General features: G+C 46.2%; 41 protein-coding genes, 1 tRNA gene and 1 other RNA gene. 13 read left to right on the top strand and 30 right to left on the bottom strand.

Annotation, left to right across the window (positions count from 1 at the left end):
- Positions 1-139: 139 nt before the first annotated feature.
- From kdsB to GXP65_RS21510, 5 genes are read right to left on the bottom strand one after another with little or no spacing between them, the layout of a single operon-like run.
- On the bottom strand, positions 140-898 hold the full coding sequence (gene kdsB, locus GXP65_RS21530; RefSeq protein ID WP_162093700.1) for a 3-deoxy-manno-octulosonate cytidylyltransferase: 759 nt from the start codon (positions 896-898) through the stop codon (positions 140-142).
- Complete coding sequence (locus GXP65_RS21525; protein WP_005378451.1) at positions 898-1,077, bottom strand: Trm112 family protein; 180 nt, start codon at positions 1,075-1,077, stop codon at positions 898-900. The genes kdsB and GXP65_RS21525 overlap by 1 nt, the downstream gene beginning before the upstream one ends.
- The gene (gene lpxK, locus GXP65_RS21520; protein ID WP_162093699.1) at positions 1,058-2,065 is read right to left on the bottom strand and encodes a tetraacyldisaccharide 4'-kinase; all 1,008 of its coding nucleotides are present in this window, start codon (positions 2,063-2,065) and stop codon (positions 1,058-1,060) included. The genes GXP65_RS21525 and lpxK overlap by 20 nt, the downstream gene beginning before the upstream one ends.
- Positions 2,066-2,070: 5 nt before the next feature.
- Positions 2,071-3,822, bottom strand: coding sequence for a lipid A ABC transporter ATP-binding protein/permease MsbA (gene msbA, locus GXP65_RS21515; protein WP_162093698.1), 1,752 nt, complete (start codon positions 3,820-3,822; stop codon positions 2,071-2,073).
- A gap of 31 nt (positions 3,823-3,853) precedes the next feature.
- Complete coding sequence (locus GXP65_RS21510; protein WP_162093697.1) at positions 3,854-6,112, bottom strand: DNA internalization-related competence protein ComEC/Rec2; 2,259 nt, start codon at positions 6,110-6,112, stop codon at positions 3,854-3,856.
- 8 nt (positions 6,113-6,120) lie between these two features.
- Here GXP65_RS21510 and GXP65_RS21505 point away from each other — a divergent pair, with 8 nt between their 5' ends.
- Positions 6,121-6,630: a DUF2062 domain-containing protein gene (locus GXP65_RS21505; RefSeq protein WP_005531989.1), complete on the top strand. Its 510-nt coding sequence runs from the start codon at positions 6,121-6,123 to the stop codon at positions 6,628-6,630.
- A gap of 196 nt (positions 6,631-6,826) precedes the next feature.
- Here GXP65_RS21505 and lolE read toward each other — a convergent pair whose 3' ends face one another.
- Genes lolE through lolC form a run of 3 tightly spaced genes read right to left on the bottom strand, consistent with a single transcriptional unit; the run spans position 6,827 to position 9,982 of the window.
- The gene (lolE, locus tag GXP65_RS21500) at positions 6,827-8,071 is read right to left on the bottom strand and encodes a lipoprotein-releasing ABC transporter permease subunit LolE (protein ID WP_162093696.1); all 1,245 of its coding nucleotides are present in this window, start codon (positions 8,069-8,071) and stop codon (positions 6,827-6,829) included.
- A gap of 2 nt (positions 8,072-8,073) precedes the next feature.
- Positions 8,074-8,781 carry a lipoprotein-releasing ABC transporter ATP-binding protein LolD gene (gene lolD, locus GXP65_RS21495; RefSeq protein WP_050918315.1) on the bottom strand — a complete coding sequence of 236 codons (708 nt, stop codon included), beginning with the start codon at positions 8,779-8,781 and terminating at the stop codon, positions 8,074-8,076.
- On the bottom strand, positions 8,774-9,982 hold the full coding sequence (lolC, locus tag GXP65_RS21490; RefSeq protein ID WP_162093695.1) for a lipoprotein-releasing ABC transporter permease subunit LolC: 1,209 nt from the start codon (positions 9,980-9,982) through the stop codon (positions 8,774-8,776). Before lolC ends, lolD begins: the two co-directional genes overlap by 8 nt.
- Positions 9,983-10,246: 264 nt before the next feature.
- Here lolC and GXP65_RS21485 point away from each other — a divergent pair, with 264 nt between their 5' ends.
- The 4 genes from GXP65_RS21485 (at position 10,247) to GXP65_RS21470 (ending at position 15,705) form a co-directional block, all read left to right on the top strand.
- Complete coding sequence (locus tag GXP65_RS21485; protein WP_162093694.1) at positions 10,247-10,816, top strand: PilZ domain-containing protein; 570 nt, start codon at positions 10,247-10,249, stop codon at positions 10,814-10,816.
- A gap of 25 nt (positions 10,817-10,841) precedes the next feature.
- Positions 10,842-14,303 carry a transcription-repair coupling factor gene (gene mfd, locus GXP65_RS21480; RefSeq protein ID WP_045453315.1) on the top strand — a complete coding sequence of 1,154 codons (3,462 nt, stop codon included), beginning with the start codon at positions 10,842-10,844 and terminating at the stop codon, positions 14,301-14,303.
- 7 nt (positions 14,304-14,310) lie between these two features.
- Positions 14,311-15,078, top strand: a complete 768-nt coding sequence (locus GXP65_RS21475) for a peptidoglycan binding protein CsiV (RefSeq protein WP_162093693.1) — start codon at positions 14,311-14,313, stop codon at positions 15,076-15,078.
- A 78-nt stretch (positions 15,079-15,156) separates the two neighbouring features.
- The gene (locus GXP65_RS21470) at positions 15,157-15,705 is read left to right on the top strand and encodes a GNAT family protein (protein ID WP_162093692.1); all 549 of its coding nucleotides are present in this window, start codon (positions 15,157-15,159) and stop codon (positions 15,703-15,705) included.
- An 86-nt stretch (positions 15,706-15,791) separates the two neighbouring features.
- On the opposite strand, the gene GXP65_RS21465 is transcribed toward GXP65_RS21470, so the two are convergent.
- The 7 genes from GXP65_RS21465 to hinT form a co-directional block, all read right to left on the bottom strand.
- Positions 15,792-17,081, bottom strand: coding sequence for an NAD(P)/FAD-dependent oxidoreductase (locus GXP65_RS21465; protein ID WP_005431677.1), 1,290 nt, complete (start codon positions 17,079-17,081; stop codon positions 15,792-15,794).
- Positions 17,082-17,608: 527 nt separating this feature from the next.
- A complete protein-coding gene (gene ycfP / locus GXP65_RS21460) occupies positions 17,609-18,148 on the bottom strand; it encodes an alpha/beta hydrolase YcfP (RefSeq protein WP_005431653.1) in 540 nt (179 codons plus the stop codon).
- 75 nt (positions 18,149-18,223) lie between these two features.
- Entirely contained in the window at positions 18,224-19,105 is an 882-nt protein-coding gene (gene thiK / locus GXP65_RS21455; RefSeq protein ID WP_162093691.1) for a thiamine kinase, read from the bottom strand.
- A 42-nt stretch (positions 19,106-19,147) separates the two neighbouring features.
- Positions 19,148-19,738 (bottom strand): penicillin-binding protein activator LpoB, encoded by a 591-nt coding sequence (gene lpoB / locus GXP65_RS21450; RefSeq protein ID WP_005431666.1) that lies wholly within the window; start codon positions 19,736-19,738, stop codon positions 19,148-19,150.
- Positions 19,739-19,829: 91 nt separating this feature from the next.
- Positions 19,830-20,222, bottom strand: a complete 393-nt coding sequence (locus tag GXP65_RS21445) for a YcfL family protein (protein ID WP_005431649.1) — start codon at positions 20,220-20,222, stop codon at positions 19,830-19,832.
- Entirely contained in the window at positions 20,222-21,616 is a 1,395-nt protein-coding gene (locus GXP65_RS21440) for a hypothetical protein (RefSeq protein ID WP_105065422.1), read from the bottom strand. Before GXP65_RS21440 ends, GXP65_RS21445 begins: the two co-directional genes overlap by 1 nt.
- A 70-nt stretch (positions 21,617-21,686) precedes the next feature.
- Positions 21,687-22,037: a purine nucleoside phosphoramidase gene (hinT, locus tag GXP65_RS21435; protein ID WP_005431651.1), complete on the bottom strand. Its 351-nt coding sequence runs from the start codon at positions 22,035-22,037 to the stop codon at positions 21,687-21,689.
- Between the two features lie 235 nt (positions 22,038-22,272).
- On the opposite strand from hinT, the gene GXP65_RS21430 reads away from it, so the two are divergent.
- Together GXP65_RS21430 and GXP65_RS21425 are read left to right on the top strand one after the other, a co-directional pair.
- On the top strand, positions 22,273-24,264 hold the full coding sequence (locus GXP65_RS21430) for a methyl-accepting chemotaxis protein (RefSeq protein ID WP_162093690.1): 1,992 nt from the start codon (positions 22,273-22,275) through the stop codon (positions 24,262-24,264).
- A 165-nt stretch (positions 24,265-24,429) separates the two neighbouring features.
- Positions 24,430-25,590 carry a DUF1887 family protein gene (locus GXP65_RS21425; protein WP_162093689.1) on the top strand — a complete coding sequence of 387 codons (1,161 nt, stop codon included), beginning with the start codon at positions 24,430-24,432 and terminating at the stop codon, positions 25,588-25,590.
- 154 nt (positions 25,591-25,744) lie between these two features.
- On the opposite strand, the gene udp is transcribed toward GXP65_RS21425, so the two are convergent.
- The 5 genes from udp to GXP65_RS21400 all read right to left on the bottom strand — a co-directional run bounded on the left by udp (position 25,745) and on the right by GXP65_RS21400 (position 33,129).
- Positions 25,745-26,503 (bottom strand): uridine phosphorylase, encoded by a 759-nt coding sequence (gene udp, locus GXP65_RS21420; protein ID WP_162093688.1) that lies wholly within the window; start codon positions 26,501-26,503, stop codon positions 25,745-25,747.
- Between the two features lie 321 nt (positions 26,504-26,824).
- Complete coding sequence (locus GXP65_RS21415) at positions 26,825-29,131, bottom strand: zinc/cadmium/mercury/lead-transporting ATPase (RefSeq protein WP_162093687.1); 2,307 nt, start codon at positions 29,129-29,131, stop codon at positions 26,825-26,827.
- Between the two features lie 100 nt (positions 29,132-29,231).
- Positions 29,232-30,683: an MATE family efflux transporter gene (locus GXP65_RS21410; protein ID WP_045417687.1), complete on the bottom strand. Its 1,452-nt coding sequence runs from the start codon at positions 30,681-30,683 to the stop codon at positions 29,232-29,234.
- Between the two features lie 63 nt (positions 30,684-30,746).
- Positions 30,747-31,166, bottom strand: a complete 420-nt coding sequence (locus GXP65_RS21405) for a CBS domain-containing protein (RefSeq protein ID WP_005431646.1) — start codon at positions 31,164-31,166, stop codon at positions 30,747-30,749.
- Positions 31,167-31,509: 343 nt separating this feature from the next.
- On the bottom strand, positions 31,510-33,129 hold the full coding sequence (locus GXP65_RS21400; RefSeq protein WP_005431643.1) for an NAD(P)/FAD-dependent oxidoreductase: 1,620 nt from the start codon (positions 33,127-33,129) through the stop codon (positions 31,510-31,512).
- Between the two features lie 230 nt (positions 33,130-33,359).
- On the opposite strand from GXP65_RS21400, the gene fdxA reads away from it, so the two are divergent.
- Positions 33,360-33,683, top strand: a complete 324-nt coding sequence (fdxA, locus tag GXP65_RS21395) for a ferredoxin FdxA (RefSeq protein WP_005431654.1) — start codon at positions 33,360-33,362, stop codon at positions 33,681-33,683.
- A gap of 242 nt (positions 33,684-33,925) precedes the next feature.
- Here the strand turns inward: fdxA and GXP65_RS21390 are convergent, their stop codons facing one another.
- The 4 genes from GXP65_RS21390 to GXP65_RS21375 all read right to left on the bottom strand — a co-directional run bounded on the left by GXP65_RS21390 (position 33,926) and on the right by GXP65_RS21375 (position 37,934).
- The gene (locus tag GXP65_RS21390; protein WP_005532025.1) at positions 33,926-34,660 is read right to left on the bottom strand and encodes an RNA methyltransferase; all 735 of its coding nucleotides are present in this window, start codon (positions 34,658-34,660) and stop codon (positions 33,926-33,928) included.
- Positions 34,661-34,783: 123 nt separating this feature from the next.
- Positions 34,784-34,880, bottom strand: an RNA gene (gene ffs / locus GXP65_RS21385) — signal recognition particle sRNA small type.
- 142 nt (positions 34,881-35,022) lie between these two features.
- Complete coding sequence (locus GXP65_RS21380) at positions 35,023-37,020, bottom strand: GGDEF domain-containing protein (RefSeq protein WP_162093686.1); 1,998 nt, start codon at positions 37,018-37,020, stop codon at positions 35,023-35,025.
- Positions 37,021-37,190: 170 nt separating this feature from the next.
- Positions 37,191-37,934, bottom strand: a complete 744-nt coding sequence (locus tag GXP65_RS21375; RefSeq protein WP_045373240.1) for a hypothetical protein — start codon at positions 37,932-37,934, stop codon at positions 37,191-37,193.
- A 274-nt stretch (positions 37,935-38,208) separates the two neighbouring features.
- Between GXP65_RS21375 and GXP65_RS21370 the strand changes: the two genes are divergently transcribed.
- Positions 38,209-38,511, top strand: a complete 303-nt coding sequence (locus tag GXP65_RS21370) for a DNA base-flipping protein (protein WP_162093685.1) — start codon at positions 38,209-38,211, stop codon at positions 38,509-38,511.
- Positions 38,512-38,549: 38 nt separating this feature from the next.
- Here the strand turns inward: GXP65_RS21370 and GXP65_RS21365 are convergent, their stop codons facing one another.
- Positions 38,550-38,984, bottom strand: coding sequence for a YbaY family lipoprotein (locus GXP65_RS21365; protein ID WP_162093684.1), 435 nt, complete (start codon positions 38,982-38,984; stop codon positions 38,550-38,552).
- A gap of 167 nt (positions 38,985-39,151) precedes the next feature.
- Here GXP65_RS21365 and tesB point away from each other — a divergent pair, with 167 nt between their 5' ends.
- Positions 39,152-40,012 (top strand): acyl-CoA thioesterase II, encoded by an 861-nt coding sequence (gene tesB / locus GXP65_RS21360; protein WP_038891543.1) that lies wholly within the window; start codon positions 39,152-39,154, stop codon positions 40,010-40,012.
- A gap of 56 nt (positions 40,013-40,068) precedes the next feature.
- Here tesB and GXP65_RS21355 read toward each other — a convergent pair whose 3' ends face one another.
- The gene (locus GXP65_RS21355) at positions 40,069-40,536 is read right to left on the bottom strand and encodes an Lrp/AsnC family transcriptional regulator (protein ID WP_005431675.1); all 468 of its coding nucleotides are present in this window, start codon (positions 40,534-40,536) and stop codon (positions 40,069-40,071) included.
- A gap of 145 nt (positions 40,537-40,681) precedes the next feature.
- Between GXP65_RS21355 and GXP65_RS21350 the strand changes: the two genes are divergently transcribed.
- Positions 40,682-41,776 carry a PLP-dependent cysteine synthase family protein gene (locus GXP65_RS21350; RefSeq protein WP_005431662.1) on the top strand — a complete coding sequence of 365 codons (1,095 nt, stop codon included), beginning with the start codon at positions 40,682-40,684 and terminating at the stop codon, positions 41,774-41,776.
- Between the two features lie 78 nt (positions 41,777-41,854).
- Here the strand turns inward: GXP65_RS21350 and GXP65_RS21345 are convergent, their stop codons facing one another.
- Positions 41,855-42,172, bottom strand: coding sequence for a DUF1244 domain-containing protein (locus tag GXP65_RS21345; RefSeq protein ID WP_005431642.1), 318 nt, complete (start codon positions 42,170-42,172; stop codon positions 41,855-41,857).
- A 203-nt stretch (positions 42,173-42,375) separates the two neighbouring features.
- Here GXP65_RS21345 and GXP65_RS21340 point away from each other — a divergent pair, with 203 nt between their 5' ends.
- The gene (locus GXP65_RS21340; RefSeq protein ID WP_005431656.1) at positions 42,376-42,951 is read left to right on the top strand and encodes a porin family protein; all 576 of its coding nucleotides are present in this window, start codon (positions 42,376-42,378) and stop codon (positions 42,949-42,951) included.
- Between the two features lie 104 nt (positions 42,952-43,055).
- On the opposite strand, the gene GXP65_RS21335 is transcribed toward GXP65_RS21340, so the two are convergent.
- The 3 genes from GXP65_RS21335 to GXP65_RS21325 all read right to left on the bottom strand — a co-directional run bounded on the left by GXP65_RS21335 (position 43,056) and on the right by GXP65_RS21325 (position 47,700).
- Positions 43,056-43,253: a type II secretion system protein gene (locus GXP65_RS21335; RefSeq protein ID WP_162093683.1), complete on the bottom strand. Its 198-nt coding sequence runs from the start codon at positions 43,251-43,253 to the stop codon at positions 43,056-43,058.
- Positions 43,254-43,480: 227 nt separating this feature from the next.
- Positions 43,481-46,594 (bottom strand): multidrug efflux RND transporter permease subunit VmeF, encoded by a 3,114-nt coding sequence (vmeF, locus tag GXP65_RS21330; RefSeq protein WP_038891539.1) that lies wholly within the window; start codon positions 46,592-46,594, stop codon positions 43,481-43,483.
- Positions 46,594-47,700, bottom strand: coding sequence for an efflux RND transporter periplasmic adaptor subunit (locus tag GXP65_RS21325; protein WP_162093682.1), 1,107 nt, complete (start codon positions 47,698-47,700; stop codon positions 46,594-46,596). Before GXP65_RS21325 ends, vmeF begins: the two co-directional genes overlap by 1 nt.
- Before the next feature lie 283 nt (positions 47,701-47,983).
- Here GXP65_RS21325 and GXP65_RS21320 point away from each other — a divergent pair.
- Positions 47,984-48,068 (top strand) — tRNA-Tyr (locus GXP65_RS21320).
- Positions 48,069-48,072 lie beyond the last annotated feature (4 nt).

Raw genomic sequence — 48,072 nt, 5'->3', positions numbered from 1 at the left:
TCAGTAAGGATTGCTAAGTGATCAGATCACACACACTTGAAAGAGTTCAAAAAAAATCCCCAAGCTACAAGCTTGGGGATTTGTGTATAAGAGACAGCCTCAATGAGGAGCCTTTCTAATTTGGAAATCAATACTAAGCTTATTGTGCTTGCTTAGCGACAATGGCTCGTACTGCTTCTAAATCTTCTCGTGTATCTACACCTGCTGCTGGCGCTTCTTTTGCCACTTCAACATGAATCTTTTCACCGTACCAAAGCACACGAAGTTGCTCTAGACACTCGATTTGCTCAAGTGCGCTTGGCTGCCAATTCACGTAAGTATTAATGAAACCCGCGCGGTAAGCGTAGATACCGATGTGGCGCATCAATGGGTTAACGATCGTTTTGTCTTGTTTAGCAAAGTTGTCACGATCCCATGGAATCGTTGCTCGGCTAAAATACATGGCATAGCCACGCTCATCCGCGACCACTTTTACCGCATTCGGGTTGAAGACTTCCTCTTCCGATTCGATCTCCACCGCAAGCGTTGCCATGGGCGCATCGCAACCTGCTAAGTTATCAGCCACTTGGCGAATGATAGACGGCGGAATCAATGGTTCATCACCCTGAACATTCACCACAATGTGGTCTGCAGGAATCGCCATTTTCTCTACTACTTCGGCTAGTCGCTCAGTGCCAGATTCGTGGTTTGGCGAGGTCATACAAACCTTGCCACCAAACTGCTCTGCTGCCACTGACACTCGCTCATCGTCAGTTGCAATAATCACATCTTCTGCACCCGCTTGTAACGCTTGCTCGTAAACCCATTGGATCATAGGTTTACCACCAATGTCTGCCAATGGCTTACCTGGTAAGCGGCTTGACGCATAGCGTGCAGGAATGACAACCGTAAAAGACATTAGCGTCCCTCGTCCATGCTCATGGTTCGTGCTTCTGGCTCAAGCAGAACAGGAATACCCTCTTTGATTGGGTAAGCAAGGCGATCCAGTTTGCAGATCAACTCTTGATTATCTTTATCGTACGTCAGCTTACCTTTGCACACAGGGCAAGCTACAATCTCAAGCAGACGGTGATCCATAAGTCGCTTTAACCTCTTTTATTCGATTTAAAATTCGCTCTGCGTCGTTTGATTCAAACTGAGCAGAAACAGGCAGATACCACCAATTGTCTTGCGCATAACTGTCGCATTTGACGGCATCCTTTTCTGTCATAATCACATTCGCTCCTTGTTGAGCCAATGCTTGTAATTCTTGCTGATCAAAGTCTTGATGATCGGCAAAGCCTTTCGTCACTTTAACATCCGCATTCATTGCGTTAAGTGTATTAAAAAATCGTGGTGGATGCCCAATCCCGGCAAACGCAACGAGATCTCGTAATTCACTGACCTCGACCTGTTGCTTGGTCTTCAGGTTGATCGCCTTTGATGGCGTTAAAGACATTGGCATTTCGCCATACTGAGCTTGACCACCATTAGTGATGATAAAATCGACTTCAGAAAGACGCTCTACCCCTTCACGTAGCGGGCCAAGTGGAATAAGGCGTTCATTACCAAAGCGGCGATTACCATCAACGATAACAAACTCGATATCTCGCTCTAAAGCATAATGCTGAAGGCCATCGTCAGTAATAATGATATCAACGCCAGTTTCAAGCAATGCTTTCACCGCATTGGCACGAACCGGGTCTACAGCGACAGGTGCAGCAGTACGGCGATAAATCAGCTTCGGCTCGTCACCACAGTGTTTCGCTGGTGTATTGTCATCCAAAACAAGCGGATACTGCGGCGCTTTCGCCCCATAGCCACGAGACACAACGCCTGGTTTGTAACCAAGCTGCTGTAATTGCTCCACCAGCCACACAACAACTGGTGTTTTACCATTACCCCCAGCCGTGATGTTACCCACCACAACTACAGGCACTGGCGCTTTGTAAGCTTGTTTTTTACCTGATTGATATTGTTGACGCTTAGACTTACTGATCGCACCAAACAACAAGCTCAGTGGCCACAAAAGCGGCCACAGTAGGTATTTGAGAGGATGGTTTTCGAACCAGATTTTTTCAACCACAGTTCTTAGGCACCAAATTGGATTCGATGAAGTTGAGCGTACGCGCCATCTTTCTTGGCAATCAGCTCCGCGTGGTTACCGCGTTCAACGATCGAGCCCTCATCTACCACTAGAATTTCATCTGCATTCTCGATAGTCGACAGTCGGTGTGCAATCACCAATACCGTCTTGTCTTTTTGCAGTTCATCCAGCGCCGATTGAATAGCACGTTCAGATTCCGTATCCAGAGCTGATGTCGCTTCATCAAGAACCAGAACAGGGGCATCACGCAGAAGTGCACGGGCAATGGCTACGCGTTGACGTTGGCCGCCAGATAGACTCGCGCCATTCTCACCAATCATCGTATCAAGGCCGTCTTCCATCTTGCTGACAAACTCAGTGACGTGAGCAAGTTTAGCTGCACGTTCGATGTCTTCACGTGTGTATTGATCTTCTGTCGCGTAAGCAATGTTGTTTGCAATCGTGTCATTAAACAAATGTACGTTTTGCGATACCAATGCAAACTGCTCGCGCAGGTTCTTAAGCTCGTAGTCACGAATATCGTGGCCATCAAGTGTAATTGAACCACCGCTGACGTCGTAAAAACGGTTGAATAAGTTAGCGATGGTGCTCTTACCTGAGCCTGAACGACCAACAAGAGCAACTGTCTTGCCTTTTGGAATATCAAAGCTCACGTTCTCAAGTGCCGGTTTCTCTGCACCTTCGTAGGTAAAGCTGACTTCTTTTACTGCAACGTCGCCATTTGCGCGATCTACAGTGAACTTACCTTCGTTCTTCTCTGGCTCTAGGTCTACCAGGGCAAACAAGGTTTGGCTCGCTGCCATACCACGTTGGAACTGTGAGGTTACGTTTGTCAGCGCTTTAAGCGGACGCATCAAACCAAACATTGCTGAGAACACAACGGTAAATGTACCCGGCGTTAATTGATCTTTGATTGAGTCGATACTTGCTAGGTAAAGCACAACAACAATCGCAATAGACGCGATCATTTGAATGATTGGGTTTGCTGCAGCTTGAGCTGTCACCAACTTCATACTTTGTTGACGCATTTGGTTGCTGACTTTTTCGAAGCGCTTGCCTTCGATATCTTGACCGCCGTAGCTTAGTACGACTTTGTGACCTTTTAACATTTGCTCAGCAGAAGCCGTCACATGGCCCATCATGGTCTGCATGTTCTTCGAAATCTTACGGAATCGCTTAGAAACGATACCAATGCCCCATGCCACCACTGGTGCAACAGCAAATAGAACTAGAGAAAGCTGCCAGCTGTTGTAGAACATCAGCACAAGAAGACCGATTATGCTCGCACCTTCACGCACAATGCTGACTAACGCTTGGCTGGTTGCGGCAGAGACCTGTTCCGAATCATAAGTAATACGAGACAGTAAATTACCTGTTTTTTCTTTATCAAAGTAAGAAACTGGCATATGCATGAAGTGATTAAACACCATGCGACGAATTTGCATCACCACGTTGCCGGATACCCAGCTCAAGCAATAAGTGGAGACAAATCCGCTCACACCACGAATGAACATCATGGCGAAAACAATCAGTGGAAGCGTGCGTAGAAAATCCGATTCCGCATTACCAAAACCCTCGTCAAGAAGTGGTTTTAGCAAGGAAATCATATAGGTATCTGAAAGTGCATTAATCACTAATGCAATGACGGCAACGATAATGCCTGACTTATAAAGGCGAATAAATTGCCATAGACGCTTAAACGTCTGCCAGGTCGTTTCATCAGTATTTATCGACATAGAAGTGCTTTATTTTCTTACATTAAGACTCTTATTCTACTCCCTTACGCAGCATCTGCCTATACCAAGGCTCAAATGTCTCACTACGTTTAGCTTCAAAGTACCAATTGTCTCGCTCAATAAACACCGATACCTGCCCATGATTTCCCGTATCCAGCCAGTGGGCACTTGCTGCCTGATAAGCCGATAAAACATTTTCAGCAGGCATGCCCCATTGATTACTTTTTGCTAACGAGGCTATCGCCAAGGTTGGAGAGACAGTTTGAACAAATTTTGGATTCGAAGAGCTCTTGCTGCCATGATGAGGAACAAGCATAACATCACTCTCTAGCTTGTTGGGTTCACGCATAAGTATCCACTCACTGACGGCTTCAATATCGCCAGTCAAAAGCAATTTAAAACCCGATTCCTTATCCACAACTCGAACAACACACGAATGAGGATTATAAGCACGGTTTACCTGCTTAGGTGGCCATAGGACTTCAAAATAAAGCGCCTGCCAATACCAGCGTTCACCCGCAATACAAGATTGGTAGTTAGCGTAGTTTTGACTGCTGAATTTCTGCGCTGGCGAAAAGTGCTGCTCTATATACTGCCTACCTCCAGCATGATCCGAATCAGCATGACTGATAATGAACATATCAATGGTGCCAAAACCTCTGCGATGTAATACGGGAGAGATAACTTGCTGAGCTATGCTCCCTGAGTTCCAAGCTTTGCCTGTGTCATAAAGCGCCACCTTTCCATGCTTCTCAATTAATACCGCAAGGCCATGCCCTACATCTAACACGTCCACTCGCCAAGAATTTGTTGTACGCTCATAAAATAGGGCGACACCCGTCACTAGCATGACTAACGTAACGAGCGAGCCCCGATTCAAAAAACGTCTCAATAATCCACAGATGGCAACTGCGAGTATCGTTAAGGTCAAAGGCAAACTTACAAAATGCCAACTCCCGACCGCAAACTGTAATGACCATGTCAGTGGCAACAACACCCAATCCACCAGTTGCCAAAGCACACCAGCCAACTGAAAAGAAATTGGGGTTACAATCAGCGCTAGGAACATCAAAGGGACGACCAAAAAACCAAACCAAGGAATGAAAACTAGGTTATAAGCGATGGATACCAAACTTGTTCCAGAGAAAAACGCACCGCTGATTGGCACGATAAGCAAAGTAAGCACTAACTGTATTTTTAGTAGTGAACTCAGCTTCGTTTGCCAATTGCCGCGTCGCTGTTGAACCACATTCACGGCTAAAAGCACGGCAACCACGGACAGATAAGACAACCAGAAGCTCATCGTGAATGAAGCAAAAGGCTCGATGAAAAGCTGTATCGAGACTGCGAGCAATAACACTCGCCAAGGGCTCCAATGAACCAACGCCGCTTTAAGTACGAGATAAATGACACAAACCGAGAAAGCACGGGTTGTAGGTAAAGAAAAATCGGCCAACCACGCATAAACGAGCGCTGCCAATAAACCGACAGCGGAAGGAAGGTGAACAAATTTGGGGAATAGAAGCCGAATGACAAAGCCCAAACTCATGCCAAACGCAAACGCCATTCCAATATGCAAACCAGAGATTGAGACCAAATGCAGCAGCCCGCTATCTCGCAGAGACTGCCAATCCTGTTTAGCAAGCAGGGAGCGGTCGCTAAACGCTAATGCACTGATTAAAGGGAAATGGTCAAGTTCAGCAATATGAGTATCAACGGCCGTAATGATTTGCTGTCGAAATGAAGAGTGTGTACGAATCAACCATTTCGCGTCATCAGGTGTGACAGCTCTAGCGGTAATACCCTTACCTATCGCTTGCTTTTCCGCATCAAACCCCGCCTCATTCTTCAAACCCAGAATCGGTTTGATCGTCACCTGAGTAGTGAACTCACTGTTAACGGGCAGTGGGAAAGCGGTTATCAATCGGATTTTCGGTTTAAGAAAAGGTAACAGGTTTTGAGAATTCACCTGATTGATCTGCGCAATTCCTTCATATCCGTGACTTATTTGCGTAAAAGGGCTGTCAACTTTGCCATTTATGGTAATATTCACCCCTGCTCGAAACAGGGCTTGTCTTTGATGCTCCATAACATTGCCGTGGATAATGACAACCATAAAGCCCCAAATTACGCCTATGCTCAATAAGCCACGACGTAATTTGATAATCGAGCCAGTGGCAATTATTCCCAGCAGCAACCATCGCCAATCAGGCATCGTCGGCCACCACGCAGACGATATAACGCTCGCTACAAATAACGCCAAGGTCAAACTTTTTTCTAAGAGAGTCATGTCGTCCTATGCCTAGAAAGCTGATAAAACGCTTCATGCCAGATCATGAAATGATCAAACGCCAAAAAGCACTGAAGGTCTTCGGCAACGTTTTATACAACCCAAACTTGTGGTGTTTAAATCGTCGCTCTGCATCAGGTGCTTTTGCTGTTGGTCTGTTTATGGCGTTTGTTCCGCTTCCGAGCCAGATGATCATGGCGGCAGGTCTCGCCATCATGCTCGGTGTTAACTTGCCTCTATCTGTTGCCCTTGTCTGGATCAGTAACCCAATCACCATGCCGGTGCTGTTCTACTTCGCATACAAACTTGGCGCATTGGTCATGCATGTACCACCACAACCGTTCCACTTTGAGTTGTCGTGGGATTTCATCATGCAGCAAATGAACACCATTGGGCCTCCGTTCCTACTAGGCTGCGCAATCTGTGGCGTGGTATCAGCCATCATCGGCTATTTTGGTATACGTGGACTATGGCGTTACTCAGTGGTCAGAAGCTGGCAAAAACGTAAGATACGATAAGTACTTCTTCTTCAATTGGCAGGTCTCAGAACATCGAATGGAGAATAGTTAACGTTCGAAATGAAAGGCGATGTAACTCAAGTATGAAAGCTACCGAGCCACCGCAAAGATAGTTAGATTGCAGATAAAAGAAAGGACCGAGATTCGGTCCTTTTTTGTGTCAGTGAGTGACCAGCGCTTCGCTAAGCTCTATCCACTACTTTGAACTCAATACCGCCGCTGGGTTAAGTTTCGCTGCACGAGATGCGGGATACCAAGTTGCTAGCAAGCTCAGAACAATCGCTGTAATGGAAACTAAAGCAACATCAGGCCAGTGCAACTGCGATGGCAAGAAGTCGACAAAGTAGATATCCCCCGAAAGGAATTGGTGACCAATTAAGGCTTCCAGCCCTTTAATAATCGGTGTGAGGTTGAGAGCGACAAGAACGCCAACGACACTGCCAGCAAGGCTGCCGAATACACCAGAGAAGACGCCTTGCCACACAAAGATACGTTTAATCAAACCATCCTTTGCACCCATAGTACGAAGAATCGCAATCTCGGCAGCACGATCTTTTACCGCCATCATCAGTGTCGACACAATGTTGAAACACGCGACACCGATAACCAAAACCATCACCAAGTACATAATGGTACGAACTAACTGGATATCACGATACAAGAAGCCAAACTGTTGTTGCCAGCTTTTCAGGTAAACATACACATCAATCAGATTACCCACTTCACGCACAATGGAAGGCGCGTTAAGTACATCATCGGTCTTGAGCGAAATACCCGTGACGCCATCACCTAAGCGCGCATAAGCCTGAGCATCTTTCAGCGGCACCAAAGCCAATGAGTGATCGATTTGACCATTGAGTGCTAGGAATCCAGACACCTTCACGCGAACTCGTTTCGGCGCTTGAACCTTATTGGTGCTTCCGGTTTGCGGAATCATCAACGTAATGTAATCACCTACATCGACGTTAAGCTCATTCGCTACACCACGCCCCAAAATGACTTGCTGTTGGCCCGCATAGAAGTTCTGCCATGCTTTTGGATCAATGAACTCCGACATGCTCGACACCGCTTGTTCAAAAGCAGGATCCACACCACGCACTTCAATCGCCTTAAGCTTACTGCCCTTTTCTGCCAATCCCGTAAATCGAACATAAGGCGCCGCTGCGACAACATGTTCATGCTTCAAGGCTTGGTTCATGGTCTTGGTGTAGTTATGTAGCGGACCGTTTACCCCTTCTAACTCCCCATGTGGGATTACCGATAAAACACGTGACTGTAGCTCACGCTCAAAACCGTTCATGGCGGATAGACCTATAATGATCACCGCAACACCAACCGCAATACCAATAGTGGAAGAGAGAGAAATGAACGACACCATCTTGTTACGCTTTTTCGCGCGACTAAAGCGGCCACCGATCATCAATGCTAAAGATGAAAACAAAATTAGCCCTCCGCAGCCGCTGTTTGAGTCGTAAAGCGATCCACCAGCAAACCATCTTGCATGTGCATTTGACGATCCATTTTCGCAGCTAACTCGTTATCGTGGGTCACCACCAAGAAAGCGATGTTTGACTCCTGGTTTAGCTCTCGCATTAAATCGTAAATCGCCAATGCCGTGTTGTGATCTAGGTTACCTGTAGGCTCATCAGCCAAAACCAAGTCAGGCTTATTAACCAAAGCACGGGCAATCGCAACACGTTGGCGCTCACCACCAGATAGCTCCGAAGGACGGTGGTCCATGCGGTGTTCTAGGCCAACTTTCTCAAGTAGAGCTTTTGCTTCCGCTTTCGCATCCGCTACTTTTGCGCCCCCAATCAACAATGGCATCGCAACGTTTTCAACTGCGGTAAAGTCAGCCAATAGGTGATGGAACTGATAGACAAAACCAAGGTGTTTGTTTCGTAGTGCCGCTTGCTTGTTTGAACTTAGCGCAGACAAGTTCTGCCCCAGAAAATCCACCTCACCTTGAGATGCATCATCTAAAGCGCCAAGGATGTGAAGCAGCGTACTCTTACCCGAGCCAGATGAGCCAACAATAGAAACCAGTTCACCTTTGTCGATATCAAAACTCACGCCTTTCAACACTTCCGTATCTAACGAGCCTTCTCGGTAGACTTTACGAATATCACGACATTCTAATAGCTTATTCATAGCGAAGTGCCTCAGCTGGTTTAACAGAAGATGCTCGGTAAGACGGGTAAACAGTTGCAGCTAGACTCAGAGCAATCGCCAGCACTACCACTAATAAAATTTGGAATGAATCAATCACGATTGGCAAGTGACCACCAAAGCTAAACAAGGCAACGCCTGCCGCTTCCAGAATAGCATTGAGATTGAGCGATAAAGCAACGCCGACCGCGCCACCAACAATCGCACCAATCACACCACTACTCGCGCCCTGCACCATGAAAATCGCCATCACTTGAGATTGCTTCATACCTTGAGTTTTGAGAATCGCGACTTCCGATTGCTTCTCCATCACCACCATGATCAACGCAGAAATAATATTAAATGCTGCTACGCCAACAATCAGCCCCAGCATCAAGCCCATCATGTTCTTTTCCATTTTTACTGCTTGGAAAAGCTCACCACGCTGCTCACGCCAGTCACTCCATTGCCAACCTTCCGGCAATGGCTTATCTGCAAATTCCGTCACCATAAATGGGTCAGAGAAGAACACACGCCAACCGGATACCGTATCTTTCGGTAAACGCATCAATTTAGAAGCGTCAGTCATGTTGACGATCATAAGCTGACCATCCACATCTGAGCCGGTATTAAAGATACCCGCCACAGTGAAGTTACGTTGACTTGGGATTCGACCTAATGGGGTAAATTGCGTCGCATTGGTCACCATTAAGCGGACTTTGTCACCCATCGATACTTTAAGAGCACGCGCCAAACTGTGACCAAGGAAAACCTTATATTCACCCGCTTGTAGCGAAGATAAACGACCTGCTATCAAGTGATTGGAAATAGGATCGCCAAGTTTAGGCTCGATACCAATCAAGTAACCAGCGGTTAGCTGTGCGGAACTTTGGATCACAGCTTCACCACGCACAATCGGCTCTGGCTTAGCGATGGTCGACATGTTTTGAATGAATTGGGGCGCCGTCTCGCTCATTGGCGTTTTGCCATCGTGCTGAGAAACGACAGCATGAGGAAGCACGCCTAAAATGCGCTCTTTAAGCTGAGCTTCAAAGCCATTCATCACAGACAGTACTGTCACCAACGCCATCACACCAATCGTGATACCTGCGGTCGACATATAAGAAACGAATCGACTGAATCTATCCCCGGAGCGTCCCCGAAGATACCTCAAGCCAATAAACAAAGAGATAGGATGATACATATAGGACAAACCAACTGGTTTTCTAATAATGGAGCCAATACTTAGCTAATTAATAGCGGTTATCTTACCTTACTCTTACTATGAAGAAGACAAGATAATCGCTAAATTTGTCAACGACATGCAATAAGTCCCCATTTACTGCAAAAAGTTCAGCCATAAAAACAGGTAAACTTGATAACTTACCCTGATTAGCGATAATCACTCCCCTATCCTACTCATTCTTCAATGAAATGAGAGCGCTCGATGGCAGAAAAGGACCAAATTATGACAGAGCAAGAATACTTCACCGTGCACCACAATCTGACGATTAACGTCGAAACGTTAGGGACGGACTTTGCTCTACCAGATGAGGCCACTTTTGTATCTGAAATTCCAGCACCGTTCATCGTCGCAAGTGAGTTCAGTCACTTAGATATGTTAGCGGATAACGCGAGACTGGAACTGCAAAATAAAGAGTTGAAACACGTCATCAGCTTGCTGGATACCCAAAACTCAAAACTCAACTTACTACTGAGTTTTATGCTTTCTCAACAAGATGATATTGCACTGCGTTTTCAAACCACGCAATTCGGCGCAAGCCAACTGAGCTATCGTAGCGCTTCTGCCGTAGAAAAAGACCAACTGGTTCGAGTGAAACTCTTCTTAGATCATCCTGCCGCAGCGATTTACTGCTACGCTCAGGTAGTAGAGTGCGAACAATCAGAGCAAGGTTATGTGGTTACACTCAAGTACAAACGGCTTCGAGAAGCTGACCAAGATTTATTAATCAAAGCCGCGCTATACCAACAGCAAAAATTACTCCGTCAGCGCTCACTAGAGCGAGAAAACAAATAACCCTCATGCTCCTAAAATAACTATCATGACAAAAGCAACAATTCTTTCCGTCACGAATCCATCTGAGCGTGGCGACAAAAAACAACTTGGCAACCTACCTGGTGCAGCATTGGCAATGGCAATCGCTGAGCTAGCCAAACAGCATTCAAGTCACTCTTTGCTTGTCGTGCCAGATCCACAAATCGCACTCAAGCTGCAAGCGGAAATTGAACAGTTTACCGATCAGCCAGTCAGCCTATTTCCAGATTGGGAAACACTGCCTTACGACAACTTTTCTCCGCACCAAGAGATCATCTCAGACCGTATTGCACGCTTATACCAATTGCCGACTCAAAGTAACGGCGTAACGATTGTGCCAGTAAGTACGGTGTTGCAGCGCCAGTCTCCGCGTGATTTCTTATTGCAACACACTTTGATGGTGAAAACGGGCGACCAATTCTCACTAGATAAGCTTCGTGTGCAGCTAGAGAACTCAGGCTACCGTCACGTTGATCAAGTGTTTGGTCCGGGTGAATACGCGAGCCGAGGGTCGATCCTTGACCTGTTCCCAATGGGCAGCTCAGATCCATACCGCATTGATTTCTTCGATGACGAGATCGACACCATCCGTACCTTCGATCCAGAAAACCAACGTTCGATCGAAGACATTCAGCAAATCCAATTGCTACCAGCGCATGAGTTCCCGACAACCAAAGCGGCAATTGAAGATTTCCGTACTCGCTGGCGTTCTCAATTTGAAGCTCGCCGCGAGCCTGAGTCGATTTACATGCAAGTCACTAAAGGTACTTGGCCGGCAGGTATCGAGTACTGGCAACCATTGTTCTTCGACCATACCGAAACGCTGTTTGACTACCTGCCAGAAGACTCTCAACTGATCACATACGGTGATATTGAAGCCGCAGTGGATACGTTCTTGAATGACGTAGATTACCGCTACGATCAAAAGAAAATCGATCCGATGCGTCCGTTGTTAGCACCACATGAATTGTGGTTGAAAAAAGACGAACTATTTACTCACTTCAAACAGCTGCCACAGGCGCAATTGAACTTAGAGAAAATCGTTAAGCGTGCTGGTCGCCAGAATCTCGCAGTTCAATCTCTAGCCGAGCTTGGTGTTCAACAGCAGAACAAAGAGCCGTTAGCGCGTTTACGTCAATTCAGTGAACAATTCACGGGTAAAATCATTTTCTCTGTGGAATCGGAAGGCCGCCGCGAAGCGCTAACAGAGCTGCTGCAAGGCATTAAAGTGCGTCCTGTCGTGCATGGTTCACTCTACCAAGCACTGGATTCTGGCGATCGTTTCAGTTTGATCTTAGGTGCAGCAGAACATGGCTTTATTCACGATGACCTGAACTTCGCCCTGATCTGTGAAAGCGATCTGCTGGGCGATCGTGTGATTCAACGTCGCCGTAAAGACAAGAAAGCGGTAAACAGTGACACCGTTATTCGTCACCTAGCTGAACTTAAGCCGGGTCAGCCCGTTGTGCACATCGATCACGGTATCGGTCGCTATATTGGCTTACAGACTCTTGAGGCTGGCGGCATGAAAACGGAATACGTAACCCTTGAGTATCAAAATGACGCCAAGCTTTACGTTCCCGTCTCTTCATTAAACCTAATCAGCCGCTACTCTGGTGGTGCTGAAGAGAGCGCGCCGCTGCATAAACTGGGTGGTGAAGCATGGGCGAAGGCTCGTCGTAAAGCCGCTGAGAAAGTACGCGACGTCGCGGCAGAGCTACTTGATGTTTACGCTAAGCGTGAATTGAAACCGGGCTACAAGTTTGAGCTGGACCGTGGTCAATACGCCACATTTAAAGCCACCTTCCCGTTTGAAGAAACCGATGATCAGTCAACTGCTATTAATGCGGTTCTATCCGATATGTGCCAAGCAAAAGCCATGGACCGCCTCGTATGTGGTGATGTGGGCTTTGGTAAAACAGAAGTGGCGATGCGCGCTGCGTTTGTTGCTACAGACAACAGTAAGCAGGTCGCGGTATTGGTGCCAACCACCCTACTTGCTCAACAGCACTTTGAAAACTTCCGTGATCGCTTTGCCAACTTACCAATTCGCGTTGAAGTACTTTCACGTTTTAAATCGGCAAAAGAGCAAAAAGTCATTCTTCAAGACGTCGCCGATGGCAAAGTGGATATTGTCGTAGGTACTCACAAGCTACTTTCAAGCGACATCAAATTCAAAGATCTTGGCTTGTTGATTGTCGATGAAGAACACCGCTTCGGTGTACGCCAAAAAGAAAAAGTGAAAGCGATGCGTGCTGATGTCGACATCCTAACGCTGACCGCAACCCCTATTCCTCGTACATTGAATATGGCAATGAGTGGCATGCGCGACTTGTCGATAATCGCAACACCGCCTGCGCGTCGCCTAGCTATCAAGACCTTTGTGCGTCAACGTGAAGACTCTGTGGTACGCGAAGCCGTACTGCGTGAAATCATGCGTGGTGGTCAGGTTTATTTCCTACACAACCAAGTAGAAACCATTGAAAAAACCGCTGAAGACCTACAAAAGCTGATTCCTGAAGCGCGAGTGACCGTTGCCCATGGTCAAATGCGTGAACGCGAACTAGAGCGCATCATGAACGATTTCTACCACCAGCGTTTCAACCTGCTGGTGTGTACCACCATCATCGAGACAGGTATCGACGTTCCGACGGCCAACACCATCATTATGGATCGTGCCGATAACCTCGGTTTAGCGCAGTTGCACCAGCTTCGTGGCCGCGTTGGTCGTTCACACCACCAAGCTTACGCTTACTTACTGACGCCACATCCAAAAGCCATCACCAAAGATGCGATTAAGCGTCTTGATGCGATCGCTTCGCTGGAAGATCTCGGTGCAGGCTTCACACTGGCCACGCACGATCTTGAGATTCGTGGTGCGGGTGAGCTATTAGGTGACGAACAAAGTGGTCAAATTCAATCTGTTGGCTTTACACTGTATATGGAGATGCTTGAACAAGCGGTCGAAGCATTGAAAGAAGGTAAAGAGCCATCATTGGATGATCTGCTTCGCGAACAAACTGAAATTGAGATGCGTATCCCAGCGCTATTGCCGGATGACTACATTCCAGATGTGAACACGCGTCTATCGATGTACAAACGCATTGCAAGCGTGACAGATAACGAAGGTTTGTCTGAACTAAAAGTGGAACTGATTGACCGATTTGGTGTTTTACCAGATGCAACCAAGAACCTCCTATCTGTCTCAGAGTTGAAAATTGGGGCAGGATGTCTCAAAGCGAAGAAAATTGAGGCGCATGATAAGGGCGGATTCATTGAGTTTTACCCTGATGCTGACATTAATCCAGCGTATTTGGTTAAACTCCTGCAATCACAGCCGCAAAAATTTGCAATGGAAGGTCCAACTAAGTTCAAGTTTAGCGTACCATTGACGGACCGACGTAAACGCATCCAGTTTGTTCAAGACTTACTGAATGATTTTAAACAGAATTTATTACCAACGAGCTAATAGTCGAATGAGAATACTGATCCCATTATTGCTTCTTTGTGTCTCAATGCCATCTTGGGCTGCGCGTCAATTTGATATTGAAGTAATTATTTTCAAGCGAGCAGTCAACGCTGAAAGTACCAGTGAATCATGGCCAAATGAACTGCCAACTATTGAAATGAGTAACGTCGGCAGCCTACAAAGCGATTCTTACCGCCAGTCAAAAGGCGCCACGCTTCTACCACGTTCTTCTTACCGATTGAACGCACAAGAGGCTGCACTGAACAACCACGCAGGCTTTAAAGTGCTAAAACACGTGGCATGGCGTCAAGGTGACCGTGGTAAAGCCAGTGCACCAATCTTCCGTATGGTTGGTGGCCGAGACTTCTCTGGCTCTTACAATGCAGATGGCAGCCCTGTCGGCAGCAGCACATCACTATCAACCGATGGCTACAGTGAAGAGAGCGTGAATGGCCCACTGTACGAACTAGACGGTAAGTTACAAATCTATGTTCAGCACTACTTGTTTGCTGAAACAACCATCGATATTCGTGAACCAAGCGTGCGTGAAGTCCACCTAGCGTCACAGCCTTCAGAACAGCTATCTGATGAATTTGGCGAAGTCGATGGCAACGTACAAGTTGGCAACTTAGCGGAAGTCACCCCAACCGTGACCGAAGAGAAGTTTTTGAAGAGCTTCCGAATGGATCAAAAGCGTCGTATGCGCAGTGGCGAAACCCACTACCTAGACAACCCATTGATGGGTATGATCATTCAAGTTCGTCGAGTTCGATAAGAGCCACCTCAACATAAAAGCGCAGCACTGGCTGCGCTTTGTTTTATCTAGAGTCTCACATGGAAGTTGTATCAATTCATGAGTCCAGATTTTGAAATCGTCACCCCTCGTTTAGCGCTGCGACTGATTCCTTCAGAACACGCTCACACCTTGCAGCGACTCCTAGTCGAATCCCCTTCTCTGCATCAATGGCTAGATTGGTGCAATGAAGACGTTACGTTAAAAGACGCTCAAGATTTCTTGTTAGCAACTCGCTTAAATTGGGTCAAAACCGAGGCGTTTGGTTTTGGCGTTTACGAGCGCGAGAGCAACAGTCTCGTAGGCATGGCAGCGGTTAATGAGCTTTACCATACCTTCAATATGGCAAGCATTGGTTATTGGGTTGCCGATCGCTATCAGCGCAAAGGTTATGCACAAGAATCGATTCGCTCACTGGCAGAGTTCTGCTTTGCCAAACTCAATTTAACTCGCGTGGAAATTGTCTGCGATCCAGATAACACCGCCAGTCAGGCATTAATTGAATCCGTTGGCGCACAAAAAGAAGCCATTGCCAGAAACCGTTTTATCTTCCATGGCAAGCCAAATGATGGCGTAGTGTATTCACTGCTTCCTAGTGACTTAGAATGAAAAAAGCCACCGACATGCAGTGGCTTCTGTTTTGACCTTTGTTTCGCTCTCAACCAAATCAGCTTAAAGAGCCAAATCATCAAATATTAGTGCAGCTTCAAGTTCGGACGCAGCACGCGGTTGATACGGCCAACCAGCATCATCAGGCCTGTCTTAATCACGCCATGCAGTGCCATTTGGTGCATGCGGTATAGCGAAATGTAAACCACACGAGCGATACGACCTTCAACCATCATCGAACCTTTGGTTAGGTTACCCATCAAGCTACCAACCGTAGAGAAGCGGCTTAGAGAAACCAGAGAACCGTGGTCTTTGTATTCGTAAGCTTTCAGTTCACGACCATTTAGCTTAGCAACGATGTTAGTAAACGCTTGGCTAGCCATTTGGTGCGCAGCTTGAGCTCGTGGCGGAACAAAAGAGCCATCAGGCTGAGTACATTGTGCTAGATCACCAATAACGAAGATGTCGTCATCACGTGTGGTTTGTAGCGTGTTTTTCACTACAAGCTGGTTAATACGGTTCGTCTCTAGACCTGCGATATCTTTAATGAAGTCAGGCGCTTTGATACCCGCAGCCCATACCATGATTTGCGCAGGGATCTTCTCACCGTCTTTCGTCGTCAGACCGTCTTTGTCCGCCTGCGTCACCATGGTCGCTGTGCGTACGTTGACACCCAACTTAACCAATTCTTGGTGTGCCGCAGAAGAAATACGTGGAGGAAGCGCAGGAAGAATACGTTCGCCCGCTTCAACTAGGTTTACGTTTAGCTTGCTAGAATCTAGGTCACCAAAGCCGTAAGTACGCAGCTCTTTCACTGCGTTGTGAAGCTCAGCAGAGAGCTCAACACCAGTCGCACCCGCACCAACAATCGCGATATCTACCGTGCCATTACCGTTTTTCGCGTGCAGTTTTAGGAACTCGTTGTTCATTTCACTACGGAAACGGTGTGCCTGTTCTGGGCTATCTAGGAAGATACAGTTGTCACGAACACCAGGAGTGTTGAAATCGTTAGATGTAGAACCAATTGCCATCACTAGAATATCGTATTCTAGTTCACGGCTTGGCATAAGAAGTTCGCCGTGCTCGTCTTTAAGCTCACTTAGAATGATCACTTTACGTTCACGATCAATGTCTTGAAGGCTGCCCATTTGGAAGTCAAAGCTGTGGTTTTTTGCGTGAGCACGGTAGCTCAGTGCATCCACACCTTCGTCCAAAGAACCTGTTGCTACTTCGTGCAACAATGGTTTCCACAAGTGGCTCGCTTTACGGTCTACCAGTGTAATTTGCGCACGGTTCTTACGACCCAGAGTGCGGCCCAGTTTGGTTGCCAACTCAAGGCCACCAGCACCGCCGCCTACAACGATAATGCGTGTCACAATGTTATCCTCTACAAAAATGAATATATGGGTTCAGCTCGATGCTGACTCACAGTGCTCTGCGGTCATACATCCAACCGATGAATTCTTTGGTCTCTAGAGGTGAGCTCACTTTTGGATAAACGCCGATACCATCTTGTTTTTGCTTCTTATTTCATTTGCTTGTTGATGTGCATCGGTTTCTTGGTCTGAAACACGCGATCTCAGACAAAAAATGGGCAAGTTTCTTACTCGCTCTCAATTTTTTTTGATATTTATCAAATTATTTTTACGAAGTTCATTATATAGGGCTATCTTTTGATGGCAACAAAAATCCTTACTCTAGATACGGATTGGCTAATTTTCATCTGCTTAACGGTATCGTTTTCGTGCCACAAAAGGTTAAAACAATAAATCAAGATAATAAATAGCTACAAAATGTAAATTTCTACAGAATTATTATTATCAAGTTGGGCAAAGCCAGAAACAAAAACGGCACTTCGAAAAGTGCCGTTTAAAGATAGTTAAATCATTTGCTCTGGGGCAAGTTAAGCGTTTTTGAATGCCTTCATCGCTTGCAAGTGGTGAGAGATTTTCTTGAATTTATGCGATTGAGTTTCATCCCAAATGATTTGGTAGTGTTTATCCAATTCTGCTGCGGTTTTTGAGTTGTCGTGAATTTCATCTTCTTTCGACAAAATAACCAAACAGCGCTCTTGGTTTTTCGTACGGAACTGCTCAACACATTTGGTGGCAATATCTTCGTACTCTTCTGGACGATCAATACGCCCTGCCATCGTCTTCTCTGGATGCAAATTCGGGTTGAACATCACTTGTTTGATGCCGCAAAGAAAACCGATTCGCTCTGACCAGTATGCGCCAAGACCCACACCACAAATCAGTGGATTTGGATCGTTCGCTTGGTCAATGACCTTAGACACTTCTTTCAATAAGTGCTGCATGTCATGCTTAGGATGAAGTGTACTGTAGTTGATGAAACGAACGTCATCATCGATGAACTGCAATTGAAGAACTTTTTCGTGGTTACCTGGGCTTGTACTATCAAAGCCGTGCAAGTAAATAATCATGTGTACCTCTCCCTGTGACTTGCTGGTACTTCACTTTAAACTACCACTATTTCCTTATGGTTAAAGAGGAAAAAGTCATGAGTTATCAAAACAGTGATCTTCAATACATAATAAGTCTTTAAACTCGCGAGCACTGTCTAAGTATTGTTCATCATCCCACAATTTGTAGGCGACTAAATACCATAGCATTGCCATCATTCGAGTTCTTGGCATCCAAGCTTGAACGCCTTCTAGCCACAAATCCACTTCTTCAATTTGACGAACTTGGCAATACCTGACGACCCCATCTTCAATTGGTACGTCAGCCAATTGCAAAATAAGGGTGAGATCAAGTCTTGGGTCCGCTAAGCCTGCGTATTCCCAATCAATGACTTTCACACCATCTTGGCCGCGCACTAAGTTGTAACAACCAAGGTCAAAATGGCACAGTGCTGCTGGGATTTGCTCTACGCTTGGTTCAGAACGCCACTTACGGTACAACATCTCAAACTCCGTGCCTACGTACTTGCCTCCCAGCTCTAACCAATAATGATCGATACGTGAGAGATAAGAGAATGGCACTAATGGAATCGACGTTGCTGAATACTCGTGAATCGCAGCCGCTATTGGCAGTAACTCTTCACTATCAATTCCCGGTTTGGTGAGAGTTTCACCCGGCACCCACTCCACCAATAAACCTTGCTCGTGAACAAACACGGGCTTCGGGCCTAAATTGAGCGGAGCAATCGCGTTGAGAACTTGATATTCATTGTGGCGAGATATAGCAAAGGCCTTGCATACATTACTGGTCGGTCGCCAGACGTAAGCAAGGCCTTCAGAGGATTCCAACCGCCAACAGCGATTGGTCAATCCACCAGTGACGGTTTGAACCTTCACTGGTGGCGAAGTAAAGAAGCCATCAAGAGTATTTAGACTCGGGTCTAATTGTTTCGCTTGTTGCCAAGAAAACCACGCCATGAATGACTTCTCCACTCAGGTCATAAGACCAAACAGAATCAATTAAAGACCAAATAGGCTCTTAGATTGTTCTTTACGGATTTCAGTCTCATCCGCCCACTCAATCAGACCAGTTTCAAGGTCCATTAGACGCATGGTCATTTTGTAGTAAACGTCTTTGTCACTACCTGCATTTTTCACGATGCTAGAAAGGTTTCCGTAAAGCATGTATTGCGCACCGACCATTTTACCGAATTGGATTGCTGTGCTTTGGTTCACTAGCTCGTCAGTGTTTTGGAAGTTAAGTTGCTCACGAACAGACTCAACGCGGTCCATATCTACGAAACGGAACTTACCAGAGTTCAGCATCTTAGTAGAGATAGTGTCTGTGATTGATTCCGTATCAATATGTTCGCTTGTCTTGTTCTTGATACGCTCAACAAACACGATAGGACGTTGGTCACGAGTAATTGCTGCCACTGAACCTGACATCATCATGCTGTCGACCATTTCGCCAGCAATTTTTTGTAGATCCGTCGAGCCAAAATCGATCGTTGTGGTTTCTGTCGCTTGCGCATCACCGTAAGAGACTTTGTTTGAACAACCACCCAGAATGACGGCAAGACCTAAAAGAGCAATAATACTTTTTTTCATGAGAGTTCCTTAGTTTGTGTTTCATCCCGAGACGTCTCCATCTTGGGAAAGCAGCATAGCTACCTAAAAAATATGTATCCCAAAGCTTGGGTTAGTTATCTTGTGCTTCGCGAATTTGTACACGGAATTGAGTCCCATTCGGGTTCACCGTCACTTCAGACAAAGTCACTTGTTCAAATCCACGCACAATCATTTTGCGCCATGGACCTGGTTTGGTATTCACTTCTAATCCAGTATTGTCATACCAGTAAAAACGATAAAGAATCTCTTGATCGCCTTTGTAATTGCTGCTCAGTTGAACAACACCGCGTGGACGGTCATCCACATAAGTCGTGGTAATGTTGTCTACCAACAGGCGACTACCCATGACGTTATCGTGGAAGAAAACCTTTTGCGTTTGGCCATCGATTCGGATTCCCGCAGTGTTATCTGCACAACCTGCTAAACCTACTATCACTGCCAAACCTATAAGCCATGCTCTCATTACAACCTCCCTAGCTGTTTATGCCACACCGTAGAATGTGTTCCCTGACGAGAAACCCAAACCAACGTTGTTTGCTGTGCTGGCACTTCGAATTGATACACCTGATCACCAACGTTCAGACTCTGCTGACCCGGCTTGACGACTTTCGACGCCGTTTTCACCGTGCCCGGAAGTGTCTGCCAACTTCTGGTATCAGGTTGTTCGGTTAGTGTATTCCACACGTTGAAAAGAATGTTGCCGACATCATCACCTTTTGCCGCTTCTTTTCGAATTCTGTCTTTGGCCCAAACACGAATTGCCTGACGAATCACAATCGTCGTTAAACGCTCATGCAAATCGTTTTGCGCCATGGCATTCACATCAGCCAATGTGCTTGAAGGTAGCTTTTTACCATTCAACGCAACATCACCAAAACGTTGTGTACCGCGCTTCGGATAATAGGGCAGTGCGAGCGAGTAGATCGCGCCATCACCTCGGCTGTCATAGATTGGTAAATCAATACGCCAACCTTGTAGCGCTTCCACCACACCTTGCTCATCAATCACAATCACGCGACCTTGCGACTTACTCAGCCCTGATGGTGCTTTGCCGTAGCGCTTCTCTAGCATACGAAGATCTTGACGCATACCGAGCTTTTTCGCGGCATACATGGTGCTTTCAATAACTTGCTTGTTATCTGGCATCACTGCAAGTGCACGACGATAGTCTACATACGCACTGTTCAAATCTCGTGACGCTTCATACAGCAATCCAGAAAGGTAGAATAAGTAACCATTTTGTACAGAGCTCAGCTTTTTGCCTGCGTCTGGGTAGTTGGCTAACACGCTACCTAAGTTCGCTGACATACCTTGCTTCTTAAGATCCTTCTCTGCTTGGTTTAGTTCCCTTTCTCGTGCTTTCTTTGCCGCCTCTTGAACTTGGTTTGCACGGCGCATTTCAACCAGCGCCCCTTCAAGGTCATTTTTTTGTAGATAGTTCAGACCAAGGTACAAATGCAAAAAGCCGAGTTCATAGTCGGCAGGTTGGTATTCGTTTAAATTGTCGTTAACGGCAAGAGAACCCACACTGGTCGCCGTTTCCGTAACAGAAATGGTAGCGCGATCTTGTTGTTTGCGTACTGCACGATCGCTGTCTTCAAGTGAACTTAGGCTGGTCGGATAGTCTTGCGCAAGAAACGAGATTCGGCCTTGTTCAAAGTTGCCAAGTATTTCGCCACCGACATCACTCGATTGCAGTTGCTCAGCTTTGGCATATTCGCCAGCAACCACAGCTTGATAAACTTCTTTATTTTGGTCGCTATAATGACTGAACAGATTGCCAGCGGATAAGTTTGCACATCCTGTAGCAAGCAGGACCCAGCTCATCAATCCGAATAGCTTCACACCATGTTTCACATTTATCTCCACAAATGTGTTGTTCAAGGAAGAAAGAAGTGGATGAATCACCTCACCCACTCCTAAAAGATTAACTCAATACCATAGGGCCTAAAGGACGACCGCCCACTAGGTGCATATGAATATGATAGACTTCCTGACCGCCATGTGAGTTACAGTTTACAATCAAACGGTAACCGTCTTCTGCAATGCCTTCTTCTTTAGCGAGCTTCTTCGCAACCGTGAACATACGGCCCATCATTGCCTCATCTTCCACTTCCACGTCATTGGTTGTCGGGATCAGCTTGTTCGGAATGATAAGGATATGGCTTGGCGCACGCGGATTGATATCACGAAATGCCGTTACTAAATCATCTTGGTAAAGGACATCTGCTGGGATTTCTTTGCGAATAATTTTGCTAAAGATGGTTTCTTCCGCCATGGGTACTCCATTTTATAAGGTGTGTAACCTATTTAGTATGCGCTAAGCCAAAAGCGAGCTCAATAAAAAACAGTGTTCACTTAACATTATCAATATAAGTCGTGACGTTGAAGCTTTTTTTGTCGTGTGCGTCATAAAACGTGCGTCGCAAACTCAATACAATCCGATGAATTTTGTTACTTTTTTAAGACAATTCTAATTTATGTTGTCTATTTTTGGGAGAGGAAGCTCACTTATGCGGGGTTCAGTAATTAAAAGGATGTATGCAGGCTTTGCGCTGATCATCGTCTTATTCGCAGTCACGATTGCCATTATGATGGGGGGCATGAATGATATTCACGGTAAGTTTGAGACTGTATCCAAGTCTTCTCTGCCGCTTGTCTCTTTATCTAACCAAACCAGTGTAGAGCTTCTTTCTGCCGACAAATCTTTTAAAGACTTCCTGACCACAGAGAATAAACAACGCATGGGTCAGATGCGTCAGGAATTTGCCAAATCTCAACAAAGCTTCGAAGCAACATTGAGCCAACTTGAAGTTGCAAGCCAAATCTACCCTTCCCTTGCCGAACCTTTTTCTCAGCTTAAAGAACTTGAGCAGAGCTACTTTACCGAAGCAAAAGAAGCCATGGATAACTACGAAGCGATGTTCGCTGCACAAGAAGAAGTGCAAAAATCTTCTCGTCGCTTCCAACAACTCAATACTGAGCTATCTGTGGGTCTAAAAGAATACGTGGCGGATCAATCCAGCATCTCAGTTAAAGTGATGGCGAAAAGCTACTTTATTAAGCTGAAAGATGCAGAAGTGATTACGTCAGATGCGCTGGCAAGCTCAAATCCTGAGTTTGTAACGCAAGCCGTAGCAAAAAACCGCAAGGCGGTGACGCATCTGAATTACGCTTTCCGCGGTTTGGTGACTCAACTTCCTGAACTTAAAGAAGCCTTCGGCGAGTCTGTTGAACAATTTACCCGTGACGTAGGTATGCGTGGTGGTGTATTAGACCAACACAATAACTATCTATCGGCACGTGCGGCGCTTTACAACAACATCGCTAACCTTGCCACCAAAGTTGACTCAAGCATGTCGATTCTTGAGCAGTTCACTACAACCGCAACCAATAAGCTGAACGAATCTCTTGCAGACGCAGGCGACATCTACTCAGCAGGTGTTACCAAAGCGATTGTGATTGGCGTCATTGTGGTGTTGTTTGCAACGGCTATCGGTTACCACATTGCTCATAGTGTTCGTGAGCCACTGACTCGTATTCTGAAGGCATTAGAAGGTCTGACAGAAGGCGACATGACGCAACGCATTGATATTCGTTACAACAACGAATTCAGCCGTGTGAGTGGCCATATCAATACGCTGGCAGACAGCCTACATAACATCCTTGTTAAGCTGAACGACGCATCAGAAAACCTAGCGTCTACAGCCTCGACGAACGAGCAGACTTCTTCTCAAGCACAAGCTCAGTTGAACTCTCAGCGTGAGCAAACCGCAAACGTAGCCACGGCAATGACAGAGATGTCTCACTCAGTGCAAGAAGTCGCGCAAAGTGCTCAAGGCTCGTTAGAGATGGTACAGCGTGTTGAGACTGCTTCAGATCAAGGCCGTAACGTCATGAACAGCAACATCTCGACCATCAACCAGCTTGAGACACGCTTAAACGAATCCGTCTCTGCGGTTTCTGAGCTACAAAAAATGAGTGGCCAAATCGGCTCGATTCTGGATGTGATTCGTAATATTGCCGAACAAACCAACCTGCTTGCGCTGAATGCGGCGATCGAAGCGGCACGTGCTGGTGAACAGGGGCGCGGGTTTGCGGTAGTGGCAGATGAAGTTCGCGTGCTGGCTTCCAAGACCACACAATCGACAACTGAGATTGAAGCAATGATCAGTAACCTTCAATCCAGTTCTCAGTCTGCTAACCAAGTTATTCAAAGCTGTATGAGTGATATGGAAATGTCTGTTGAGCAAGCCTCTAAGGCAAACAGCTCAATGGAAGAAATCCAAGCGCTGATCATCGAAATCAGTCAGATGAGTACCCACATATCCCAAGCGGCGGCTGAGCAGAGCGAGACTTCTGCGGATATTGCGCGCAGCATTGAAGACATCAATAGCATTGCTGACCAGAGCTACCATGCGATGTCTAGCATCGCGCAAACCAGTGAATCTTTGACTCAACTGGCACATCAACAAAACGAACTGGTTCATCGATTTAAACTATAAAGTTTTATGTAAAAACTAGAAAATTCATTGCAACCAACTGTATAAGGGCGACTTTTTATTGAAGTCGCCCTTGTTTTTTATGAGCTGTGTCTACATATGGTTTATATGGCTTGCTCATCCCTTTTCTTTTCTCTTTTCGAGCAAGCCAAATAAGAAGGAAAACCTATGGCTGTTCATGTTGGTATTATCGACCAAGATCCAGTGAGATTAGTCACTCCTCTTTTGGATAATCGCACTGTAAGTACACATATCGTCTTCATCGGCGACAAAAGCCAATCCGATATGTACGAGCGACTGAGCGCAGTATTAGAGCAGCGAGAAATTACGTCTGAATTCTTTGAAATTCCTTCTGCAGTAAACACTTCTCTGATCAAACAATCTGTCCATCAATTGGCAAAAGACCTCCATGACCGAGGTGAAGAAGTAAAACTCAATGCAAGCTGTGGCCTCCGTCACCGACTGCTTTCCGTGTACGAAGTCTTCCGTACGTACCGCTGGCCAATCTTCGTAGTAGAACCAAACAGCGACAAACTGTGCTGGCTTTACCCAGATGGCAAAGAAGACACGCAAGTGGAAGACCACATTACGATTTCTGATTACCTCACTATTTTCGGTGCGCGCGGTGAATTCCACCACGTAGACCTTCCACCTCAACTCGATCAAAAGCTTTACGAACTGGGTGAACGCTGGGCATCTAACGCGCTGGAGCTTGGCCCTGGCCTTGCAACACTGAACTACCTTGCAACTACTTGTCGTAAAGAACAAAAGCTGGATGTGGAGCTTTCAGAGAAGCAACAAGGCTACCGTGAGCTGAACATGCTACTGACCGATTTGGTTGAAGCGCAAATCGCCACTTACGAAAACGGTGTTCTAACCTTCGCTGACGAAGATGCTCGTCGTTTCTCTAACGGTGAATGGCTAGAAACGCTGGTGCACAGCACAGTGAAACAAATCCAAGACACCATGCCGACGATCCAAGACCGTTCGTTGAATGTGCAGGTTTACCGCAAACTCGGTGAAAGCGAAGTGCGCAATGAACTTGACGTAGCAACGGTGGTAAACAACAAGCTTCACATCATTGAATGTAAGACGAAAGGCATGCGTGATGATGGCGATGACACCCTGTACAAGCTGGAATCGTTACGTGACTTATTAGGCGGCCTGCAAGCGCGAGCGATGCTAGTCAGCTTCCGCCCACTGCGTCACAACGACATCACTCGTGCAGAGGACTTAGGTTTAGCATTGATCGGCCCTGATGAGCTGAAAGATCTCAAAACGCACCTAACCGTATGGTTTAAAGCCGCTGGCGGTTCTGACGAAATCTAATCGTTAACATCCGTTCAAAAAAAGCAGCCTCGAGCTGCTTTTTTATTGCGGCATATTTGTTGTTTGAATACTCATACAACACTGCCAGATAGAAAAAGCCAGAGGCGAACCTCTGGCTTTTCCCGTTTGTTTAAATGCCAACTAAATGTTGTGCTTAAAGCATCTTACGCGCTGCTTCTACTACAACTTTAATTGAGCGAGCTTCCGTTTCTTTCAGCGTTGAATGATCTGGAATCTCTTTTTGTGTACGGTTGATGATTACACCCGCCACACAACCTGCTTTCAGGCCTGAGCTTGCACACATAGTTAGCAGTGTTGCTGACTCCATTTCGAAGTTTAGAACGCCCATGTCTTGCCACTCTTGCATAGAACCTTGGAAACGCTTAACAACACGGCCAGAGAAAGTGTCGTAACGCTCTTGACCTGGATAGAAAGTGTCACTTGAAGCAGTCACACCCATATGAACTGTAGCACCAGACTCTTCAACCGCTGTTTTCATTGCTGTTGCGATTTCAAAATCTGCTACTGCTGGGAACTCCATTGGAGCAAAGTGTAGGCTCGCGCCGTCTAGACGAACAGAACCTGTAGTAACGATCATGTCACCCACGTTTACGTGTGGTTGGATTGCACCAGTAGTACCTACACGTAAGAAAGTGCGAACGCCAAGCTGCGCCAACTCTTCTACTGCGATAGAAGTAGATGGGCCACCGATACCAGTAGAACAAACCACAACAGGTTTACCGTCTAGCTCTGCACGGTATAGCGTGTATTCACGGTGACTTGCTAGAAATACTGGGTTTTCCATTTCTTCAGCGATTTTTTGTACGCGTGCTGGATCGCCTGGAATGATTGCTAGAGTAGCACCATTAAGATCCGCTTCAGTAACACCTAAATGGAATACAGCTTGAGACATAAGTCGCTCCTTGTTGTGGCTTATTTTGTAAACAATAAGCTCATTAATAAGTTGTTGGGTACAGATGCACTGTAGCGAACCTTTCACTAACATTGAGTGATCACAGTCACAATGAAACAATGTAATAAATCTACACTTTCAAATAAAAACGGTTTTGATCACACTTTTGAAGCCATAAGATCATTTCGTTGCATACCTATGAGTGATTTACCAAACGAATTATTCATCTTTGTTATCTCCACCTCCAGGACAGAAAAAAGCCCAAGGTATGATGACCTCGGGCTATTTATTCAACATTCAAAGATGTACGGAAGGTTGATACTACTTCACTTGTTTTGATTCAAAGCGAAGCAGACGCAGCGCATTCAGTGTGACCAGTGCCGTAGCACCACTGTCGGCAAGAACTGCAACCCATAAACCAGTAATACCCAGTAAGCTTGTTACTAAGAACACACCTTTTAGGCCTAATGCTAACGCCACGTTCTGACGAATGTTGTTCAGCGTCGCACGTGATAGTTCAATCATACCAGCGAGTTCGATCAAACGATTGTGAGTCAGTGCAGCATCGGCAGTTTCGAGTGCAACGTCAGTACCACCGCCCATCGCAATACCAATGCTTGAAGCTTTCATTGCTGGCGCATCATTAATGCCGTCACCCACCATCGCGACAGTGTGCTGCGCTGAAATCTCTTCCACGTAGTGCACTTTGTCTGCTGGTAGCAAACTTGCTTTGTAATCAAGGCCAATTTGGTTCGCAATTGCTTCAGCACTGCGAGGGTTGTCACCTGTTAGCATCACAGATGAAATACCCAGTTTCTTCAATGCAGCAACGGCTTGTTGAGCATCTTGACGAAGCGTGTCTTGCCAAGCAATCAAACCTATCACTTCGTGATCGTGGCGTGCGATAACCACAGTTTTACCCTGCCCTTCCAACGCCAAGACTTGCTGCTCTACCTGCTGTGAGATTGGGAAGTCAGCTTTCGATGGTGCTATCACTTGAACCAATTTGCCTTCAACAAGACCTGTCACACCAGAACCAACCTGCGCTGTTTTGTCTGCTGCTTCAGGAATGCTGATGCCTTGCTCTTGCGCTTTGTTCACCAACGAAATGGCCAGTGGGTGGCTTGAGCCAATCTCAATCGACGCCGTCAGGCGAAGCAATTGCTCTTCAGTCACATCAAACGGCACCACATCAGTCACTTGTGGTTTACCTTGTGTCAACGTACCCGTTTTGTCGAAAGCGACCGATTCAACACGACCCAATAGCTCAAGCGCAGCACCACCTTTGATCAATGCGCCTCGTTTTGCTGCCGCTGCCAAGCCAGAAGTGATCGCCGCTGGCGTAGAGATAACCAAAGCACATGGACATGCAATCAACAGCAATGCTAAACCACGGTATACCCACGTTTCCCAAGGTTGAGCAAACAACAATGGTGGTGTAATGATGACTAATAGAGAAACAAGCATCATCAACGGTGTGTACCAACGGCTGAACTTATCGAGGAAACGTTCAAGTGGCGCTTTGCGTGATTCCGCTTCTTCAATCAAATGTAGGATACGGTCAATCGCGTTCTCACCTTGGCGAGACGTCACTTTGACTTGAACGACTTTATCGACAACCACAGCACCCGCCATGATTTTACCGCCTTCGTTATGCTCTACGGGAACAGACTCGCCCGTTAACGCACTTTCATCAAAGCTTGCCGCTTGAGTCATCAGCAGGCCATCAGCTGGCATACGACCGCCAGGCGCAACTTCAATCACATCACCCGGTTGTAGCTGTGACGCAGGCACTTCTTGACGTTCACCATCTACAATCAGCGTTGTGTTCTCTGGAACAAGATCCATCAAAGCTTGAACACCGCTACGAGCACGAGATGATGCATATGCTTCTAACTTTTCACCAATAAGGAAAAGCAATAGCACCATCGCCGCTTCAGCGGTTTCACCGAGGTAAAGCGCACCTAACGCCGCCACACTCATTAATGTTTCAATCGCAAATGGCGTACCAGTACGAGCCAACTTGACCGCTTTCATCGCAACCGGGTATAAGCCGAGCAAACAGGTTAAAGTAAATAGCCAAGTACTCAGCGTTGGATTGAAATCAGAAATGATGCCAGCAAACGCCATCGCACCTGCAATGGATAGGATTTGAACATTGTCTTTGATAACGCCCAACCAACCCTTTTTCTCTGCTTTTGGTTTGGGTGCATCTGTCGATGTCAGTGGGAAACCAGTTTGCTGAGAAACCTGCTCGATGACAGAAGCCAACGCACGATTATCAAAATCGACCACTAACTTTTCTGTCGCGAACAAGACCTTGGCATTTGTGACACCCTCAACAAAAGAAATGGCCTTTTCTAGCTTTTGAGCACAAGCTGGACAATCCATGCCCGATACTAGCCAACTATGACGAATGGAGGATTCGAGGGGTTCGGCAGGGCCTTCGTCTTCAACAGAATCCGAGCTACAGCTTCCGCCACTGCAGCAAGAATCTTCCGAAGTTACGACGGTTGCTTGCGTAATATTAAGCGTTGGTTTTGCTGGCGCCCAGCAAGAATCGTTTGCTCCTAGCGCCACCGCAGATTTGACTTTGCCTGTTTGGCAACCTTGATGTTTCGTACACATAATTCACTTTCCTTATTGGTGATAAGTCTCTATTTATCACTAAGAATAAACCTTAGAGCTAACTCCAAGGTCAAGTGTATTTATGTGCATTTCACGAAATTTATGCTTTCTCATCTTCCAAAGCGGTCGCTACTTCATCTATCAATACCGCATCATGGGAACAAAAAGGCTGAGTATTGACGCAAGTGATCGCAGGATCGTCTTCAATGTCTTCTTCTCCGAAGTTTTGCATCAGATCTTTAATGTGTTTGTTCAGCACGACTAACGCCAGCAACCCAAACACTATCGTACCCACTGCTTGCCCATATAACACACCAAGCGCGCCATACCATTGCGATCCAAAGTAAACAAAAGGCAGAGTACCAATTGTTGCTTTACCCAAATTCAACGCCGTGGAATAAAGCGGTTTACCGAGATTATTGAAAGAAGTGTTGGCGACAAACAAAGTCCCATTGAAGACAAACGTAATGGCAACATAGGTGCAAAATGCGATAACAATAATCGCGGCGTCCCCCGTTAGGCTAAACATAGCTACGATGTAATCTTGCAGCACATAAAGCAGAGCACAGACACCTAGGGTGTAAATCGTAGTCACCAATAAAGAGTCGGTCAGAGTACGCTTCACACGGTCCATACGCTCCGCGCCAAAGTTCTGCCCAATGATCGGACCAACCGCGCCAGAAAGCGCAAAAATAACAGCAAAGCACACTGGCGTTAAACGCCCTATCACAGCAAACCCTGCCACAAAATCTTCACCAAATTGTGCAATGTGAGTGGTCACAATCGCATTACCAATTGGTGTGGCAGTGTTGGTGATAATGGCCGGTATAGCGATCGCTAAGATAGGTTTGAGATTATTTCTGAAGATATCGAAGTCTGGAAGAGACACCAATTTGTGCACGTTAATCAGCGGATAAAGGGAGAAAGCCAATACTGTGAAACGAGCGATCACAGAAGCCGCTGCAGCCCCTTCTACGTTCCATTTAAAGACAAAGATAAACAGTGGATCGAGAATCGCGTTAACAATACCACCAGCCAAAGTTGCCCACATAGAGCGCTTTGCATCACCCGCGGCTCGCAAACCGGCACCTGCAGACATACCCAACGCCAGAATCGGCGCACTTGGCAATAGAATGTTGAGATACGCTTCAGCACGCTCAGCAGCAACACCCTCAGCACCAATGGCGGCTAATAGCTCTGGGATATGAATGTACATACCAATGGTGATGACCAAGCTGATCATAAAGGCTACCAGCATGATACTGCCACTGGTAAGCCTAGCGCGTTCAAAATCCTTTGCGCCAATCGCTTTAGATACCAGGGCGCCCATGGCAATCGACGTGCCGATAGAGGCTGAAGTGGAAAAGAAGATCAATGTTCCTGCAAAGCCGACGGCAGCCGCCAGCTCCACCTGCCCCAGCATACTGATGAAGAGCATATCGAGTAAATCGACGACAAACAGAGCCATCAAACCAACGGAACCGGCTCCAGACATCACCAGAATGTGGCGCATCGTAGAACCTTGGACAAACTTCGCGTCTTGCGTAGACATACTCTTCCTCAACGACAAAAAGACGCCGAGGCGTCTTTCGTCTTAATACTTATTATTTTGAAATTAAACGGGATGTTGGAAACATTCGTTTAGCGTTTTGCCGATGGCTCTTAATACATCGCGTCTTGTAATCACACCGACGAGCTTCTCTTTATCATCGACCACAGGATACATTTTAGGTTTACCTATCTGCATCATGTCAGCCAGTTCGATAATAGACATTTCTGGCGACACAGACAGAACATCGTCATGCATACACTCTTCTACCGTGTGTGTATCCTGACAGTGATAACTGGCTTTAACGAGTTTGTCTAAAAGGTCTTGCTCTGAAAGGAATCCAATGACTTTCTCGTTTTCGTTAATCACAGGTCCACCTAGAGTAACACTTTGCATCACCTTGTCCAAAGCCGCCGTCAACGACATGTCCTTGGTGAAAGTCACCGCCTGTAACGTCATATAATCTTTAACTTTAAGTGAGTGCATTCTTATCTCCTTAGCGGCACGTTTTTGCTGCCTTTAAGATAAGTGTCGTCTAATTTCTTGATTTTACTAAATGGAAATTAGCAATTTTATTTATAGGTGCTGTCTATTGATCTTTATCTAAATCAATACATAACACAAACCTATAGATATGCAGTTGCATATTTATTTAAAGTCACGTGGAAAAACCATTTCGCTGCAAGCAAAGAATATACAAGCTTGAAATCATTCGAGTCAGAAACGAGTCAACACAGAAAGACCAAAAAGAAATAACTAGCTATGCAGTACAAACAAAAAAGCCAGCCCCAAATCAGGCTGGCTTTCATTGTATTATCACGCAATAAAATTATGCGTTTTGCATTGCTTCAACGATGTCACGAGCAACGGCTTCCGCTACTTTAATGCCATCGATACCCGCAGAAAGGATACCACCCGCGTAGCCAGCACCTTCACCCGCAGGGAAGAAGCCTTTCAGGTTGATGCTCTGGAAGTCTTTACCACGCTTAATACAAACTGGAGAAGACGTACGCGTCTCAACACCAGTCAGTAGGCCGTCTTCAGAAGCAAAGCCTTTGATCTTACGATCGAATGCTGGAATTGCTTCACGAATCGCTTCAATAGCAAACGCCGGTAACGCTTTTGATAGGTCGGTCAGTTTGATGCCCGGAGTGAATGATGGCTCAACATCACCCAGCGCACTTGGATCGCGACCTTTAAGGAAGTCACCAATCTTCTGTGCTGGAGCGTCGTAGTTCTCGCCGCCTAGTGCATAAGCGCCCGATTCTAGTTCACGCTGGAAGCGGATACCCGCTAGCGGATCACCCGGGTAATCGACTTCTGGAGAGATGCCCACTACGATTGCGCTGTTTGCGTTACGCTCTGCACGAGAGTATTGGCTCATACCGTTGGTTACTACGCGACCTTCTTCAGAAGTTGCCGCAACAACAGTACCACCAGGGCACATACAGAAACTGTAAACCGTACGGCCATTCTTACAGTGGTGAACCAGTTTGTAGTCTGCCGCACCAAGAATTGGGTGGCCTGCATTTGGACCAAAGCGTGCTTCGTCGATCATCGATTGTTTGTGCTCGATACGGAAACCAACAGAAAACGGCTTCGCTTCCATGTAAACGCCACGGTCGTGCAGCATTTCAAAGGTATCACGAGCACTATGACCTACCGCTAGTACTACGTGACGAGATTTAATCTCTTCACCGTTTGATAGCGTTACGCCTGTGATTTGACCATCTTCCATATGCAGATCGTCAACACGAGTACTAAAGCGGATCTCACCACCTAGTTCGATGATTTTCGCGCGCATCTTTTCGATCATGGTAACCAGTTTAAAGGTACCGATGTGCGGCTTACTTACGTATAGAATTTCTTCTGGAGCACCAGCTGCTACAAACTCAGTGATCACTTTACGACCATAGAAGTTTGGATCTTTCACTTGGCTGTAAAGCTTACCATCAGAGAAAGTGCCTGCACCGCCCTCACCAAACTGTACGTTTGATTCTGGGTTTAGTGTGCGCTTACGCCAGAAGCCGAACGTGTCTTTAGTACGCTCACGTACTTCTTTACCACGCTCAACGATGATTGGGTTAAAGCCCATTTGAGCCAAAACCAAACCCGCAAACAAACCACAAGGACCAAAACCGATCACCACTGGGCGCTCTGTTAGGTTCTCTGGTGCTTTCGCTACAAACTTGTATTCCATATCTGGTGTTTGGCGAACGTGCGGATCTTTTTCGAATTTCGCTAACAACGCTTCTTCATCACCTTCAACGATGATGTCTAGCGTGTAGATAAGGTGAATGTTGGTTTTCTTACGAGCATCGTAGCCGCGTCTAAAGACATTAAAAGAGATAACTTTCTCAGCAGCAATGCCAAGCTTTTTAGTAATCGCGTCCAATAGCGCGCCTTCCTCGTGATCAAGAGGAAGTTTAATTTCATTAATACGAATCATGTGATGTCTCGTTATGGTAGGTGTCTTAGCCAAAGCCACACATTTCCCTCCATATCTAAGGAGAAAAAAAATGGTCAGCTCACAATGGCGCGCATTTTACGAGAAATTGATTTGTCTGTCATACTAAATCCAAGTTGCGCGGCGGAATTAACGTAGCGAATGTTGAATTTTGCCTTGGGATGAGTATTATCCCCATTCTTCAATTTTGACTAACTTAAGAGCTGATTATCATGGCGTTTGTCGTAACCGATAACTGTATCCAATGTAAATACACTGACTGTGTCGCGGTATGCCCTGCAGATGCCTTCCACGAAGGCCCGAACTTTATGGTAATCAATCCGATTGAATGCATCGACTGTGGCTTGTGCGTGGACGAATGTGCCGCAGCCGCTATCTTCCAAGAAGACGAGCTACCAGAAGATCAAGTGATCTACAAAGAGCTCAACGCAGAACTTGCTGAAATCTGGCCGGTACAAACCGAAGTGAAGCCAGCAATGGATGAAGCGGAAAAGTGGAATGGTGTGCCAAACAAGTTGGACATGCTAGAAAAATAAGCCACAAGCAAGAGATCCCCGACTCGGTCGTCCCTCCCTCTCGAGGATGACATTCAGAGGCGGGGTAATCTTTTCGATGGGTAAACACAAACACCATCAAAATCCTTCGATGATTTACCTAGGATACGTTTAGCAACGGCACCTAGCTTCCCATTTGACCCCGATTAAAAATAGGCTCGTCATTCCCGATCGCGACGAAGGAGCTCAGTCGGGAATCTCGTTTCTCTGATCGAATGTTTCTTCTAGCTGTGTTGACGACGCATATTGTCCAGAATAATACCTGTCGCCATTGCCACGTTTAGCGACTCAGCACCACCAAACGCTGGAATAGTGATTTTATCGGTCACAAACTTCGATGCCGCCTCACGTACACCATGAGATTCACTGCCCATCAACAAAATGCCGTCTGCTGAGAATTCCGTTTTGTGCACGCTTTCACCTTCAAGGAAAGCGCCATACACCGGCAAGTTTGCATCTTCCAAGTAGCTTGGTAAATCCACTAGACTCACTTGCACACGACCAAAGCTGCCCATGGTTGCGCTAATGGTTTTCGGGTTATATGGGTCGGCACAATCCGTACTCGCGATGATGTGCTTGATACCGTACCAATCCGCAACGCGAATGATCGTACCTAGGTTGCCCGGATCAGAAACACCATCCAATGCGATCATCAAGCCTTTTGCCTGAGGCACTGTTACGTTTGGAATTTCAACCACAGCAATAGCGGCATTGTTGCTCACCAGCGTACTTGCTTTGGTTAGCTCATCCAGTGATGCCTCAATGCACTCGAAGCCATTGAGTTCATGACTGTGCTGCTCTAGAAACTCAGCGGTTGCAAAGATTTGCTTTACACTCAACGAACTGTTCGCCAATTCCAGTACATTCTTTTCACCTTGAACCAGAAATAAGCCGTGCGCTTTACGCTGCTTCTTTTGACCCAAAGCACGAAGCAGTTTTAGTTGGTTTTTTGAAATCATGAAAATATCCCAGGTGAAAATGGCATGAACTAGAGCGCCAGATTATAGAATAAAGTGAAATGAACAAAAAGAGACGCCGGAAACGAAAAAGCCTCGCTGTATAAGCGAGGCTTTTAAAGGGTGGGACCCCAGCCACATCCCGGCACACAAGTCACACGCTGCGGCTGCTTCCTTCCGGACCTGACCGAGTTCACGAGCTATTGTTGCGAGAGGACCAAGGCCCCATAATTCTGTTTTGAGAGCGTGTCTCAAATGATGTGAGGATTATTCAGCATCGCCTGTCGGATTGCAAGGGTTAAAGCGACGATTTTCTCCTTTTCACTTCCGTTTGGACAAAACTCGGTCAATTCAGCGCATTAGGTTCAAACTAGACAAGGGGTTGATTCCTTGCAAACACGAGAGGCTTGCTTACTTGAGTACATATCTTCATCTGCGAGGTGCAATGCTTGTTCAAGACTGACACTGCGCTCACGCTTAGCAGAAACACCAACTGAAATCGTTACTTGGCTTAAATCACCAAATAGCTCCTCTTTTACCTCTAAGCAGTTAAGCTCTTCTATTGCCCTAGCTAACTGCATCTCCGTCGGATAGCCGAGCAAAATAAACTCGTCACCACCAATACGATAGCTCCTACCCGTCCATACACGATGTATTTTTAGCGACAGCAACTGCAGTACCTTATCCCCAGCTCTGTGTCCGTAAGTATCATTGATTTGCTTAAATTTATTGATATCAAGGTACAAAATAGCAAGATCTTTCGGTACACCTTGGCGGTATTTCACCTGTAAAGAGCGGCGATTTCTAAGCCCAGTTAAATTGTCGGTGTTCGACTGACGGTACAAATACAAACTGACACCCAGAGCGAACACCAGCACAAAAATAAACACCGCTTGCGTTTGAGTGGCTAAGCGAACTTCGTACTCCAATGCGGTACGCCAGTCTGGCCTCAAATCGTATTGGGCAACAATCTTTTCCAGATCCAACATAGAAATCGCACGACTAAAATACGGGGCGAGAATTTTGCCACGTTCATTATTCGTTAAACCAACAGACAATTCAGACTGGTAGAACTCACCAATCGCATCATCTTGTTCAATAGGAATCAGTTCACTAAGACGCAAGAAGTGATTGAGCATCGCGGTGTCCATTGCAATGTAGTCAATTTCTCTGGCAAGTAGCGCATCCAACATCGCCTGCTGTGAATCAAAACGATTGAGTTCCTTTAATGGCAACATTTGCGTCAGCATCTGATCAAAGAAATCATCCTTCACGACACCAATGCGCTCTGATATCAATTGGGACACATGAGAATACACATTTGGCTTGTATCCAAGGCGTTTTACCATTACAGAGGTTGGTTGATAATGGTACTCAGGGAAGTAACTGAACGCACGTCGCTCACGGCTGATGGTCAGCGGTGCAAGCATATCGAACTCCCCTTCAATGAACTGGTTATACATCGATTCCCAGCTCTCGTTTGGTTTGCTGATCACCACGCAATTCAGAGCCAAGATTTCACAACTCTTAAGCACCACATCGGCGGTCATCCCCTCTACGCTCCCATCTGAGCGATAAACCACATAAGGGAAAATAGATTCAAATTTAATCGTAAACGGTTTTTCGAGATCGATAGGCAACTGCTTAATTGATTCACGTAACGCGGTTTGTCTCAGTTTGAATTGGTACAAGGCTACCTTCTCTCGCAGCAATTTCTGAACTTCTTCGCTATGAATAAAGTCAGCGAACTGTGCAAGAACTTCGAGGTGCGCGCCTTTCTGACTCACAATAGAAACGGGTTTGATTGAGATATGGTCATTCAGCAGTGTCGCATCAAACCCTTCTAATAGCATAGGCTTGAGCTGGTTGATGGCATCCACTACGCCATCAACCTTACGAGAACGAAGCAATGACACCGCCTCTTCATGCCCTTGATATGGCACTAGGAGCAACTCTGGATAGTTTTGCTGGATCAGCGCTTCGTAGATGGTGCCTTTAGGCACACCAACAACATTCGCTTCACTCAGTGTCATGCCGCTCAAACCATAAAGATAGGTGTATTCAATATTGGTTGGGCGTGAATAACTGAACTTCTGAGCGCGTTCTTGAGTGAAAGTAATATTCGCAGCGAAATCACTATCACCGCGGGCAACAGAATCTAAAATCCCATCAAAGCTCGAATAATTAACATATTCAATTGAGACATCAAATTTTTCCGCCACCGCATCAAACAGGACACGTGTAACAACATCATCCGCTTCCGTCGCTACCTTATAATGGGAGACATGCTCTGGTTCTGCTTTGAGACTCAGGCTCAATAGAAAGCAAGCAAAAACCAATAGCCTTTGAACTACTTTAACCATGACTAACGTTTCTAAAAGACCCAATATACTTGGGATTAAGATTGAATTTTTATTATTAAATACACAATAAATATGAAAGGCCGAACATATAACATCCGGCCTATTATTTCATAAACAAATCAATAGTCTGCCGCACGGGTCACTATTTAATCAGTGCGACTGCAACTATTTTATAATTCCGCTTGCTCATCACTACTACGTAAGATGTAGTCCGTCATCCAAGCGGTACCAAGTAAGCATATCCAAACCACGAATACAGGGTTAGGCACATCAATATTTGGGCTGACAACCAAGGCCGCAAAGCCGACCGTCGGTAATGTCCAGCAAAGTAGTTTCCCCCAGCGCATTGAATTTTTAATCTTCGTCAGCGCTTCCATCGACGCCAAAATACCAGTGATGCTCAGTGCAACCAGAACTGCATAAGGCAGATCAGCCAGCCACAACGGCAAGAGTAACAGTAATGACCACCAGCTATGCTTCTCTGAAGGTTTCCAATGATTTGCCGCCCACCACATGACGATCACCGAAAGGGTTTGCACCATCGTGAGCCAAGCAGAGCCATCTAACTTGCCTGCTTGCTGCGTAACCATAATACCCACTTGCAAAGTCAGCACTATCAAGCCTGCCGTAAGTAAAACACCCAACGAACTGCGGCGAGAGAAAACCACCATGAGTAAAGGGAAAAGGATCAGGACGCCCACCGATAACGCAATCGGCTGCATTGATAAGGTCACGCCATAAACAGTCATGGCGCCGAGCAGAATCAGACCTGCAAGGCCACCTTGTGGCAGTATCCACAATGCGGGAATCATTAAGGCGAGAACCGGAATCTCTCCCTCGCTCAAACTGATGGCACGAGCGCACACCACGGCAAGAAGAGTCGTAACTAGAAATTGAAGTGTCGAAAAAATCATAGCGCCTCCTGGCTTCCCCAACCAACTTGGTAACTCAACGGCATGTCAAACTGGGCATTAAAAATCGTTGAGCGGGTCTATATGTAAACTAAGCGAGAGCTTGTTTTTGTCTTTCTAACTTACTCGAATGATCAATTACGGCTCAAAAAAAGAAACAACAAAAACGGTGGAGAGAGAGATGAGCAGCAAATGATGTTAAGGAGCAAGAACTGATAGCGAAGTACAAGTCTTGTGTATTACCATTCCTTGGTAAACAACAGTGGACACTTTCAGTATGGACCAATTTTTAATGCAAATCTTTGCTGTAATTCACCAAATTCCTAACGGGCGAGTTTCGACTTACGGTGAGATCGCAAAAATGGCAGGCTATCCGGGCTACGCAAGACACGTCGGTAAAGCGCTTGGAAAGTTACCGGAAGGCAGCAAACTGCCATGGTTTCGCGTGATCAACAGTCAGGGCAAGATTTCGTTAAAAGGCCGAGACCTTGAAAGACAAAAGCAAAAGCTTGAAGCGGAAGGCATTGAAGTGTCTGAAATCGGAAAAGTGTCGCTCAGAAAATACAAATGGCAGCCTTAGGCTGCCATTTTCAAATCCATTGGGTTAACAGTTGACTATTAACGTGTACCGACCAGACGAATATTTGTTTCATGCGTTTGCTCAGCATCCGTAATCACTGGGATGCTTGTATCATTAATGAAACGTAGCTTGCCATCCACTTCGATACGAGCACGCAGGCTGTAACGGTGATTTGGTTGAATATCGTTGCTGTTGTAGCTTAGCTCAAATGCTAGAGGTACTTGTTTACCCTCTGTTTCGAACGTTTGTTTCGCAAGCACTTTTGCCGGCGCATCCGCTAAAGAAACATCTTCTAGCGCGACGGTCACAACTGCGTGTGGAGGCAGTGCGATACGCTCACGGTAAGCCACTGTACCTGTAATAGTCTTCATAGACGCCTCAGCTGATTCCATTTCTGTTGTTTGAGAAGTTTGGCAACCCACTAGTGCAGCACCGAATAGTAAAGAAGTAACAAGTAGTAGTGTTTTTTTCATAGTTTCCTCAACGGGTGTATCAATTCGCGCTAATTATAGATGGAGATTATAAAACTGTCTGCTGTACGACGATGTATTTGACAATAGTTTGACTAAGTTAGAAATTACCAAACAGTTGATTTTGTTTCATAATTGAAGCAACGATAAAAACAAGGTGAGGACACATCATGAGTAAACCATTAAGAGAGCTACTCAGCCTACTACAACTCGAAAAACTAGAAGAAGGCTTGTTCCGCGGACAAAGCGAGAACCTAGGTTTACCTCAAGTTTATGGTGGTCAGGTTATTGGACAAGCGCTATCCGCAGCGCGTTACACCGTAGAAGATGCACGCACCGTACACTCTTTCCATAGTTATTTTTTGTACCCTGGTGATCCAGAGAAACCAATCATCTATGACGTTGAGAACCTACGCGATGGCCGCAGCTTCAGCACTCGTCGAGTCAAAGCGATCCAAAATGGTCGTCCGATTTTCTACCTAACGGCGTCTTATCACGGTGATGCACCTGGGTTTGATCACCAAAACACCATGCCTGATATTCCTGGGCCAGAGCATTTCCCTTCGGAAACCGAGCTTGCAAGCCATATTGCCGAGTTCCTTCCCGAGCGCCTACGCAAAACATTCTGTGGCGAAAAGCCGATCGAAACTCGCCCGGTGAACATCGTCAATCCACTCAATCCAAAGAAAACCGAACCAAAGCAATACCTTTGGATTCGCGCTAACGGAGAGATGCCAGAGAACCAACTGATTCACCAATACCTGCTGGCCTACGCATCCGATTGGGGATTTTTGACCACCGCACTTCATCCACACGAAGTGTCACTAATGACGCCAAACTTCCAAGTCGCCACCATTGACCACTCTATCTGGTTCCATAGACCATTTAAGATGGATGAGTGGTTGCTGTACGCAATTGAAAGTCCGACAGCGAGCAATACGCGAGGCTTGGTCCGCGGTGAGATCTACAACCAGCAAGGTCACCTTGTGGCGACCGCGGTTCAGGAAGGTGTGATGCGCTTTACCAAATAACGCATCGAATTGAACTTAAGAGGAGTACCAGCGTACTCCTTTTTTGTTGGGTTGGCTCAAACCCCGTACAATGGCAGTTCGGTGGTGTATTTGATCGGCTCCATCGCAAAGGTAGAGGTCACATTGGATAAGCCTTTTACGCTGTTGACCAGTCGCTTATAGAACTCATCAAAACGCTTCATGTCTTTTACCACAACCTTCATCATGTAGTCGTACTCCCCCGCCATGCGATAAAACTCCATCACTTCAGGGAAATCACTGACCGTCGTCACGAAATGGTGATACCAATCTTCTGAGTGGTCGCTGGTTTTGAGCTGCACAAATGCAATAAACGATAAATCCAGCTTCTCAGCACTCAACAACGCCACTCGCTTCTCGATATAGCCTTCATCTTCGAGCTTTTTTAAACGCTTCCAGCAAGGTGTGGTGGTGAGATTGACTCGCTCGGCCAAGTCATTTAATGACAAGGTTCCGTCGTTTTGGAGTAAAGAAAGTAACTGTTTGTCGATTTTATCTAAGCTCATTCCTAGCCATTTCCTGATTTAGAGAAAACTTTTCTACCAAAGGTGAATAACAAAACAATAATAGCAAAGTTTTTCTCTGTAGTTATAGGTAGATTATCCCTAAAGACAAAAACAACTACCCTACAAATTTTCGAGGAGTCACGTTATGTGTACTGACCACAACTGGATCAACAATGCTGTACGCAAAATCGAAGCAGATTTTCAACGTTCAGCAGACACTCACCTATTCAAATTAGACCTACCATCTCTGGAAGGCATAGACATCTACCTAAAAGATGAAAGCACGCACCCAACAGGCTCTTTGAAGCACCGCTTGGCGCGTTCGCTATTCCTTTACGCGATTTGTAATGGTTGGGTTGGTCCAGAAACCACGGTGATCGAAGCATCATCAGGCAGTACTGCCGTTTCTGAAGCGTACTTCGCGCGCCTACTTGGTTTGCCATTTATCGCGGTTATGCCAAAAACCACAGCGCGTAAGAAAATTGAACAAATCGAATTCTACGGCGGTAAAGCACACCTTGTTGACCGCTCAGACCAAATTTATGACGAGTCTCGCCGCCTAGCGAAAGAGCTAAACGGTCACTACATGGACCAATTTACTTACGCTGAGCGTGCAACTGACTGGCGTGGTAACAACAACATCGCGAACTCAATCTTTAGCCAAATGGAGCTAGAAGATCACCCAATCCCAAGCTGGGTGGTAATGAGCCCAGGCACTGGTGGTACATCAGCAACGATTGGCCGTTTCATCCGTTACCAAAAATACGACACAAAACTGTGTGTGGTTGATCCTGATAACTCTGTGTTCTATGACTACTTCCAGTCTGGCAACGCAGACATCAAGGGCGAAAACGGCAGCAAGATCGAAGGTATCGGTCGCCCACGTGTAGAACCTAGCTTTATCGCTGGCGTTGTAGACGAAATGCGCAAAATTCCTGACGCGGCAAGTGTGGCAACAGCACATTGGTTATCTGGCTTGATTGGTCGTAAAGTTGGCGCATCGACAGGTACCAACCTATACGGCGTACTTCAGCTTGCATGTGAAATGAAGCAACGCGGTGAGACAGGCTCTATCGTGACGCTACTGTGTGACTCAGGTGAACGTTACCTTGATACTTACTACAACACTGAGTGGGTAAAAGAAAATATCGGTGACATTCAACCTTACCTAGCACAGCTTGAAACCGTTCAAGCAAAAGGTTGCGTTGAACCAGCATGTTGTAGCCCAATCACTGAATAAAATCAGACGTCAAATACAAAAACAGCCCGCTCATTTAGCGGGCTGTTTTTTATTATCTTTGAGCTAATCTAAGAAGCGCTACTTCTTCTGGCGTGCTTCAAATGCTGCCAGTTGTTCTGGTGTCGCTTTTGGTTGGTGGTTTTGTTTCCACTCATCATAGGTCATGCCGTAAACACGTTCACGAGCGTCATCGATGTCGATATCCACGCCAAGGTCTTCCGCTTCTGCCTTGTACCATTTACTGAAACAGTTACGACAGAAGCCAGCAAGGATCATAAGGTCGATGTTTTGCACGTCTTTGTTTGCATCCAAATGCGCTAATAGACGGCGAAATGTCGCAGCGTCCAGTTTGTCTTGCTCTTCTTGGGTTAGATTTTTGTATTTGAATTCAGCCACTTTACTTTCCTTTTATTTGTCTCGCAGTTCATCACATAGAAGTGAGTAAGTTTGATGGGTCTAAAATTTGCGCCATTACAACAAATTTTTCTCTAAAGCCCCCGCACTCACCCAAAAGACTGATATGATAACTGCCAGTTATCTTATTGATTAAATTAATACTAATTCTAAAAACGGTCTTTCACAAAGGTTATCGCCAAGTTATGAAAAACGCCATCCTATTATTATCTGCATTGACCATGAGTCTGCCAACTTTCGCCGCTCAAGAGCAAACCCATCAATCCTACCTATACCTAGGTACAGGTAATGTCGGCTTTGATACGCCGGATTTTGGTTCTGATCGCGACAGTGGTTGGTCAACACCTCACATTACGGTTGGCTGGGGCTATCATGTAAACCAATACCTCGCATTTGAAGGGGTACTGCGCTATTCACAAAATGAACTTAAGAATGATGCTCTAAAAACCGACTTAGACCTTCACTACTACCAAGCTGGCATGTCTGCTGTGGTCACAAGTGATAACTTGGGCGATACGCCACTTTCACTGTTTGGTCGCGTAACAGCACTTGGCACTCAAGCTGAAATGTACGTACCAAACGAACAAAAAGTAGCAGATGATACTGGCGCGCTGTTCAACATCGGTGCAGGTATCCACTGGGATATGAGTAAAGATATCTGGCTACGTGCTGAATACATTTACAACGTTGCAGACATGGGTTTTGATGACTTCTACGACAGTTATGAAGGTGTACAAGTAAGTTTGGGTAAACGCTTCTAACCAAACCTTCTAAACTGGATCTACTACTTAGAATTGAAGACAAAAAAGCCGAGGTAAACACCTCGGCTTTCTTAAATCTGTTTATTAGGGAGCAATGCTAGCCATTATTGTTCTGAAAACTTGCCGGCAGTCTCTTGCTTAACATGGCTACTTTGCTGGCCAGCATCAAGAGAGATCAGAACGCTTTGTTGGCGATCTTGAATCGCATCCGTTAACTTCGGTAATGCTGTTGTTGCCAGTAGTGCCATAGCACCTGCAACCAAAACCATTTCAACCATGTAGCTACCACGGAATTTTTTCAAGGGAACACCTCATTAGCAACGTCAGCCAAAGCATCAATCCTCGGATACCTTGCCTGCTAAGACCCGTCATTCGGTCAAACACGATGAGCGAGTCCGATGCCCCTCGAAGAAGTGGCGAAATAATAACCAATAATTATTGTTAGATCCATAAGTAGCCAGGTGAAAAACACTAAAAAAGCCGAACAAAAATCGTTCGGCTTTTCATTTCAACATCTTACTGAGATAACTTATGGATGCGCAATGCGCCCTTTCGTATCGTGACTCAGCGCTTTATTAAGCTCAGCTTCGACATGGCCAGGTGAACGCGTCTTCGCAGAGATCAAACGGTACATCGCAGGGATAACGAACAGGGTAACTAACGTCGCAAAGCCCATACCGAAGAAGATAACGGTACCAACAGCCACACGGCTTTCATAACCCGCACCAGTCGACATAATCAGTGGAATCGCACCAGCCAAAGTAGTAAATGCTGTCATCATGATCGGGCGTAGACGACGTGCTGCCGCATCCGTAATCGCTTTTTCAAACTCAATGCCGCGGTCACGCAACTGGTTAGCAAACTCAACGATCAAAATGCCGTTCTTGGTTACCATACCGATCAACATGATCATGCCGATCTGACTGTAGATGTTCATCCCTTGGCCCATCACCACCAAACCGAGGAAGCCACCAAATACGCCCATCGGTACAGTGAACATTACCACCAGAGGGTTAACGAAGCTTTCGAACTGCGCTGCTAGTACTAAATACGCCACTAACAGTGCTAATGCGAATACGACCGCTACGCTAGCTTGATTCTCTTTGAAGTCTTTTGATTCACCAGAGTAACTCACTGAAATATCACCCGGGAGGTTATCAATCGCTTCTTGATCAAGGAAGTCCAATGCCTCACCCAGAGTGTAGCCTTCCGACAAGTTCGCAGTGATAGTGATCGACTTCTGCTTGTTGTAGTGAGACAAACGAATCGAGGCCGCCACTTCTTCAATCTTGGTTACCGTGTCCAATGTCACCAGCTCACCGCTCGTGGTTCGCAAGTATATCTGGCTCAAATCTGCCGCGTTGTTGAAGCTGTTTTCATCACCGCGTAGGTAAACATCATACTCTTCACCGCGATCGACATAAGTGGTTTCACTCTTACCACCAAGCATGATTTCTAGCGTTTCAGAGATGTCTTGAACACTCACACCAAGTTCTGCGGCACGACGCTTATCAACCGAGACTAATAGTTCTGGTGTTTTCTCAGAGTAATCGATCTCCGCACCTTCCATCATTGGTGATTCTTCAGCCTTGTTCTTAAGCATTTCCGCCCAGACTAAAAGCTCATCGTAATCCGAGCCGCCAAGCACGAACTGCACTGGCTCACTCGAACCACCGCGGAAACCCGGCATGAATGGGAAAACACGAACATCAGGAATGCCAGCCAATGACTTACGTACTTGGTTCAGCGCTTCTTGTGCAGTGACGTCACGTTCGTTCCAATCTTCAAGGATCATGATAACGAAACCCGTTTGGTCACCCGCTTGGCCACCGAACGCAGGCGTTTGGATGCTGAATGATTTCAGGAAACCCTGGCCTAAAAGCGGCATCAAACGATCTTCTACGATGTCCATGTTTGCCGACATACGGTTGTATGACGTTGCATCCGCACCACGTACGAAGGCAAAGATGACACCACGGTCTTCTTGTGGGGTTAACTGTGCCGGTACTTGATTCATCAAGCCGTAGCTGCCGCCCATACACGCAACGATAACCAAAGGTGCCGCCCAACGAACTTTCAACGCCCCGCGCAGCGCTTTGCGGTAACCCGCTTCCAACTTAGCAAACAATTTATCAACCGCTTGGTTAAATCGATTAGGTTTCACGTTCGCTTTGAGGATCTGGCTGCCTAGAACAGGTGTAAGTGTCAGGGCAATCAGTGACGAGAAGATCACCGACATAGCGAGCAATACAGAGAACTCAGTAAACAGCAAACCGACCATGCCATCCATAAAGGAAATCGGCAGGAATACCATCACAAGAACCAACGTGGTTGCGATAACCGCGAAGCCTACTTCTCGCGTACCTTTATAAGCCGCCAATAATGGTGATTCACCACGCTCAATATGGTGGAAGATGTTCTCTACTACTACGATGGCATCGTCCACAACCAGACCGATAGACAAGATCAGCGCCATCAAAGTAATCAGGTTGATAGAGAAGCCAAAGTAGTAAGCCGCAATGAACGAGGAAATCAGTGAAACGGGTACGGTCACTGCCGGAATAAGGGTCGCACGCGCCTGACCGATGAAGATGTACAGAACCAGAATTACCAGACCACCGGTAATAAAGAGGGTGCTATAAACCTCGTCAATCGAACGTTCGATAAAAACGGTAGCATCGTAGTCAATCGCAAGACGAGTCCCATCCGGCAGGAACTTCTGAATCTTATCGACTTCAGAGCGTACCGACTGCGCCACTTCTAGCGGGTTTGCATCAGACTGAGGCACCACACCTAAGCTGATGTTAACCACACCATCACTCTTAAAGGTCGAGTTTTCGTTTTCTGCACCAATGAACACATCCGCTACGTCTTTTAAATAAATAGGCGTGTTATCACTTGCGCGTTTCACCACGAGATATTGGAAATCTTCTGGCGTGTTGTAAGTACGTGCGGTTCGCACCGACATTACAGTTGAGTCATTACGAACTTCACCACCTGGGCTTTCTAAGTTTTCACTTCGAAGTGCAGAGGTAATGTCAGATGCCGTGACCGAGCGCCCCGCCATCAAATCTGGCTTGAGCTTGACGTACATCACTTTATACAAACCACCAGACAGATCGATGGAGCTAACACCCGAGATCAGACTGAAGCGATCCATCAGGACACGCTCGGCGTAATCAGTCAGCTGAGTACGGTCCATCTCAGACGAGCTAAGGTTAATATAGAGGGAGGCTTCACCCGAACCGTTGTTCTTGAATACTACAGGGTCGTCGGCTTCATCCGGTAATGAACGTTGAGCTCGAGCAACCGCATCACGCACATCACTGACACCGGTATTGAGGTCATAGCCCAATTCAAAGGTGATAGTAATACGCGACATGCTGTTTCGCGTGGTGGAACTGATTTCATCGATACCGCTGATACCCGAAAGTTGATCTTCCAGTACCGACGTAATTTGACTTTCAATAATGGTTGCAGAAGCGCCTTCGTAACGAGTACTGATCGATACAACCGGGCTTTCGATGTCTGGCATTTCACGTACTGCAAGCTTGGTAAACGACACAAAACCGAATACGCACAGCAGCATGCTCAATACCAACGCCGCAACGGGGCGCTTAACGGAAACGTCAGAAAGTAACATTAGTTCGCTTCCTTAGCCGCTTCGTCTTGCGAGCCTTTCACACTCTTCTCACCATTTGCGTCGGCCGTTTTCGCTTTACCAGGTGCGACGATCTCTTTGACTTCAACACCATCGCGCATGTTCACAATGCCTTGCACAACGATCTTGTCACCGATCTCTACACCAGATTCAATCACAACTTCGTTGTCGACACGTGCTCCAAGGAACACTTCTTGACGCTTCGCCTTATTGTTTTCATCAATCACGTAAACAAAGCGTTTCGTGCCTGAGTATTCCAAGGCTTGAACTGGGATAATTGGCGCTTCAATAGCAGGGAATACGAGGGCCGCTTGCATCAACATGCCCGGCTTCAGGTGATTTTCAGGGTTGTCGAATTCAATACGGATACGAAGGTTCAAAGTTTCCGCACTGATACGAGTATCGATCCCCGTTACTTTACCGACGAAGTCCAAACCACTCCACGCACTGGTGGTCGCATGTACATCCATTCCTACCGATAGCATAGAGAGATAGCGCTCCGGAACTTGGAGATCCAATTCCATCACCGATAGGTCATCCAGAGTGAGTAGCTCTGAGCCTGCGCTGACCATTTTTCCTCGGCTAAAATCGATAAAACCAACGGTACCGGCAAAAGGTGCACTGATATTTAGATCCGATAAATTGGCTTTCGCTGCGTCAAGACGTGCGTCGGCAATCTCTACGCTCGCTTTTTGTGCATCAATTTCAGTTTGAGTGATGGCATTACGTTTAACCAAACGCTGAAACTCTTTTAACTTACGTTGTTCATCTTTCAGGTACGCTTTTGCTTCTATTAAAGCTGCTTGTGCTTTATCGTCGTTTAAAAGAATAAGAAGCTGGTCTTGTTGCACGTTTTGGTTGGCTTTTACGGCGATCTCTTTCACCTTGCCTGAAACCTCAGAAGCAACAACCACCGACTCTGCAGCTTCAAGCTTGCCGATCAGTGATAAAGACTGGTTGATTTGATGCGTCTCTACTTGCTCAGTTACCACGGTAACTGTCGATGGACCACGTTTTGCTGCAAAAGCGGCTGGTGATGCCATTAAAATAGAAAGCGTTAAAATGGAAAAAGTGGCTCTCATACTCATAATTTTGGCTACTAATTAGATAAACTTATGTCATTAAACTGAATACAGTTTATCAGTTGATACGACGCCTAACGTCAAGTAGTGTAAATTCAAGTAAAAAGTCAGTTTCTCTTTTGTATAAACGACATACAAAACGCTGACTTTCTGCCATCTTTGCCCAAAAAGGCAGCATTCAACGTAAAAACGTAAGAAAAACGCTTTACAGCCGGAGCGAGTTTGCTATGATGCGCTCCGCACTTGAGAGATGTGTTGGGAAAACAAATCTTAAGTATAAAAATACCCTGGAGGGGTTCCCGAGTGGCCAAAGGGAGCAGACTGTAAATCTGCCGGCACTGCCTTCGATGGTTCGAATCCGTCCCCCTCCACCATATT

Origin of the sequence: Vibrio sp. LB10LO1 (assembly GCF_010092875.1) — a bacterium.
GTDB classification, from domain to species: domain Bacteria; phylum Pseudomonadota; class Gammaproteobacteria; order Enterobacterales; family Vibrionaceae; genus Vibrio; species Vibrio campbellii.
Note: the sequence above shows the minus strand (reverse complement) of the source record. Positions and strands in the feature narration are given on the sequence as shown.

Bases quoted from the DNA above. Each gene is read 5' to 3' on its own strand.
- kdsB (WP_162093700.1), bottom strand. From the start codon at position 898: ATGTCTTTTACGGTTGTCATTCCTGCACGCTATGCGTCAAGCCGCTTA.
- GXP65_RS21525 (WP_005378451.1), bottom strand. From the start codon at position 1,077: ATGGATCACCGTCTGCTTGAGATTGTAGCTTGCCCTGTGTGCAAAGGT.
- msbA (WP_162093698.1), bottom strand. From the start codon at position 3,822: ATGTCGATAAATACTGATGAAACGACCTGGCAGACGTTTAAGCGTCTA.
- GXP65_RS21510 (WP_162093697.1), bottom strand. From the start codon at position 6,112: ATGACTCTCTTAGAAAAAAGTTTGACCTTGGCGTTATTTGTAGCGAGC.
- GXP65_RS21505 (WP_005531989.1), top strand. From the start codon at position 6,121: ATGCCTAGAAAGCTGATAAAACGCTTCATGCCAGATCATGAAATGATC.
- lolD (WP_050918315.1), bottom strand. From the start codon at position 8,781: ATGAATAAGCTATTAGAATGTCGTGATATTCGTAAAGTCTACCGAGAA.
- lolC (WP_162093695.1), bottom strand. From the start codon at position 9,982: ATGTATCATCCTATCTCTTTGTTTATTGGCTTGAGGTATCTTCGGGGA.
- GXP65_RS21485 (WP_162093694.1), top strand. From the start codon at position 10,247: ATGACAGAGCAAGAATACTTCACCGTGCACCACAATCTGACGATTAAC.
- mfd (WP_045453315.1), top strand. From the start codon at position 10,842: ATGACAAAAGCAACAATTCTTTCCGTCACGAATCCATCTGAGCGTGGC.
- GXP65_RS21475 (WP_162093693.1), top strand. From the start codon at position 14,311: ATGAGAATACTGATCCCATTATTGCTTCTTTGTGTCTCAATGCCATCT.
- GXP65_RS21470 (WP_162093692.1), top strand. From the start codon at position 15,157: ATGAGTCCAGATTTTGAAATCGTCACCCCTCGTTTAGCGCTGCGACTG.
- ycfP (WP_005431653.1), bottom strand. From the start codon at position 18,148: ATGATTATTTACTTGCACGGCTTTGATAGTACAAGCCCAGGTAACCAC.
- thiK (WP_162093691.1), bottom strand. From the start codon at position 19,105: ATGGCGTGGTTTTCTTGGCAACAAGCGAAACAATTAGACCCGAGTCTA.
- lpoB (WP_005431666.1), bottom strand. From the start codon at position 19,738: ATGAAAAAAAGTATTATTGCTCTTTTAGGTCTTGCCGTCATTCTGGGT.
- GXP65_RS21445 (WP_005431649.1), bottom strand. From the start codon at position 20,222: ATGAGAGCATGGCTTATAGGTTTGGCAGTGATAGTAGGTTTAGCAGGT.
- hinT (WP_005431651.1), bottom strand. From the start codon at position 22,037: ATGGCGGAAGAAACCATCTTTAGCAAAATTATTCGCAAAGAAATCCCA.
- GXP65_RS21430 (WP_162093690.1), top strand. From the start codon at position 22,273: ATGCGGGGTTCAGTAATTAAAAGGATGTATGCAGGCTTTGCGCTGATC.
- GXP65_RS21425 (WP_162093689.1), top strand. From the start codon at position 24,430: ATGGCTGTTCATGTTGGTATTATCGACCAAGATCCAGTGAGATTAGTC.
- udp (WP_162093688.1), bottom strand. From the start codon at position 26,503: ATGTCTCAAGCTGTATTCCATTTAGGTGTTACTGAAGCGGATCTTAAT.
- GXP65_RS21415 (WP_162093687.1), bottom strand. From the start codon at position 29,131: ATGTGTACGAAACATCAAGGTTGCCAAACAGGCAAAGTCAAATCTGCG.
- GXP65_RS21410 (WP_045417687.1), bottom strand. From the start codon at position 30,683: ATGTCTACGCAAGACGCGAAGTTTGTCCAAGGTTCTACGATGCGCCAC.
- GXP65_RS21405 (WP_005431646.1), bottom strand. From the start codon at position 31,166: ATGCACTCACTTAAAGTTAAAGATTATATGACGTTACAGGCGGTGACT.
- GXP65_RS21400 (WP_005431643.1), bottom strand. From the start codon at position 33,129: ATGATTCGTATTAATGAAATTAAACTTCCTCTTGATCACGAGGAAGGC.
- fdxA (WP_005431654.1), top strand. From the start codon at position 33,360: ATGGCGTTTGTCGTAACCGATAACTGTATCCAATGTAAATACACTGAC.
- GXP65_RS21390 (WP_005532025.1), bottom strand. From the start codon at position 34,660: ATGATTTCAAAAAACCAACTAAAACTGCTTCGTGCTTTGGGTCAAAAG.
- GXP65_RS21380 (WP_162093686.1), bottom strand. From the start codon at position 37,020: ATGGTTAAAGTAGTTCAAAGGCTATTGGTTTTTGCTTGCTTTCTATTG.
- GXP65_RS21375 (WP_045373240.1), bottom strand. From the start codon at position 37,934: ATGATTTTTTCGACACTTCAATTTCTAGTTACGACTCTTCTTGCCGTG.
- GXP65_RS21370 (WP_162093685.1), top strand. From the start codon at position 38,209: ATGGACCAATTTTTAATGCAAATCTTTGCTGTAATTCACCAAATTCCT.
- GXP65_RS21365 (WP_162093684.1), bottom strand. From the start codon at position 38,984: ATGAAAAAAACACTACTACTTGTTACTTCTTTACTATTCGGTGCTGCA.
- tesB (WP_038891543.1), top strand. From the start codon at position 39,152: ATGAGTAAACCATTAAGAGAGCTACTCAGCCTACTACAACTCGAAAAA.
- GXP65_RS21355 (WP_005431675.1), bottom strand. From the start codon at position 40,536: ATGAGCTTAGATAAAATCGACAAACAGTTACTTTCTTTACTCCAAAAC.
- GXP65_RS21350 (WP_005431662.1), top strand. From the start codon at position 40,682: ATGTGTACTGACCACAACTGGATCAACAATGCTGTACGCAAAATCGAA.
- GXP65_RS21340 (WP_005431656.1), top strand. From the start codon at position 42,376: ATGAAAAACGCCATCCTATTATTATCTGCATTGACCATGAGTCTGCCA.
- vmeF (WP_038891539.1), bottom strand. From the start codon at position 46,594: ATGTTACTTTCTGACGTTTCCGTTAAGCGCCCCGTTGCGGCGTTGGTA.
- GXP65_RS21325 (WP_162093682.1), bottom strand. From the start codon at position 47,700: ATGAGTATGAGAGCCACTTTTTCCATTTTAACGCTTTCTATTTTAATG.